Genomic DNA, 57,671 nt, shown 5'->3' on the forward strand with positions numbered 1-57,671 from the left:
CGAAAGCCAGACAATATTACTCTTAATTTTTCTATCAATCGGATTGATCCCGGTTCTATTTGGCAACTATGTTATTCAAACTAGAGTATTGTATGACATACCTTTCCAAATTCCTGCAGCAATAGCATTGTCTAACATCAATAAGAAAGTGAATGTCATAAGCACATTGCTTTTTGTAATAATACTATTTAACATCAGTATTATTGCTGTTTCTAATTTTTATCTAGTTCTTCCGCATTAACGGCTTTGTGTAATAAGTCGCTCTTGTTAAAAAAGTCCATAATCTGTTTAAAAAGTCATTTTGAGAACAGTGCGACTAAATATATAGAAATCTTCTATTCTTAAATAACTGGTAGCATTTTACTTTGCTGTTTGCCCGAGTACTACTTCGACATCGAGACTGTTCCCTTAGAGTCATTCCGTGGCGAGGAAAAGGCGGGCACTGTCCCTTCTAAGGCCAAGATAGTAACAATCCAGTATCAGCAACTTCACAGCGTCACGGGCAAGCCGGTCGGCGACCTGCAGATACTGAAGGAGTGGGAAATTGGAGAACAAGAGATGGTGGAGCAGTTCAAGAAAATCTATCTTGACAAGGGTGTTTGGAACTTCATTCCAGTAGGCAACAATCTGGCTTTCGAGTCTCAGTTTATGAAGAGCAAGCTAAAGCAATATTGCAATTTAGAGGGTCTTAGGCTCGGCCACAGACCAATGATCGACCTCAAGCATGTCTTGGTTATAGCGAATGGCGGCAGGTTCGACGGCTACTCGCGCTTCCTGGGAAAATCAGGGCTGGCAAAGAATATGGAATCGTGGTACTTTGATGGCAATTATGACAACATACTAAATTATGTGAAGAAGGAAGCAGAGGATTTTGTGAAGGGTTATTGCATATTGAAGAAGGAACTACCGAGGGTAATAACCGTCCAATCCTAGATGTGTTACAGTGTAACTGAGTAAAGCAGAAAAATCATAGTAATCATTTTGCAAGAAGGTTTTCAAATGATCGTTAGTCCGAGGCACATTCATGAATCGACCATCGTCGGATTTCGTCTTTTTTCAGCGATTTTTCGCGAAAACCATTTATTCAAAACCAAAAAGTCGAAATACTGGCGGCACATAGGGATAGGGGTGGGGCGCAAGACATGGACAGATTTGTAGACGGCAATTCAGTGAGTTACGTCCCTCCTGGGAAACTACAATCATATCTTACTCAAGAGTTGATAAAGGAGACTCCTGAAGAGCATGTCAGGCAAAGAGTCATACGAAGCTTGGTCGAGGAGTATGGCTACGACCTGTCGCAGATAAGGGTTAACTTTAAACTGGCGGTAGGTGGAAAGCGCCTTCCCGTCGATATAGCAGTTTTTCACGACGGAAAACCACCACTACAAGAAAACATCTACATCATAGTTGAAACAAAACGGCCAGAGATCAAGAGTACTGATAAAGAGAGTGGCATAGACCAACTGGGAAGTTATGTTTCCAGTGCAATGAATTGCGAATTTGCCCTGTGGACAAACGGTCTTGAAAAGCTATGCTTTCAGAAGATAGAATCAAAGACAAAGGGACAGAAGTATGAGCCCAAGCCTGTCATTGACATACCCATTCATGGGAAGACAATCGAAGAGTATGAAAAACCTGATTTTACCCAGCTTCGTCCAGCTACAGAGCTAAAGTCTGTTTTCAAACGTATTAATGATTACATATATGGCCGACAAGGAATGAGAGAAGACCAAGCATTTCACGAACTGCTCAAGCTAATATTCTGCAAAGTCTATGATGAGAGGTCGGACGAAATCCACTTCTATGTAACGAACAAAGAAATTGGCTCAGACATGGGGGCGATGAGTGTAAAAAAACGCATAGACGAATTATTCGACTCGGTTAGAAAACAGTATCAATACATATTCAAAAATGACCCAAAGATTCTACTAAATCCGAGAGTCCTTGCTTATGTTGTAGGTCAATTACAGAATTATTATCTGCTCCGAACCGACGCTGATGTAAAAGGCGATGCATACGAAGAACTTGTCGGTAAGAATTTGCGCGGCAGTCTTGGAGAATATTTCACTCCAAGGAACATTTGCCGATTGGCAGTAAGAATACTCCTTGCGATGCATACGAAGCAACAGATTCAAGATGCAAAGATAATAGACCCTGCCTGCGGGACAGGTGGATTCCTGATATCTGTCATAGACACAATGAGGCAGTATTATTATGATAGAGAGATTGCCAAGGACCCTTCGCATGAGAGGGCAATGCAAATCGTAGATGATGAAATTAGAATGTATTGTGCTAGGTGTCTATATGGAATTGACTTTAATGAAGTTCTGGTTCAAGCAGCGCAGATGAATGAGGTCATCCATGGTAATGGCTCTAGCAATCTTTTCTCGGTGGACTCCCTGAAAGCTCCTGGTGAATGGCCAATTGATGTTGCGGAAAAAGTCAAGCTTGGCTCCTTTGATATGTTAATGACAAATCCACCATTCGGAGAGAATATTATCATTGATGACCGACATCTCCTATCGCAGTATGATCTGGCACACGTCTGGAAAGAAAATGATGATGGAATACTCGAAAGGACTGATGACATTAAATCACGAATGCCTCCACAACTCTTGTTCATCGAAAGATCTGTTCAACTGTTAAAACCGAATGGCAAACTGGCAATCGTTCTGCCCGACTCTGTCCTCAGTAATCCAGGGCTAAAGTACGTTCGCCATTGGATTCTTACGCATACCAAAGTTATAGCCAGCATTGACCTGGCAAAAGAAGCGTTTGAACCTTCAACCGGGACGAAAACCAGCCTTCTGATACTTGAACGAAAGAACGAGACAGAGATGGCCCTAGAGAAGAAAGGTGGGAAGCTTCCTGACTATGACGTATTCATGGCCATAGCTGGCAAAGTGGGAAAAAACAGTAGAGGCGACAGCATCTTCAAGAGGACTCCCGAGGGCGAAATGATAGAAATTGAGAAGGAGACATACATAGTAAAAATTGTTGACAGGAGCAAAGTAAGAGAAAAGCTAGTCACGAAGGAACCCATCTTGGATGATGATTTACCACATATTGGCGATGAATTTGTGGAATGGTGGAATAGGAAAGGCAGGAAATAAGATGGCGCTAGTTTCAAGAGAAGAGCATCAAAATGCGGCGACACTTCGAAGTCTCTCCTTAAAGTCTAGCTGGATTTTCTCTGGCGATTTGAGGCTTGATGCTGATTACTACGCTAAAGAAAAAGATCTGGCATTGCGGATACTAAATGACAAACGCTTTTCAACACGTCCCCTCAAAACACTGGTTCAAAGAAAAATGTTTAGTGGTTACCGCTTCAAGAGAATTTATGCAGGTGACAAGGAAAAGGGGATCCCTTATCTCAGTGCAACTGAGACCTTGATGTTCAGGCCGAAAAGTGAAAGGTATCTTTCAAAATCAAAGACGGAGAATTTGGACGATCTCCTCGTAAAAGAAGGTTGGATTCTGATGACATGCTCTGGAGTTATCGGACGGCTTACCATCGTTGACAAAAATCTTTCCCAGTTTGTACTCACGCACGATCTTATTCGAATTATACCCAACGAAGAAGAAATTCCTTCAGGTTATCTCTATGCATTTCTCTCAACATGGATTGCACAGTCTGTTGTAACCCGGGATCAGTATGGCCTGGCAATAAATCATGTTGAGCCTCACCAGATTGAGGATTTGGCAGTTCCCATCTTGGATAAGAAAATAATGGGATTATTCGATCATCAAATAAAATATGCTTATTCGTTACGCCAGCAAGCAAATAAGAAGCTAGACGAGGCTGAAGCACTCTTTTACGATTCTGCAGGTCTCACCCGGGAAATTGATAACCCACTAAAGAACAGAAAATCGTTTTCACTCAAATCATCCTCGCTGGACACGAGATTAGATGCCTCATTTCACAACCCTGTGCTAATAGAGACTTTGCGGATGCTGAGAAAATCCTCGACAAAACTTGTAAAGACAAAAGACTTGGGTAAAGTTATCGTCGCTCCACGTTTCAAGCGAATCTACGTTGAAAAGGAATACGGCATCCCATTCTTACAGGGAAGCGACTTGCCCATGAACAGGCCATTCAATCTCAAGTACCTATCAAGAAAAATGACTGCCAGTCTTAATAATTGGATAATTAAGCCGGGTTGGACACTGGTGACATGTTCGGGAACAATCGGAAGAATTGGGCTGACGACCCCGATTACGGATGGGTGGGCTGCTTCACAGCATATTCTCAGAATTATTCCGCATAAGGACAAGCCCTCCGAATTAGAGTATCCTGTAGATGCAGCCTACATCGCTACATTCCTATCAACACCATATGGATACAATCAGGTTGTTGCAAAGACCTATGGGGGTGTAGTAGATGAAATTGGCGAGAAAGACATTGGCCAGGTTCTGATAGCAGTAATCCATGACCAGTCAGTACATAATGCGATTTCTCAGCTTACGAGGGAGGCATATGCATTCAAAGATTTGGCTGCTCTAGTGGAACACGAAACGGTAAGCCTGCTGGAAAACTTACTCGAAGGATCCATCAAGTTTAGTAGCGTTGACAACTTGAGAAAAGCACTCGAAGAGACCATAGAACTAAAAGCAAAAGTGGATTCGGTAAACAAAATCTATGAAGGAATCAACGAGGTGGATGAAGGATATGTGGTATCATTTGATGATATCAAGTCAAAATATGGGTTATGATACTGGATGCGCGAAGTCTTCTTTGGGCGTCGAAAGGTCGAAAAAGAATTTTCTAAACTTGATTCTTATACACAAAAGAGGGTAGCAAAGGCAATAGAAGAAATCAGGGAAAACCCCCAGGTTGGAATTCTTTTAACTGGAGATCTCGCGGGATATTTCAAATATAAATTCGGAAAATTTAGAGCCGTCTATTCTTATGATGAAGAGAAAATTATGATCGTTGCATTGGATACGCGTGATGACGTATATGATGAGATAAAGCGATACATTAGGGAAGTAGGAAAAATACAAGTGAGTGCGAAAAAAGCCGTAGACGATTAGTTTATCTTACTGGACGATCATTTCTGTTGATATATTTCTCATATAGTAATCCATAATGAATCAGTCGTCATTTCTTGCTTACTTTAGCTTTGATCTTTCCATCTTCAGAGAATATTTCCCATTCGAGCTCATCCTCATGTTTTACCTTGAGAGCATCCGCGACTCCTTCTGGTATTACAGTTTTGACGCTAGGCGAACCCTTGCGAACGTAATGTACCTTGCTTTTCAATGCTCAAACTACAATACCTACCAGGTCTATTTATCTTATTGGTATATACATAGCCCAACAATTATATATAATAGACCAATGTATATACCAATATGCAGCCAAGAGGAGTGCTTTATCATGGCCTAAATGACCAAGCGGAGCAAGCACAAGCGGCGAAAGGTCACAACCTACTTGGAAGACCGGAGACAGCTTAGGATGACGCAATTTCCTTCTGACAAGCGCCAAACGTATGCTCAAAACTGGAAGGCTTATGATGATGCACAATGTGGTGAGCAAGATACCTTCTTGAAGCTACTGTCAGATTTGTGTAGAAATGTTGATCAACCTGCCTATGACTTCGGAAGGCCCAGGCTGCCTCTTTCGGATATGGTTTTTGCTTCTGCGCTGAAAGTGTATTCAACTTTCTCCTTGCGTCGCTTCATGAGCCAGATGCAAAAAGCAGTCGCAGAGGGTCATGTTGACACTTTCTGTTCTTATTCTTCTGTTTCAAACTATATGCGTAAGAAAGAGCTAACACCGATACTTTACGAACTTATCAAGCTATCAAGCCTTCCACTGGCTTCCGTAGAAACTACCTTTGGAGTGGATAGTTCTGGCTTTGGTACTTCCTCTCGTTTTGCTAGATATTTCGACTTCAAGCATGGGAAAGACAAGAAGTACAAAAAGTGGGTGAAGGCACACATTTGTTGTGGCCTAAAGACAAACGTAATAACTGCAGTCCAGCTTACGGATGGTGACCGTCCTGACCACCCGTACTTTCAACCATTGTTGGAAAAGACAGCGCAGTCATTTAACCTGAAGGAAGCTGTTGCAGACAAAGCATATCTCAGCAGAACGAATCTCCAGTTTGTAGAAGACCTCGGTGGAAAACCATTCATTCCCTTCAAGGTGAATAGCCGAGGCTTGGCTATAGGAGCACCTGCCTGGAATAGGATGTACCACTATTTCAACCTCCATAGAGATGATTTTATGAAGCATTATCACAAGCGGTCGAATGTCGAAACAGCATTTCATATGATAAAGACAAAGTTCAGAGAATATGTAAGAAGTAAGGATGAAACGGCGCAATTCAATGAAGTTTTGTTAAAGATTCTATGTCATAATATTTGCGTGGTGATTCAGGAAATACACGAGTTGGGAATACGGGCAGATTTTTCAGTCTGAAACCTGGAGAATAATCAAAACTTTTAGAATTAGTATGTATGCGGAATCGTTCCGCCGTTGATTATGTCTAATCCAAATGTCTTCCTGATCTCCTGTTCAAAGGCAATAAAATCGTGATCAAAAGTCAATAACTCCGTCTTGATATATGTGGCAAATTTGGCGGAAGTAGAAAGAATCCGTAAATCATTTCCGCGCGGCGGGCCATCTGCAGGACTATTTTTTTTCTTTATTGATACCCACACCTGAATTTGGAGGGTATTTCCTCCCGACCAAATGTTTGCGTACATGTTTTCGACGTTTGGCATCAAGGAAACATCATCAGGAAGTATGCCATAGTTTTTGTGAAGTCTACTAAAATTCTCAAGGGATTTATGGACTAGCAGTCTGATTTGAAGTGGAGTTAATTTTAAATCTCCTCCCTTCTCGGCAAGAATATCCCAAATTTTCTTATGTGTTTCGGATTCGACTGTCTTAATTATCGCAACTTTACTTATCTCTGAGTCGAGATAATACTTCATTGATTTGTAATTCTGCAATTGAATAGGTATGCCGTGGATTTTATGGTTTATTGAATAGCTGAGGCAGGCATTAGTGTCTGGAACTACTATGCTGTCAGATTTAAATTGGAAAGGGACTGCGCTAGCCGTTTCGCTTCTTCCTCCGTGAACGCCTCGTCAAGAGTACGTTCGAAAGGATTATTATAGATTTTTCTTTTATCACAATATCCTAGAAGATAAGACTCTAACTCTGCAATCTCCAAGAATCTTGGACGTAGCAATTCCGAATTTGCAGGCGGCCTTACATCCTTTGATGTATCGGCAATCTTGTGAATGAGTTCTCTGGAAAGGTAGAGTGCCACTCCTCTCTTGGCTGTATCTGATACGCTTTCGAGTGCCTTCAAGATATTGCCGATTATTTCTAACGTAGAGAGAACAAACGCGGATTGCCGATTATTATACGTCCTACTGCATTCAATTAAGGGAGGTAAGATGTTCTCCAGTTCTTTTTTTACCTCGGCGGCCAACTTTAGTGAATCCTTAGGGTCAATGCCAAACTTGGAGTAGACTTCATCGAGAAGTTCGCATCTGGTTCTTGCCAATCGTGATTCAATAATATTTTCTACTTTCTCTAATGTACGGGGCAGAAGTTCTTTTTTCATTTTTTCGATCTCCTTCTTACCATTGCTGGTCAAATAGAAAGAAAAGTAATGTTGACCATAATTCATCATTGATTCATTTTCGACTATAGTTACTAAGCCTGAGTAGGCAGATAAATCAAGCTCCAATAGGTCTGAGAATGGCCCATAATGATATTTTCTGAAGTCATATTCGTCTATGTGTGCCAAGACTTGAGTAAGAAATGTTAGCTTTTGGAATTTGGTTTTGCCGTGGATTACACCATCAGATTTATCGAGTATGAGCAAAGGAAGCCAGAGTCTTTCAGGGATTTCAGTATTCACAGGCAAAACCTCCTATTACAGGATACGTACTACTGTTAAGTATATCTACACATGAGCTAGTTATCTGACTCTTATTGCATTGACAAACCATTTGCGACGCCCTTTGAACAGAAATTGGTGCCGTCCTTTCGTCGCAGTTTGAACCAAAACAGCATAGTCATACGGTAGTTGTTATTCTATAGACTATAAAACTTTTCTATATAAGGGTGCTCAAAATCCGCCATTGTTTGAAAAGTCCCACTAGAATCTCGGATAGCAAGAGACGAAGCAATCTCGCTGCGGGTTAAGACATCAATATTTAAGCGCTGCGGGTCTCGAACTCATTTTGCTTTAGTTTGCACTGTTGTAGATTGATGCCAAACTTCATCGAAGTACTTCAGCAGCTTTCTCATAACATTTGCATCTGAAATTATTGCGCCGGTATTGTACTGCTTCATGAGACCATCTTGGGTTAGGTCGGCTGACGAAATAAGAGCCTCTTCATTATCCCTTATTATTATTCTAGAATGAACGAAGTTGTTGATTCTATGGTTATCCTTTAGATTATCCTTGATGAAGCCAAAAGCCTGCCTTTTATCACTTGTAAATTCATCTCTGGCTCTTGTAATGATTTGAATGTTGGCGCTCTTGCTTTTTTCAAGGATATCCTTAACGAATGACATGTCCGCGTATGGCGAGATAATCTTCAATGTATGATTGCAATTACAAATCATCCGTTTTGCCTCATCCTCCAGCGACCTGTCATGCGGCGGAATTGTTGTCACGAGGTCTAGTTGTCCTGTTTGTTCTTCCCACTCTTCGTCTATGCGAATCGCAACTCTCTTTGAGCTGAAAGTGGAATATCGGTTATCCAATAGGAAATGAAGTGATCCGCCTGAATGCACTTGCAAAGTAACCTGTCCTGAAGGTACCTGTCCTGAATAATGGGAATATTGTACAGGGCAGAGATAAGCGTTGTTATTTCTTAGACAGTTTAGAGCCCAGGTGACAAACTGATCTCTACTTAGCACATACAACCGTATATCGTCAACAGTGTTGCTCTGATTAATGTGCAGGACGGTGAAAGATACAGAGATTTTATGATTAGTCTTGCCCAAGTGATCCAAATCATATGAAAGGACAGATATTCCATTTAGGCTAGTAGGAATATCTAACATTCCATCATAAAGGATTCTGAACTGTTTTCTTGAACCCATGTTCCGTCAGGCAATTTCATTCTGGAGAATATCTGTTTAAAAAGTAAGCTGGCTGTTTAAAAAGTATCGACAGTTACCGACTTTTTACACAAAGCCTCTCCATACTGGAGCTAGGGCTTTTGCTATGGCATCCATGAGCCGTGATAGAATAATCTTTTCTCCATTGTTCAGAGTGGAACAGTTCGAGTCGAAGATAAAGCGTGGTGATTGGTATCTTACAAGAGAAGGCAAATGGTGGGTAAAATACCCCACAGAAGAGTGCAGAGCCATCATTGAAACTGCCTACGACAGACTACCAAAACAAAGGAAATTCCTGTTCTTTGAAGATGCCAAGAGCGACAAAGCGAAATACTTACAAGCTAGTTATTTTATGCACAAGATGGCTGTTCGATTCAAAAGGATATTTTCAGACCTTGATAAAAGCAGCTGGCTCAACGAAAAGACTAGAATCTATGCACTTGGCGATGGTTTGTACTTTGGCGGACACTCCTTACATCTGTTCAGGCATACAATGGCTCAATATTATCTCGCAGCGACAAATTGGTCGCTTGCTTATGTGGCTAGCCTAGATGGGTGGGAAAATACCGAGATATTGAACAAGTGCTATGGCGGCATTCCAGAATATATCAAGGCACAGATAGCAAATTCAATCCATGTTAGGTTTGATACATTAAATCTTAACAGTACTTCAATGACTACAACAGGCTATTCGATGTTTTGTCCTAGCATTCGATAGAACTTTCCATATGTGAATACTATCAGCTCAACAAGTCTTTCAATGAGATTTTTAGCTCTGCCAGAATTGTCTCCAGCTCAGGCAGCGGCTCCGGGCTCAGTCTGGTAAGCCATGTGTCAAGGTAAGGTTCCAGTTTCTTTGCAATGTCAGCCGGAAACATCTGCTCTACGCCTGTAAAGGTAACTCCTTTTGACTTGCATTTCTGAAGGAAAAGCTCTTTCAACTCTTGCTTGTCGAACTTGCGAATCTTTAGCAGCCTCCATACATCATAGTAATCTCTGATCTTTCCCCGTTCGATGATTGCCCTCATCTTTTCTGCAAGTAGATTATCAAGCGCATAGACTTTGACTGCAAATTTTGGATAATCGTACGTGTGTGGAACTGATTTTCTTACGACCTTGCCAATAAACGGTTCTCTGGAGATTTCTATTTTGATGTTGTTCTTGCTCAGCGGTCCTGTGTACTTGATTTTGCCCCGGAAAAATTCTGGATTAGCAAGAGGGTCTCCCTTCATCTCGATGTTTATGCCACTTGCCTTCTGCACGATTCCGGGTACCTCGTACATTACGCCTGTGCCCAGAACCAGCATCTCACTCTCATCGACAGCAGTAAAGTCCAAGTCTTCTGAAAGACGCCATCTGCCGGGAAAGTATATCTTGGACAGTGCAGTGCCGCCCTTGAACGCCAGAGAGCCTGAAGCAGCACTTGATGCTATTCCAAAGAGTATCCATCCAAGAACATAATCTTTTTCCACCACATCGACAGGCAGATTTCTTTCTCTGGCCACGGCTCTGAGTTCGCGATCTGTTATCATTCTTCTAGTGCTCCATCCATTCTTTTAGCTCTTTATCGGATCTGTTTATTATCAATCCGTATTTCTTGGAGTACCCGAGGACTTTCTTTGGACCCAGAGGGTCAAGCCACATGAACCCCTTGAATCTGTTAGAGGCTATCCTGTCAGCTATTTCACTTTCGATGTTAAGCAATTCAAGCGCATAGCCAAGCCTTCTAGTCACTACACTAATTCCTAGCTTTTTACCATACTCTATAAGTCTATCAAAGTTCAGCTCATTCCTTGCTTCCCATATGCCTTTTACTGCTTCATCAAGCCCGCCGCAATACTTGGGATACATCAAGCAGTCCAGCACCGTCTTTTCCCTAGATGATATCTTGAACTTGGTACCGGCTATTTCGCCTTCTTCAAAGCCAAAGAACCTTTTTTTTGCAAGCTTGATGAATTTGAAGACATTCGGTCCATATTCCAAGTCTCTTCTCCTCTTGGTCGTGGCAACGAACACTACGCGCGGTACCTGTTCTGTCATTCCCCAGTAGTTGAGAGCAGAGTAAAAGCCAACATAGTATTCGTTCAAAATGTTAGGCAGTATCAAAAATGGTACCTCTGACCACAGTCCTTCGTATCCTGCCTTGGCAGGGATGAGAAGGTACTTGCCTCTCTCTATTTCCTCTATCCTCTTCTTTTTCTTGAGTCGGTAGATGACGTTCCATACCGAGGCGTCAGAGGTTCGAAGTATTTCTTTGGCATCCTTCATTGAGAAGATGCTCTTGTTTTCCTTCTCGAGAGTAAAGAGCAGCCTGAGCTCATTTGCCCCCAAGTTTAAGTTCTGTGTGCTCATACTCTTGTATAACAAGAGTCTAGTTACACAAGTATTAATAGATGACGTTGATATATGAAAAATTAGGATTTCCTAAACTCCCTTTCCTAGGTTAGATTGTTGTGTGAATAATTGTCTGAAACAAGCTTGACTTCTAATAGACAACACTAACTCGTAATCTGTCTCCTTGCAATGCCTAGCGAATCAAATGACGTAGTGATGCTTCGAATGACTTCCGGATGTCACCTTTAGTGAATTTGCTTTGATATCACTAACTATCTGGAAAATGTTCTGTTCGGTGTCTGAGGCCTGATCGCTCTCTGTAGTAGTTATTAGGTTGTCTCCGATTCCTACTTTCTCGTATATGCCCAGTTTTTGAATCCACCTATTTCTATAACTTCTGTTATCCATGTGACCGAGATGCTCTAGATAGTATGCTATTCCGTCAATTTCGAATTTGAAGTCCGGTAGAACTCGATATTCCTGTAAGAAGTCTCTCGGTTCATATTCTAGCCTTTCACAAAAGTTATCCAAAGTCCTTCCGATAATCTGCTCTATCTTATTCCTGACCTCGATCGTCATACCATTCTTAAGAGTCAGCAAATAAGGTCTGTAAGGTGATGACTTGTGACCAAATAGCAGTGTCCTTCTCTGTTCGACAGATGAATTTTCGTAAGCCTTAGCAAATATTAGCGCAAGTTCATCTTTTAGACTGTTATGGATCATTAAATGGAGTTTTGTCCTGATTCGAGTAAATGCTGTGTAGAGCAGCTCGCGCATGATAAAAGGGCTCATCTCAGGGATTACCAAGATGACGTGCTCATAGTCACTCCCTTGTGCCTTATGCACAGTTATGGCATATCCGAAGTTTATTGTTCTTTCTATTCCAATGTAATCGTCGCGCACTTCCCGTTTTATGTTCTCAATGTCATAGCTCCATTCAAAGTCGCGCTGGAAATCATCTAGGTCTTCAAAGCTAACAGAGCCATCAGGCATTATGTAGCCCACCGAACCATTCGCCAAGGCTAATACACGTTTGTATCTGCCATCCTTCTTTACGTAAACATATTTGTTCTCTTCGCAGATAAGCTTCGTTCTTGGTGAAAATTCTTGTGCCCCTTCCTTTACCACATTGGTATTGATGAACATCGAACCGAAGCTGCCGACTCGTCTCGGAGTAATTATCTGTATCCTATCGAGTACAGGCTTAGATGAATCTTCATAAATGTCTCCAAACATATCTGACAACGCTCCTGCTTTTGGTTTGCCTATTGAGTTGAGTACCTTCCTTACAGACTCTTTCAATTCATGATCACTACTGAAATAATGTATCTCTAAGGTCGAGTCGTTCTTTGCTAAGGCATCCGCTATCTCGTGGGGATGCGGTGACTTGTTTCCGCCGAAGATCTCCGCTAGAAAACCGATGCGGGCGGTAGTGTCAAATCTCAGATTAGATTCAAGACGAATGTAGTTGCTCTCCATTCCGGTCCTTTTCAATTGGAATATCGTGTCTACAAATGGTCTGCCTGCACCAATAGGAGGAAGCTGCTTTTCATCTCCTACCACAATGAGATGCTTAAGATTATCAGCATTGATCATTGCAAACAGTGCCGAGAGTAGAACTTCGTCTATCATTGAAGCTTCATCAATGATAACAACTTGCGGCGAGAATCTGAATCCTTTTGACATCTCCATAAAATCGTCTAGCACTTCAAGCTTGCCGGAAAGTATTTTCGAGATCAGATCAACCATCATGGATGCCTGTTGACCGATATTCGAATTCGGTCGATATTCATTATATCTATTGTAAGAGCTGTATTTGTTCTGAGTTTGATAGTTTCTTATTGCGTCAAAAATGGCGGAGTAAAGAAACCTGTGAATGGTTAATATCTTTATTCGATTGTCATCGGTAAGGCCGTGAGGCTTAAGGCGATCCCTTATCACGATGTTCGCCTTTCCAGTTGGCGTAAAGACGAATATCGGTGTATTACCTAATTCCCTGAACCTTTGTATGAGATTAACAACAGCCGTTGTTTTGCCACTCCCTGCCTTACCAGAGAGAATGAATAAGCCGTTTTCGAGCGCATTACGGTAGAGCACTTGTCGTTCATTAGAATTTAACTTGTCACCAGCTCCTTGTTTTTCGAGCCTGACGATGTTATCTATCCAAGATTGGTCCGAACTACTCAGCGTATGTTTCTTGGTCATCATTTTTTTGAAGAATTGTTCTAGGGCATCTTCGACTGTCCTTAACTGTTTTAGCTGATATAGAACAGGACCTCCCTGAAAACTTTCATCCTTTATTACGAACTTTTCTTTAAAAATTGGTTGCTTTTCATATTCTATTAGCTTATCTACGTCGATATTAAGCTCATCAGCGATGTAGAACAACGGATAGTTCTTTATCGACCCTATGATCTCTTCCCTTGTCAGACATGAGCTGCCTTCTCTTGCTACATCATAAAGTATCTTGGTGATCACTGCTCTGATTCTTTCTGGGGATTGTGCAGAATATGGTGTTTCCCAGTCAGCATAATCTAGGTCGGGAATTAAAGCCATGTCAATCTGGTAGAGGTTTATGCCGTAGTCGGCCTCATCTATGTTCCAGCTATCTTCTCCATCGAAATGATACTTCTCCAACAGAAGATAAGGATTCTTCTTAATGGTCTGGAAGCCGATCTTGTTTATTATTTCCTTGACATTGCTGAACTGAATTGTAGAGAAGTCGAAGATGGATAAGAATCTTAATAATTCTTTGTTTACCTCTATCTCCCGTAGTGCTTTTGCTATAGCCGGCTCTTCAGCTGTAAGGCGTGTCGTTGAGCTAAAGAATTTATCAAGACTCCCAGTTTTCTTTAGAATAAACGATCTGACTGCCGAAATTGTATCCTTGAGCTTCTCGGGCGCGAAGTCGGTCTTCAATATGGAATGCAGAGAATTCTCAAATCCGGGGTACTTACTCCTCTCTTTCCATGCAATATTCAATAGTCTGTCTACAACGAATTCTATCTTTTCCATCTCTGAATAAGGCACTATCTCACCATGTTCCTTCATCTTTCTCAGAGACCTCTTGAAGAGGTAAAGAAGGAATATGGCTTTGTCATGATTGACGTGCATCGACACATACTTGAAGTGAGGAATGACATTGCCCTCGTTGATGGGGATTACTATCTCTTCAAGTTTCTTCCATCTTTCACTCCTTTGCGTGCCTTGGGCATCTTCAGTCCATCGAAGATATTCGTGATAGGGCATGATAAAGGTCGTTTCAGGTTTTAGGTTTATTTGGAATTGCCAAGAGGATGTTGGAAAATTCTGCATCCTGTCGCCACTCCTCAGTTCTTGAAGCAGTGATTGTGGAATGCTGTATTCTATCGGCTTCTCTAAACCTTCTACAAGACCGGCTCCGAGCAAGACATATCTGTAATCATCGCCTGTCAGTGGATTGCTATAATTGGCATAAAAGAACGCTATCGACTTTTCTTTAGATATCTCTCCTGTGTAGACATCAACTCTTTTCTTAAGCTCTGATGTGGGAACATACAGTTGTTCGCTACGGTCTTCGCCAAAGCCAAGTTTAAAGCACCAAGTGAAGACTGAATTATGGCGAAGTGTGCTCTTTAATGGAGGGGCTTGCTTGCTGAACTTTTCGCTCATACGTTTCAGATCTTGGAACGGATGTGGATCAGTTATCGGGTAGTCTTTTTCTCCAAGGGCATTTATGGACCAGTAACATGGAGGAATGTAATTTGCAGATTTCAGAGCATCTGAGACCGGGCGCTCCTTTAGCCTGCCCTCGAGGTCCAAGTTAATCCTCTTCTGAATCCTAGGAGAGATCAGGGAATAGTTGTCTCTACAGTAGAAGTTGCCGGTCGGGTCTACGCATATTCTGCCATTCCACTTGTTATCATGCCAAGCGAACCTTACTGTAACGTGTTTCATATCCGAAAACGAGAAACTAACTTTATGCTTCCTAATTAACCTCTTGTTAGGCTAAACATTTCTTCAACTCCACTGTCTTTTAATACTTAAACGAAATTTCATTGAATGGTCGTCTGAGTGAGATACAAACCTAGTGAGTCTGACGCAAAATCACTTGCATTAGTTGGTGCGGGTATTCTCGCCAGTTTTACTCTAGCGGTATTCGACATACACACTTCCCTCAAGAGTATAGGAGCTACAGTCGAAATTGCTCTTGCGATATCAATTGCTTATGTAGTTATCATGGTTGCGGTAATGATAGCTGCCATTCTTTACGGACCGGGCATCCTTACCGACTGGAAACAAAAAAGGGTTCGAAGAAAGCGATTGCAGGGAACTCTAATGATAGGCATTCTATCAGACATTCCATGGAACGATTACACTCGCCCATATTTTGCATCTGGTTTCAGACCTGAGGATTGGGAAAAAATAATCTACAGCGTTGCCAATGATATTCATCTAAAATTTGAAATCCAACAGATTTCAGTTGATAAGGATTTTGAGCCGTTTATTGCTATTCTGAATCCTTATGGTGGAGCATATCCGGAGGCGGATCTAGGAGAAAGCGCAACTTTGAAGAAGATAAAAAACTATGTTGCAAATGGCGGCTTATTCGTTAATATTTCAGATGTACCAACGTATTATGTATACGGGCTGACGCTCAAAAAGATTACAGATAATACCCCAGCTCTTTACGATACGATTTCTAGCGGCAAAAAAGTTAACATTGTTGAGTATAGACCTTTTAGTAATACACCCTTGATAAAGGGACTAGCCCTTAGAATTGTTACATTTGATAGTGGAACACAATGCAATGTAGAACTAGCTTCCGATAATGGTTTCTCACAATTTACAAAGTGTTCGATGACGTACAGAAGGGCACTGGTAATTGATTCGAACGTTGAAAGCTGTATTGAACCACTATCAGTTGTTGTTTATGATAATTCATTACGAATACAGCATGGTAGCCAAAATTACGATATCTCCCCTATCTTCTATGTCAATTTTGAAGAAGGGCACTTTCTTGTCTCACTTGCATATCTAGATGATGGGTTTCACACTAGTGACGACAGTATCGCTCTTGCAGACACACTTGCTAAATCTATGTTAGATACAGTAGTTGCAACCGCAAAAGGACTTCCATAATTAGTTGCATATAGAATTACTCCCGGTCTTACTTCCTCTTGTTATGCAACAAAATCGAAAAGTAATTAATTATGTGAGAAAATCGCTCCCTTTGAGCATCCAATGCAACAAGAGCGTTGCATAAATCGTTGCACAGACAAGAAGATCCGACCCAAATTTATTCGAAAAAAAATTTCTTCACCTGATCGTTCTATCACTGAAAGAGTGCCGCCCAGATCTACAAATTCTTGAGGCGGCGAAGTCTTTGATGATTCCTTATATATGTAGTGTGCAAGAGTGCAGTCATACCTGTATCTGAGACAGCTCTGCGTTAATTGGCCTTTCAACATCTTTTATCCAAAGCAAAGTACGACAACCTTCAAAGGCTTTGTATCATTCATTCTTTAGCTTCGATTCACCAATCTCAACAGCCACTATGCTCTTGCCCATCTTGTATTCAATGAACCTCAAACAAGTGTTAGTCCAGCCACCGAAACGATTCTTGATGGCACACTGTAACTTATGTTAGGATTTGTCGCTTCCCATTCTATTCTTGAAGGTCTGTGACCTAGTGTTTGTTTTCCATATCCATTCCATCTCTTCATAGAGTCGCTTGTCAGTGTATATATCCTGTTAGGCGGTTCAGTTCTAGGTGAAGGGTTAAAGTTCTTTTCTTGCAGCCGTTTTCAAAGTGTGTCAAGACATTTTTGCTCCAACTGCCGAATTCCTTTATTACGGTTGTAGAATGTATTGCAGAATATCTTGCGAAATCACGTTTGCCAAACTCGATGTAGTTAAACTGCCTTGCAACCTTTTCTAGTTCATCTAGCATTCGTTGCCTTGGTATCTTGTCAATCCTGTTCCTATGGAACGTAAATTCCACAGGTGAACGCGGTCACTTTTCTGAATAAAGTTTTATAGAAAAATATCTGAGCCTATGTTCCCTGGCAAACATATTGCATACTTTTAGTCTGAATGCCTGTCATTGTACCTCAACTCGAAAGAATGGTTTTCATGGATAAAGACGAAAGCTTGAGCCTAGTTCATTGAGTGAGTATTGTTTCGTGTGACTTTTAAAGCTCATATCAACCCGAACCTTGATACTTTAGTTGATCAACCTGTATTAGTTGATAAACTTCATTAAGTTTATAAACTAAAAACATAAGATCATGGTTGAAATAACAATGGGAAATGTGTGGGAAGACCTTGGATTTACAGGCAATCCCTATGATCCCCGAGCACTATCAATAAGCGACGAAGACAGAAAACTACTAATCGACAGAACTAACGAGCTACAGATGTTAACGACTCTAGTCAATTCCGGGAAGGGCATCACAATAGTAGAAGGAGGCATTGGAGTTGGAAAAACTAGCTTGGTTAATGCCATGCAATACGACTTGTTGCATCAGAAAAAGAACACAATTCTACCAGCATTCCAAAAGATTGAACTCACAGATGGCAACATGGAACCGAAGAATTTCATCCTCTCCACCTTTTCCAACATGATATTCAGCCTTGAGAAATTAACGAATACAGACTTGGCAAAACAAACAGGGATATTGAAGGAAGGAAAGCTGCTCGTTGCCCAGACAATCCAGTCTGGCTTTGCAGGAAATCTCCAAGCCTTTGGTTTTGGTGGTGGAATGTCACGTAGCCCATCTACCACTCATCCAGCAGCCGTAACATTGCCTGCCATATTGAATACGATGGACAAATGGGTAGAATACGTATCAAAGAATACCGAATATGATGGGCCAGTAGTTATCCCTGTAAATAATATGGATATCTTGGATGACAAGGAAATCGTATCATTTCTTAACTCAATGCGAGACACTCTGATTGATAGACCACATATCGTGTGGATATTGATAGGCAGAAAAGGTCTGTTCTCCTTGCTTGAAAGTGAAGCTAGAAGGGTTAGCGAGATAATAACAGGTCAACCCGTAGTACTCCAGCCGCTAACATTGCAAGATGTATACAACGCGATAAAGATACGCGTCAAACTGCTAAGCCTAAACAAGAAAAGTAGAGATGGCGGCATAGTTTCTGATGAGATAGTAAAGATTCTCTATGATGCCTCACAAGGAGAGATACGATATGTTTTCAAAAGAATAACGGATATCATACTCAAGTTCAGAGGGCAGTTCCCTTCAGTCTCTCAAATCCCATTAGATGTGGCAAAATCAATGATCATTGATTTTGCCAAGTCCAGGATAGATGCACTGAATCTATCTTCAAAGGAATTGGCTGTGCTCAAAAGCATTGTCAAAAAGGGATCAATGCGAACAAAGGAATACCAGAGTGTAGGATTGCAAACTCCTCAAGCTTTGAATAAATATCTTGCAAGCTTTTACAAACAGAATCTGGTTGTAAAGGAGTATGGAGAGGGCAGAGCTGTCTACTATAGGCCCACAGCAGATACAATTTTTGCACTCCAAGATGCCGCTAAATAGATGCAATGTTTGTTGCCTGCTTCTGTTGGAATCATTGCTCTTACTATGAATCTCATTGCGCTTCAATAATTTTCCGGATGTACTTAAAAGCCTGCTCTTTCATTCTGCTCCGTGTCTTTTCGTTTTTCTTTAGCTTTTACCATTATTGGCGTATGACGCGCACTATGCTATTGGCATCACTGTTGCTTGTATGCCGCCGCGTGTCCTGCTGACCGAAACTCTCTAAAATCCTAACTTCCTCTGTACCGGTGCTTTCCGAACATCTGGAAAGCAAAAAACGCATTTCCCACGTTCGTACAAGATAGGCATGACTGAAAGGAAGTCGGGTTTGCTTGGTTGGGACTACCAATACTCGGACCTGACTTTGCAGATAGTTGATTGCAGACAAAGGTCTGCACATAATCTGCGTCAGTCCAATCACCTCCCGGCTCCCTTTTTCTGTTACAAAATCTCCCTCTCCTCTACAAAGACTTTAACAAGTAGACGATAAACCCGCGCCCCATCCTCTCACTCACAGGATAAAAAAGCGCAACAGATTCGTACGTTCATTTGGCATGGGGCGCGGGGTTGTGGTATGTCAAATGAGTCCAGCATTCATTACGGGTCAATGGTAAATGATGTCTGAGTAGGCAAACCGTAGAGCCTCGCCCTGTTTGATTGGGCTTGAAGATCTCTTTCCATAAATGTCGCCTTTGGGAGAGGCGTTTAGGGTCGGTCAGATTGTTGTACTAGCTCTTGGTTTCTGACAAAGTTGAAAAATGTGCAAGATGAAGCAGAGACTATAGTGCCTTTCCGGATCTAAAACGTACATTTATCTTCCTCGTAGTTTTTACATCTCCAAATGGCAAAATCAAAAGCATCCAAAACAAAAGCCAAGAAAGGCGCAAAGAAGTCCAAGAAGTAAATGGACCGTTAAAGCAGACCTTATTTTTTCTTCCTAGAAGGCGCAAGGGTTTTGCTACATGTGGAAGAACATATATATCCTTTTTAGCTCCGGTGCAAAGTCGGCTGTGGCTGATTTTGATAATCCGCGTCTTGCCAAGCTAGGCAATCCGTCGTATCACTACCAGCACTGTACATATCCATATCTATGTTTATTACAAAGATGCAAACTACCCGTTTAGGACTTTGCCGTCCTCATCTATACACAGGAATAATAATAAAATTCCTTTTCACCTAGTCCGCTAGAAACCAAAGAAGTTAGGAACACGAATAAAAATCCCGCATGAAGGATCGCTTGGTACTACTAGTACTGGCCATGGAATCTGCAAGAGCGTGGGCCAGATCTGTTCACCTTATCTTGCCGCTTTCTTGAACTGTGTTTATTATCACCGTCGTGATACGGGGAAGGTCTCTATAAAAAAGAAAGAGGCCCCTATCTTATGCATACTTCCATGCAAGCCCTACTTCACTTCCAATTATCGCTATTCCAAATCCTTGACTACCTAGCTTGTTTCCTGCACTTTGGTCGAAAAATATTCCAAGGCATAGCAACTGGGTCCCTTTGAATGTGGGATCTATGGTTGACAGCTTTTGCAAGTCTGAAAGCACGCCGGCTACAAATGTCGTTGCATTTTCCTTCGACTGGCATTTCAGCTCTACAATTATTTTGCCTGAAGTAGCGGGGACAGTTGAATTGTTGATTAGGAAATCAGCGGCCTGACCCTTGTTCACGTACACCGGCTGCTCGCGCAGTATATCGAACAGGGGGTTTTTGCTTATGAAATATGCCGCAATCTCTGCCTGGGTCCACAACTCCCAGCCGCCCTTCAACGGCCACATGAGCTTTATCCTGCCGATGTTGGTATTAATCCAATCCTGGACGCCTGAAAGAAATCCACTGTCTGTCAACACATTGGTTGCTGGTGCTGGTGCTGCCACGTGTCGTCCTTCTTGCTGAATTATTAATGCATATTCGTTAGTCTCCCTTTACTGTCGCTTTTTTCGATGTCGAAATATTTTCTCTAACATTCTTATCATCTGTTTTGAAGGTCCTGTGAAACAGGCACGTTTGGAAATTTGCCGCCGTACGAGCGCATCATAGCGTGGTGTGTGCGTGTGTATGTGTATGTGCATGTACCATACCGTCAGTATTATGTACGACCGCCATAAGTTGCCTTTTATGGCGACAACTTCAACGCTAAAGAATCCGTCTGGTAATCTGGCACCAATAAAGGCAGTATTTTACAAGGAACTGCAAAAACAAGCGCAATCGACCGTGCAAGGTCTGTTAAAGACTGGCACGTGGTATCCTATTGACGCAAGCGGCCTTGGCAATTTCCCATGGTACTGGAACAACACGGGCATCTTTAACACGAACACTTGGAACTGGTTCAACAACATATTCTCGTACAACAAGGACACCGGATACTTGGAGACTCACGACTCTTCTCTGTTGGGAGGCCTTTTCAACACCTACCTTCAAATAAGCTACGCTCTCTCTTCAAAGGACAATGCTGCGTACAACGATGCTGCCAACAAAGCGGCGGCAATCATCAACACCGTCGTGGGAGACTATACCACGATGTTTGGTGCCATCCCGCCAGAAAAGTCTGGCACCGCGGCGGCCAAAATGGACTATGTGACCCAGCAAATCCTCTCGTGGGCTCCAACTCCGATAACTCTGGCCCAGCTTCGCACATCACTCAACCCGCTGTCTCTTCTGGGCAACGCGCCGTTTGGCTCGTCCAAGATAATCACCGACTTTATGAGCTACCTGAACCAGACTGCGCCAGTCCAGAGCATCCAGAATGCAATAGCCACTCAGAACGCCGAGATCCAGAGGTGCGCGGCAAACCTCCAGCCTGCGCCTTCCACAGCGCAGCCGGGGTGGATGAACACACAGGACTCTAACGGCAACGCGTCAATCCAGCCATACCTGAACATCGCCCAGTCGACTGCAAACATCCAGAACGCGCTGTGCCCGACGTCCGGCGGCGCCTCATTCTCAGTAGGCATGACTGTCAACAAGATCGACCAGAACACGGTCAAGGTCTCTGCGTCCGGCGGGGCGGCAGGAGAAGGCTGGATAGACCTGTTCACGTTTGGCGGCGGGGCAAGTGCAAGCTATGACATGTTCTCCTTTGACCAGACCCTGAAAACCTGCAACATCAACCTCACCTTCAAGGGCGTAACTACTGTCACGCCGATGCTCTCCGGAAGCGCCTATCAGGCTTCTAGCGGGACCGGCTGGTGGAACCCTGACGTCATCAAGCAGGCGGTGCAGAACCAGTCAAAGGGCGATGTCAGCGGCCTAAAGTTCACCACTCCGCCTGTCTATGACTACAAGACCAACGGCACCTTTGGAGTCTTGGGCAACATAATCATCAGCCAGCTGCCAACCTTCTCCCTGACGTACACCACGAGCAACACAAAGATATTCCAGCAGACATTCCAAGAGCAGTCTTCGTGGAATATCGGCTTCCTTGGAATCCCAATAGCCGGCGGCAAGCAGTCGTACTACTCATCACAGTACAGTGCAGATACGACCAAGGGTACAGTCACCGTGACTATGAGTCCTCCAGCCAATGATACGCCTGTCAGCCTGCTTGACCAGCTGGCATATGTGATTGGCGCAGAAGTCATCTGGCCCGGAAACTAGGTAGCTTCAAGTACATACGTCAGGGCACCTCCAGTCGTCGTCCATCCGTCTCTCTTTCTTCCTCTCCCCCCCCACTGCCTTGCGCATATACACGTGTCTCTTGGCACCTGGTAATAGGAGGAGGATGAGGATGATGATGACGACTAGGAGGAGCCCCTCTTCCCCCCACCTCTCTGTCTCCCCACCTTTTTCTTGACTTCATCCTAACACAATAATTGCGACGAGAAAGAAAAGAATAATCTCACACACGTGAGGCATGTTGGACAACAATAACAACAACAATAACAATAATCATAAAGCGCAGAAACATTCGCCGGATCTAGAAATACTAAAGCAGCAGTATCTTTTGGCCTTGCAACCACCTTCCATGTCTAAGATCCAAAAGGATCTACAGGCTAGCGCTGTTGAAATTGATGGTAGCCGCCGATACCTGGCCGCGACAGGAGGTGGTGCCATGGCTTCGCAAATTCTACCCGAGCCTGCCCACTATATCCCAATTGACTCGACCGGAGTGGGCTGCTTTCCCTGGTACTGGCAGCTTCCAGACGGATTCAACAAACTGACATATGATTATCTTGATAATGTAGTGCGCACGACAGAGCAGGGACTTTTGGCCCTGAGCCCCTCATTTTCGACAAGATATCTTGACCTTCTCAATACTATCGACTATGTGTGGTCCACGAAAGAAGTAAAAGAGCTTGAAGGTCTGATAGGAGAAATCCATTCTCTTGAACAAGAAATCGTTTCCAAGTACGAAGATGACGGTGACAATAATAGTAATAATAGCGGCGGCGGATTTGGAGAAATAATCTACGAGGCTGAACTTGAAGAGGCCGCCAAGGAAATGCGCTTGCCCGTCATGACCAAAATCGCTTATGTTTTGAACTATAAACTGGGCTATGTCTGGAGTGGAAGAAGGTCTCAAAAGTTGGCGCCAATGAACTCAAAGGATCTCTACGAAACGACCGATCTATCGCCTCTGTTCCTGCAGGCGCCTCCAAGGGCCTTGGACATTTTTTCTAAACCTCTTGCAAACCTCTTTCAATTGTACAGAAAATGGGCTTCTACCTTAGGTTGCCTGTGCGAGAAATCCTCTCTTGTTCAGCTTGCCCTGCAAAATAACTGCAGACCAAAGCTGGGGAATGGGGGCATCGTGATAGTTCATCCTGATGGAAACAAATCCATCTCGGTTGGATACAGGGTACTCCAGCCTGTGAACCAGGTCGCCAAATCTCTAAATGATCCGGCCAACACCTTGGAAATGCAGATTTCAGTCGAAGAGCTGAACGCGGAAGGAGGGGAAGTAAAGGTGAGCGTGAACAAAAAGCCGCCGCTAATAGTCCCTGGGCCTATAATGCAGCTGGAATTCCGTGAACACAATCGCATATATCACACGTTTTCATTTGACGGCACCTGCTCTCAGGCCATCATAAAAAAGACATTCTTTGGCCCGACTGTCATAGACGTTCAACCCTTCGTTTTCAAGCCAGAATCACAAAGCGGCTGGCTCTATCTTGAGCCTATTAGAAAGGCTGTGGAAAATCTGAAAGCCGGTGACGATGACGATAATGATAATGATAATGACAAAGAAGGATATAGGTTTGTTCTTCCACCCGCTTGCGATTTTAACCCGGGCGGTGATTTTGGACTCATTGGTTCGCTGTTCGTCTGTCGGGAAATCACAATCGAAATCATGTACCCCCAGGGAGATCTCAAATCACTTAGTTCCAGTTTCCCAACCGACGCCGCAGCTGCCCTAAACGTCAACCTGTTTGGGGATATCCGCATCGGATCAAGGGGAAGACGTCCTCTTGTCGCTAGGCTGTCAAAGGACGAACAGACAGGCGCGCCAACCATAATCCTCGCCTTGGCGCCTGAAACCGTCCCTGTGCCTCTAGCCGAGCAGCTGGCCTACGTGATCGGTGGGCGGGTCTTTTATCCCGGGGCTTTTTCTGCAGCACGCTGCCGGAAAAGCATGCAGGATCAGATGTCACCATCGTCGTCATCACAATAGAAAATAGAATCTCGTGTCTGCTATGTGTTACTGCAAAAGGAATGCTGGTGGCAGTACAGCATCACAATTCTTTTTTTGAGACTCTATCTCTGGTTGGAAAAATACTGTTATAAAAATGCCCAAGAAAAATGGAAAAATAGGGTTTTGCGGATAGCCGTGCAAGAGCGCCGCCTGCTATGCTACAGTATAGCTAAGGTACTTTTTTCCTGCCCCGACTTGATCGTTGTAGGCATCAAGCGTGGACTCAACTGCATCCTGTACCTGTGTGGCAGTAAGACCCGTCACTGTGATCCTGTATGGGTTTGCACTCCAGTTTGGTTCGTTCCAGGTTCCGCCGGCGCTTTCTTCCCAATCTTCAAGCCAAGTCTTTACTTGAATCGGAGACGGCAGGTCGACGGCCGCAATGGTTAGGGTTGGCACGATACATTTGTCACCTGCGAGCAAGTTTTTTCTGAACTATTTATCGCTATTCGAGCCTTTTTTGTGCGCATGTATATATATTATAAAACGCATAGTGAGGTTTCTGTAAAGACGACACGCCTGTCCATGTACATTGGAATAGTCGATGAGGTGAACAGAGGTGTACGCGAATAGTGCATTAGCGGATTATGGAAGTGAATCTCGCAAACAACACATCACAGTCCGTTTCGCCAATTGACTATTGTTTTTGTCAAAATATTTTCGATGTCGAAATATTATATTGATGCTATAGCTCTTGAACAACCCTGCGGACGTGAATTTTTTTCTATTTTCATATATACCTGAAGAGTCTCGCCCTGCGCAAATTCCTTTTTTCTTTTTGCAGGAGGTCTATGATCGAGTGTATGGTTGTTCTTTGTTGGAGCAGGAGTTCATAGACGAGCCAGTTTTCTTCCACGTCTTTTAGCACGTCGTCCATGTTGTTCATGCAGATCTTGGAAGCTACTATTGCCCTATCAAAGGCCTTGTGATACTTGATTGTGAGATGGTCGTATCCCTTTGTAGTAATCTGGTTTAACTGTTGACTAATGTCGTCATATTCGCATTCTTGCTGCTGTGGAGAATAGGTGTTGCTGCCTGCCATGATCATGTCATTTACCAGAATGGTATCTACAATGCTACTACTGTTATTGCCTACAAGCGATTCCTTCTTTTTTAGCTGATCTACAAGCAACCGCGCCTTTTTGATAGTCAGCCGTCGTGCAGCTATCATGTTTGCAAGCTCGGATTGTTTTTCTTTATCCTTTATAGTCAGAATTTCTTCTGCTGCTGAAGGGAAAATTTCGTTATTTGCTATTCTGTCCCTGACATCTGTTGGGAGATCAAGAAGGGCTATGCGTTTGGATATGTACGCGCTACTTTTTCCTATCCTTGAAGCAAGCTCTGCCACACTTCCCCATCCCTTTTCTTCGACGTATCTTCTGAAACTCTCTGCTTCTTCCAGAGGAGTCATGGTCTTTCGCTGGACGTTTTCTATGAGAGCCATCTCGAACATTGCCTTGTCGTCGAGATCCAGCACATAGCAGGGAATCTTTCTCCATCCTAGAGCCTTGCATGCCGTGAATCTGCGGTTCCCTGCGACTATCTCGTAAAAGCCGTCCTTTAGCCTGACTATGATGGGCTGAAGTAATCCTACCTCTTTGATAGATTTAGAGAGTTGCATGATTTCTTTGTCGTCATGGGGCCGCAGCAAGAGCGCGGAGAACTTGATGCTTGAAGCCTTGATGTATTGGATTAAGCCTCTCTGTTCTTCCGTATCGCCAGTGGAAGCGACGCCTGCTCCAAGATCTGTTGCATTTCTCTCATTCAACTATATCCCAACATGGTGAAATTAATTGGTTGTTGCACAAGCACGAGATATGATATTTAAGAATGCTCGTAAGCGATAATCCAGGATTTTTCAACTTTAATCTAGCAAATACATCAAGTGAGTGCCGAGAAAGGCTGAATATTCAGAATATCGCCGAATACAGGGACGATCATAAAGGAATATTCTTAGAGAAGAGTAATATCTAATACAATTATATTTTTGACAGTCTAATTTTAAAAATTTTTGTGGAAAAGTACTAGCCTGTAGCCTCTAGTTTCGCACGTCGTTCTCGTAATCTTCTCTCTCTCACATTCTCTGCCTTGCTTTGCAAATACAATGTATGACTCTATGCCGACCTGCACATGCGAGCCGACACTGATGACTCCCACATCTCTTCAGCTTGTGCAATGGGTAACTCGTGACTATGAATCATGTGCCCTACAAACTGCTCGCGGCCTTCAAGCAGTATATCGCAATAGCTGCATTTTGTCGGGAGCAGGACCTGCTGCATTGCGTCAGCGCGTCCCCCACTTGTTCACCTTGAAGCGCAAGAGCGCCGGAAACAGCACCCATGACAACACAAAGTTGGTCATCACGATGGTGAGCGGGTAGTACTTCCAGTTCTTGCTCGACGCGTCACGGTACTTGTAGTCAAGGCCGATGGCGATGCCCTTGAGGAACAGGCTTGAAAGGAATGAAAGCGAGTAGTAATATTGTCCGTGCACTATGGGCGCGTAAACGAACACGGCTATCATTATGAGTGGGGAGGAGAACGTCGCCATAAAGTCTGTGTAAAAGGAAAACGTCATGAGTGGGTTGCGTTGGTGCCAGAAGAATGAGCTTACAAAAAAGTTTGTCCGGATGTAGCCTTTCTTCCACCTTTCCTGCTGCTTCAAAAACCCTCTGAATTTCTCAGGCACGTCGGTATAGACAATGGCTGAAGCCACGTAGACCGTCTTCCACTTTTCAAGCGCGGAAGCCGTCAGCACGCGGTCTTCTGCGTCGTCGTAGCTTGCCGCCGACTCGAACAGCTGCCTTGAGATCGGCTTGCCCATTATCTCTATTATCTTTTCCTTGCCCCACTTTGAGCCTAACACGTACGAGGTCAATTCCCTGTCGTCGCTGGAATGCATCTTTGCGCCCGCCCAATAAGCGACAAAGTCCTTGATGACATCGCGTCTGTATCCTGCAAGGCATCCTGAGCAACAAGTGACGCTGCCAAAGACGCTTTCGCTTGACTTGCCCACGTTAAATGCAAAGTCGTACCAGGCGTCCTGCACGCGGGTCAGGAGGTTCTTGTTGGCGTTCCACACCTTGACGTGGCCCACAGCGCCGCCTATCTTTGAGTCAGATTTGAAGGCACGTACCATCTCTGCTACAGCGTTTGGATCCAGCACGCTGTCAGAATCCAGAAGCAGTACGTATTCGCCCTTTGAGGCAAATATGCCACTTGCTACTGCCTTTCTCTTGCCCTCATTCTTTTTGTGTATGACCTTTAGGTTACTGTACTTGCCGGCAAGCCTGTCAAGGATTTCCTTCGAGCCGTCCCTGCTTCCGTCGTTTACAGCCACCACCTCTATGCTTCGGTAGGTGGACTGGAAGATGGCGTCGATGACTGTCTCTATCATTTCCTTCTGGTTGTATACGGGTATGATGACAGAGACAACGTCTTGATCCTCCAACTTGCCTGTTATCGGGCTCTTGTAATGGAACCAGGCAATGTACATGCTCAGTATGGAGTTAAGCGGCAAAATATTGGAGAACACTAGCAACGCGTCGCCTGACATTATTCCAGTATAGAGCGTGAACGCCATGATGATGGACATGCCGGATAACGTAGCTACGCGCAAAGCCCACCCCTTTCTTGTGGTTCTTATCCTGCCATCCTGGGAAACCTGCTGGAGGCAGCCTGTCTGGAACCGGGACTTGTTTGGTGTTGTCGTCGTCGACGTTGTAATAATCTTTTTATCTTCTTCTCCTTCTTCTTTTTCTTCAGACAGCGTCAAGGTTCTCTACCCTCCCCCTCCTCTGCTTTCTCTCTCAATGTGAGCTGCATCTGCGCTAGATCCGATGCGTTGACAAACTTGGGGTCGTACTGCGCGTGATGGCCGGTCATCACCCTGTCTATGAATTTGTCAACCTCGCTGATGGGAACCGAGTTATTGTCAAAGATGACCATGACCGGCTGCCGTGAATCCAGATTCAGGAGAGGCTCTGGACCTGCCTTTGCGCCTTCAAAGCTTGTCACATTAAAGCGCACAAAGTTGCCATCACGGTACGTATTGTAGTGGTCGCTGTAGGAAAAGTCGGCGACTATGCCGGAGCGCGACAGCATCGAGTAGATGTTCTGGTCAGTCGAGCCGTACGGCGCCCTGAAAAGCCGCGAGTCGATGTCGCCTCCGGCGCGGTCCACTGCGTCTTTGCCCTTCCTTACTTCTTCAAGCGCCTGCGTGTAATCCTGCATCAATATCAGGTTCGCATAGCTGTAGGTTTTACTGCCAACATCTATCATCATCGTCTCCTTATCGGCAGAAGAAGACGAAGAAAAAATCGCGACACACTGTGGATACTGTTCGGCGAGCTTGCCTGAGATAAAGACAGTGGCCCGCACATTGTGGCCTTCTAGGGACGCGGACAGATCGGTACACCATGCCGGAAGGTTCTGCGCGTTATCGTCGTTTATATCAAAAACGAGCATGACTGGCACTTCAGGCTTGGCGTTTTGCTGGGTAAACGCCGGGATTATAGTCACCACACTCAGCACCACCACAATGGCGGTGGTTATCATGCCCACATGTGCGGCTTTCATCTTTCCTACCGTCACAGTTCCACTAGGCGCTCTGAGGAGACTTGACCTTGGCTGAGACAGCGTACACGCTATGATGCCGCCTGTACTCCTCGTCCACCTTCTTTGCCGCGTCTATGATGCTCGTATCAAGCACGTTCTTTAGCAGCCCAAGGAACATCTGGCTGTCCTTTGGAAGGCAGTGGCCGCCGATGCCTTCACGGGGCTCCAGTACTTTGATGTTCCACTTTGTATTGATGGCTTCTCTCAGCTCTTGAAAATCTATTGCTGACCTATCGCAGAACATTTTCAGCTCTTCTGCAAAGGCTATCTCCATGAACCTGTACGAGTTTTCAACGATCTTGCACAGCTCGGCTACTTCTACTGACTCTACAGTATGAAGAGGGATGTCCAGCAGGTTTCCGTAAAAGTGCTTTGCAGCTTCTATGCAGCATTCCCCGCATCCGCCAATTACGCGCGTCTGGTTCACGCCATGGTCGTGCTTTTCAGGGCCAAAGTACCTGTGGGGAACGTGCACCACGTGCATCTTGTGGCGCAGCATTTCCAGAACCTTCTCAGAGGTTCCCCTGGTTATGGTGCTATCAATGCCTACCAGCGCGCCCTGCTTGCCTTCGTACAAAAGCTGCCTTGCAATGTCAAACAATCCGTCAAGGTAAGGCTGGAACATGTCTTCCGGCCTGTGGGTGGATATGCAGATAATGTAATAGTCATAGCCGGCAAAGCTTTGCGCTCTTTTCCTTATCACTTGATCATCAACAGCACGTTGAATTGCTTTTTCGCTGATGTCGTATCCATCGACAGTCAGCCCCTTCATTGTCATGTACTCTGCGTTGCTGTAGCCTATCTGGCCAAGGCCTATGACCAAAACTTGCTTTTTGCTTGTCGAATAGTGGGCGGAGGTAGTACGGGTGGTTTTACCGTTGTTGCTCATATGTAGATGCGAGCTGGAGTAGGTATGAATATTAGTAAAAACACTTATGCAAGACCATTATGCAGAAATTATATGGAATCGAGCTCCTGATCAGGATACAAATTTTTTTCAATTATGATCCACCTCTCCCATATGGCAAACTTTCTGCCTGAATCCATGCTATTTGAGAGGCATTAGATCTGAGATTGGATGGCAGGCCAAAGTCATAGAAAGAGCTCTTGCAGCTACCAAGATGTCATAGGAGAACTATACGATCCTAGTCCTTATGGTGGGGTGGTAGATGACAATGATGCGCATATCTATTGCCGATTCTGATGCGAACCGTTGATGCAGGTAAGGACGTGGATGGTTCAAGATCCTAAACCATAGCCGCGGCAGGCGCGATTACACCGTCAAGATTTATGTCTGGAACAGTGTCAGCGGCTCTCCAACATCTCTGTCCGAAGTTACGGCCAAGTCGTTCAGCGCTACGGCATAGGGAGCACAAAAAGGAAGAACTCGAAAGAAGAAGTGGAGAGAGAGAAAAGTCTGTCGAGTATGAAATAAGAGGCTAGCTTGCGCTACTTATTTCCCCTCTTTCTCTCTTTCTTTATCTCTCTCTCTCTCTCTCTCATCTTTTTTTTGCAAAGAATCCAAAGATTGACCATTGCAAGGAGTATTTCATTAACGAATTTTTGTGAGATATGTAGAGACCCTCCTGAACGATCCCTTTGTATCCAAGAGTCAGCAGCTTCTCTTTTCACTTCTTGCTACTACTGTCTGGCTTCTTTCCCTTTCTATCTTTGCCTAGAGAATTTTCAGAGAGATTCCACCTTGTGCGCGGCTATCTCGGTATGACGACTTGTTTACTTGGCTGCCTGCCTGCTTGCTTCTATTCTACAGGGTTCTGGTCCGGCAATCGAAACCTTTAAAGCAACAATGACCGTTGCAATCCCTGACGGACGTCTCTATTCTTCACTAACGAAAAAAGACTTGTGACGATTTAGGCGAACGGAGTGAAAAATCAAAATGAAAACGGAAACAAAAACAATTACAACTATTGTAAGAGATGAGGAAAAAAATGCAGGAACAAGGATATCGAGGCACGTGCAGTTTACGCTTTGCGGCTCTTGCTTTTGGTGCGCATCCTATCTGGACGGAAGAGGGGTGGAAAAATGCCCCTCCTGCGAAAGCGGCAAGGTTGAATCATTGCCGGTCGCAGGCAATGAAATGTACACGTTTGACTATGGCACCCTCCGTGGCGTGACTGTGCGTTTTGTTCCCTCAAAACCACTCGCCTAGGCGTAGCATCTTATTATCTATATCATCTAGAAGAGTCCTCTTGGCTGATTCTCGACTGCTCTTTTCATTAGCCAATCAGTCAACAGTCGCAACATCTCTGCTATTTCTATGACAATCTCCTATCTCTAGGTAGAGACGGATTATACTGAAATTCGCCTTGTTCATTCTGGCCTGAAAGCCCGCAGAGAGGCGAGCAAGTAAGGCTGGTTTTACTTCTTTATCTACCTATCTGTCTCTGTCTATCTGTCTATCTGTCTCTCTGTCTCTCTCTCTCAACAGTGCGATAAAGTAGCATCAACGTTTTTACTACTACTATTGACAGGAGCAAGCTCTCTTTTGCTCCTCACTCTCTCGCTCTATGAATATATACACACACGCGCATGCACATACAAAGGAGTGAGATATTTTCCTCATCAAATGCAGGGTGTTAGAAGAAGACGACGCGGCTACGCGCACCCTTTGTGCATAGCTGCCCATCATATCATTACGACCAGCATCATCATCACCGCCACCGCCATTAAATCTTCATCCATGCGTCTGCACTAGTATCATGTACATATCATCTGGCGTAAGGCTGGTCCACGAGTTAGTACTGGTGCTGAACTGCTGCCTGTACGTGTTTGCGCCGTCAAATGGATCCGCCGCGTCCTTGTCAAGCATCACCGCTACAAAGTTGCTTGCATCTCCTCCCGCATACTTGATTCCAATTCTGTCTCCGGGTTGTATTGTGTACAGCTCGTTGTTTGTCAGCGAAAAGACATAGTCCGTGTATGTCGACGTAATTCCAGTGGCGGCGTCTCTGGTACCGAACAGCTTCTTGACAGAAAGGTCGGAATTAAAGACTCCCACCTGTACTGTTCCTGTTGGGCTGCCCGTCTTTCTCATCTTGAGTGTTATCTGGTCAATGCTCTTGCCTACTAGTTGCGAAGTTGAAGATGCAAATTCAACGTGCGACGGCATGGCGGCAGCGTTCGTTGCAAGGCCAAAGGTCTGTGTAGTGTCAGACATGTGGGTTACCGGGAAGGATGGTGAGCTATTGATAGTATAGGTTTCACTCTTTACAGGGCTTGCATTGCCGGCAGTGTCTCTTGCAAAGAATTTGAGAGTTGTGGTCGTTGAAATTTGAATCGATGTAGTATAGACGTTACTTGAAGTGGTTGGGGTAGAGCCGTCAAGTGTGTAGTATGTTGTTGCAGGCTCGTTGGCGGCAAGTGTGACTGATACAGTTGTTAGATACGTTCCACCTGCGGGCATGGCAGTTACTGTGGGAGGAGTGGTATCTGTTGCACCATGCGTCTGCTTTAGTATCATGTACAGGTCATCTGCTGTAAAGTCAAGCCATGAGGTGCCATCATATTGTTGAAGATGTGAATTTGCGCCGTCAAATGGATCCGCCGCGTCCTTGTCAAGCATCACCGCTACAAAGTTGGCAGAATTTCCGCCTGAATATTTGACGCCAATCCTGTCGCCTGACTGGATTGTATAGAGGTCATTACTGGCCAGCGAGAAGGTATAGTCCATGTATGTCGAAGTCAGAGTTGATGCGTCCTTTGTACCAAACAGCTTTTTCACAGTTGAGTCGCTGTTAAAGACACCGACCTGAACTGTACCCGTAGGCGAGCCGGTCTTTCGCAGCTCTATTGTCATCTGGTCGATGCTCTTTCCTGCAAGCTGCGAACCGGGCGTTACAAACTCGGCGTACGCCTGCTGTGTACCAGCATACATGGCAAGGCCAAAAGTCTTGGTTGTATCTGACATGTGAGTTATTGGAAATGACGAGCCCGAGATCGTGTAGGTTTCACTCTTTATAGGGCTTGCATTGCCGGCAGTGTCAACGGCAAAGAACTTCAAAGTAGTTGTAGAGGTGATGGATATCGGTGAAGAGTAGACGGGGCTTGACGTTGTAGGCGTACTGTCATTTGTGGTGTAGTATATCGTTACAGGCTCATTTGCAGACAGCGTTACAGACTGTGCTGATGAGTAAGAGCCACCTGGAGGCGTAGCTGTCACTACGGGCGGAGTGGTATCACCACCGCCACCCTGAGCAAGCCCTACAAGCTCGTTGAAGGATTTTATTGAATAACCCCGCGAGTTGATGCCGTTGAGCACTGTGTCAATGCGCGCTATGGAATTCTGGTTCACGGAATTCAACGCTTCCCCACTAGATGAAAAATTGGCAAAATCCTGGGGGTGCATGGTTACTACTACCCAGCCCCTTTGAGATATGCTTGAGTCAATGTCTGAGAGGATTTTAGAAGCTGATTGCTGGATGTTCTGGTCGTTGGTCCACACGCTAAAGGCGGTTATCTCGGGCGCATGGTAAATCCCATTGCTGTCCGGGCTTGTAACAAATGGAGTTGAGGGGTGACTGTCGTAATAACTTGCAAATGTGTCTGCGCTGATAATCTTCAAGTTTAGATTTTTCATAGCTGTCAATGTATTGGCGTTAAAGACATTGTAGGGAGTGATGAAGATGTTTGTCTTTTTGCCATACAAGGACTGCATCTTGTCATTTGCCTTTTGGAGATCGGACTGCTGCTGGCTCTGCGATAAAGTAGTGTAGTCGTCGTGGTTCCAGCCGTGCAGGGCATACTCAAAGAGGCCCGCGTTTCCTCCCTGCTTTGTCTTGTCAAGGACTAGAGAATCGCTTCCAAAAAAGTTCATTATTTCTGCCAGGGTGGCTTTTTGGCTGTGAGCGATGAATTTGTCCATAACAGCCACCTGGACGTTGTTTATCCAAGAGTCTTGGATGTCGTCTATTCTAAAGATGACGCAGTTGCAGGGCGCGGCATAAGCCTGTTTTGGATGATAATAATAATCACTACTGCCAAGAAATAGAGTTGTCGATGAAGCCAAGAGCATAACTGCAAGTACAAATGCAGGGGCGCCGTGTCGGCTAGGCTTTGAACTCAATCTCATCATATTACCGTCACAAGACGATCCTCATTGTTAGACAGGCAGCTGAAAAATTGACGTCTTTTGCGGCAGTAGTTTTCATCGTTAGTGGGGGAGGCGAAGGAAGAAGAGGGGAAGGCGCTTTGGCATGCATCAGCAAGAAGGACGAGAAGGAAGAGAAAGTTGGTCTGACCAAGGGTTTGATAGCGACGACGACTACCGCAGGAAGCATATCACTGGATTTGCATGAAGGTTGCGTCAACTCAAAGGACAACTATTACAATTCCATGTTAAACTTGTATATACAAAAATATGCTAAACATAGTAAGGCCCCTATCAAAAACACTGCGAAAAAGTGTTGAATCTAATTGTGATCACCATATCTTTAATGCAGACTGAATCTCAGTTTATTATCGGTTTTTGTACTATAATGTGAACTAGGAAGGTTCTTACAATAAATACTACACAAATGAATTTAACTATACATCTGCAAGAAACTAAACTTTTTGGCAAGCAGAGCTAGATATATCGATGGCCATAGTCAGTGAACCAGTTAGGCCCCTAATTGGGAATATACTCAGATATATACAGAGGGAAAGAAAGACCCGCGCCTTGTTTTCGTTCTCTCTCTTCCACCTTCTCTCATTGTGTCAAGAGTTTGTTGGTGAGTCAGTCGTGGGTTTTCCATAGGAAATCGATCTGTTGAGATTAATAACATTGAGCCAGATTCTGCTGCCAGTGCGAGAATAGCAGAACTAGAATGTGCTCGAAAAAAGAGGAGGGAGAGAAAGAAGAAGAGGGTGTTGTCTACTGCTACTACTTCTGCTACTTGACAACCACATCTCCCGCCATCCACGGATGCACCTGGCAGTAGTAGCTGTATGTGCCCGCTTTGCTAAAGGTGACTTGGAATGAATCTATTGGCGGCAGTCCAGGAGGCGACATTCCCTTTGGCCAGATCCAGCCAGAGTTGACATACTTTTCTGTGCCAGTAATGGTATAGTTGCCGTTAGGTGGAAGGTATGTTACCTTTCCTGATGAATCTATTACTGTCGGCATGAATGAGCGGTTGTTCAACGCGACAATCACTTTAGTGCCATTCTGTTGTCCGGGCATGACCACTGGCTCTGCATTTGCATTGGGAACAGCCGACCTGATAGATGTGCTGTTGTCGATGACAAATGGTGCTGCAAAGTCTGCAAAAGTACTGTTGTCAAACATGAACGTCACGGTGTGAGGCTCGCTCACTCTGGTCGGATTGATAAAGGCAACTTTCTCGCCTACCTTTACCTCGGCATGATTTGGAAAGAATATTGTCAGCGGTGCGACATGACCGCCTGCACCTGCCCGTACGGTGGACACGCCGTCTTTGTAGTCATGATACTTTTTGTTCAACTGATACTGAACTGATGGCCTCTCGTCATTTTGTTGATTTCCAGTGCCACTGCTGCCGCCTTGCATCATCGTCGTCTTTGTCATGTTACTACTACTATCGTTAGTACTGTTCCCTTGTCCTTGTCCTGTTCCTTGCCCTTTTTGCATCATGTTTCCTCCAGGCTGTGCTGCAATACTGGAAACAGCCAGACTCGCTGTTGCTACCAGGATGCCAACTGCGATTATGGCTCCCATCATAACATTTCGGTTTACCATGTTCTGCCGCAGAGTTGTCTAACTAATAAGTTAGCCGGTAAAAAGCTTCTTAGAACACACACAGTGGTATGTTTCGTATTAATAATATATTTTCAGCTCGAGAATAAGAAAATTACGATATTTATCGTCATGAACTATTTAGTAAGTAAGCAGCTCACGTCTAGCTCCGCCAGACCTAAATCTGACGAGAACTCCGCAGTTAACGTACTTGCGCACGACGACTGCGTTAAGACGTCTGCTGCAATAACTTATTTCCATCCTATGAATATACGCATACCGTTCAGTTGTGCACATTATCGTAGAACTATCTCAGAAGGATCACTCTGGTTATGACGAATAACACCATAACGACAACGAACGTTAACCAATTTCCCAGAATTATTTTTCCAAGAAGCCAAAACACTGATGGTCCCGCAGGACGACGAATGGTAAACCAGAGCTCACTAGAGAACGTCAGATGGGACCGGAACGTAACTTGATTGTAGGTAGACATTGCCGTATATCATAAAGCCACAATGTACACGCAGAAAAAACAGATGCAAAACTCATTAAGATAATGGCTTCGAAAGCTAGCCAGAAAACTTGGGCTGTCGTAATATATGCGAAAGACATCCCTACGCTATACATAAGCTTGCCAATTATTCCAAGGGCTAGTGGTGCAGGCTATGCGAGAGATCTTTTACCATAGGGCCGCGCTGTCCTTGCTGTGGAATGTTAATGAGAGCAGCTACTCGACGTGCCAAGATGAAAAGGTTGAAAGTCCTTCAATGCGATTCAGGTTCTGTTTCTTAAATACCGGACATTTACCACTTTGATGTGTTGCATTTATCGTGAAAATACAACCGCAGTCCCCACAAGCATAAATCTAGCTCTGGTAGGAATACGACTGATTGCCTAGCTTGGTTCATCATAGTCAGCTGACTTCCCACCAGAGCCTTTTTTCACATATACACACCCACCTACCGATGCTCGCAAAATGCTTTATAGATTAAAGTGTGTAAACTGCTTTGAGAATAGTATTGGTGGCCACTACCGTGATCAACAATTGTTTAGTCTGTGGATTAAAGATTGCAGAATCAAGCAGCGGTATAACGGTCGGAGGCGACAAATGGTATCACTTGAAATGTGTGACGGTAATAAAGTGCGATAACTGTGGCACCCTCATAGGATACTTGGCAAACGGCAAGACAGAGGGCAGATTTCGAAAAACATACTGCGCAAAATGCAGTAAGAAATTTGGAAACAAATAGGGAGAGGGGCCGGAGGAAGGAAAAAAGAGTTGCTTGTGGCGAGGCGGTAATGGAATGGGGGATCAGAAGAGGTCCTCTGTTCTCTCTCTCTCTCTGTCTGTCCTCCACGCTTCCCTTCCAACATCATAGTTCACGTCCTCTGCTCCGCCTTTATTCTGTCACTGTCAATCGTCCTTTCATGTGAGGATGTAGCGTGCAGTAGTAATCATAGATTCCCGGCTTTGCATTGATTGCTGTTTCTGAGACTTCTCCAGAACCACCAATTATTCCAGTATCAAATACCCCAGACGGTCCTGCTTCTGGACTTCCAGACGTGGCGGTGTGCATGATCGAATCCTTGTTGGCCCAGATTATAGTGCTACCCGACTTGACCGTCACTTCAAGGGGCTCGTATGATAGCCCGCTGTTCGGATTTGACGCGCCGCTCGCTATTGATACTGCTGTTGTCTGTTTGGCAGTGCTGTTATTAGTAGTAGCAGCAGTAGTACGAGTCTCCGTGGTGGCGACGGCGGTGCCTTCATCTGAATGTGTATTGTTGTGACTTGCTGCTCCTGCTGCTTCATCGTGAGTGACCGCGCCGTGGTTATTATTTTGCGCGACACTTTTTCCCATCAATTCGTCATCAGTATAATTGAATACTTTGGGCTTTTGCAGTTTGTTCTGAAGCTCGTACTGCCAATCAAACATTGAGACGCTCTTTCCGGCAGAGATCGTCGTTGTTGTCGCGTTAGTCAAGGCAGTGGAGGAGTTGTTGTTGGCTAGAGTCGAGCCATTATTACTATTATTAGCTTGGTTGCTATCGACTACATGGATTTGCCCCATATTTCCGCGCTCCTCCTGGATTCCGTGGCTATGAAACAAGTAATCTCCCGGATACTTCCATCTTGCCTCAACTATAGTCGCATCGCCCGGTCCCACGGCAATCGTCTGGGCATCTATGGGCTCATTTGACAGCAGACCCGATGGATATGCTTTGAATATTGTGCTGTGAAGGTGGAACTGATACGGTATTGTGGTTCCGATGTTTATGACGTACATCCTTACCAGCTCGCCATTCCTTGCTTCAAGTGGATATTTCATGTACTGGTCGGCATAGCCATTTATCGGATAGTATTCCGCTTCAAACTTCATTACGTCCTTGCTGTCATATTCTCCCATCACCATGACAAATTCTCTTGCAGGCTGCAGTGGCTTGTCCTTTGGATCAATTATCATGGCGCCGTACATCCCCATCCTTATGTGAAGTGACGTGGGATGTGCATGGCAGTGATACATGAGGGCTCCTGCTGGACCTGCAGTGATGTTGTAGATGTACGAATCGTTTGGCATTATCTGTGGAAGGACGCCGTCATTGGCATCGTCATGATTTCCGTGTAAATGAAGAGTATGAGGAATTGGAGTCTTGTTTATGAATTTGATTCTCACGTGGTCTCCTTCGGCAAACATGAGGGCTGGACCAGGTACCGTGCCATTGAATGTCCATGTCTTTACCACCTTGCCAGGCGCTATTTCCAGCTCAGCTTCCTGGGCAACCAGGGTTAACTCTTTAACAGCAGCTTCATCTGCTGCGGAAGATGTATGACCGTACAGTTCAAAATCATCATCATCAGCGCTCTTTTCAGCATCTCTCTCGGCATTGGCTGCCGCTGTTGCTGCTACTGACGATCTTTCTGCCGCCACCATCGTTTCTCTTTCCTCACTTGGTGAGGAGGAGGGCGATAATGATGACGAAAGTGGCAAAGTAATTCCGACAATTAATGTCGATACCAGCAGCATCCCAGCCAAGATTGCGACTGTGAGCTTGCCCCATCCTCCTTCCCCTCCGCCGGCGCTTCTGTTTTGGCTACTGCCGCTGTTGCTGCTGCTACTATGGTTGTAGCTATTGTTGTTGTCATTATTATCCACCGACACGGTTAAACTTGACAAAATAAGGATTAAGTAATTCCTTGTCACAAGTTGTGACCAATAGCATCGGCTTATGAGTGGACAAAACCCGTGATGAGGTGTGTTCAATGATTTTATGCAAAAGACAGAATCTTGCAAAATACGGCGATATCATCCATATTAGTCATTGGCCAAAAAGAGAATATCGATTATCATCATGGTTACTTATTATTTCAAAAAGAGAACTTTCACAGTGCAACTTTCGTTTCTGCATTCCCTGTGAAAATATATATTCTCGTTCCTCAACGCAACAGCATATCACCTTTCGTTGTCCTTTGGCCTGATCAAGCAGCCGCAACGTCTGAGCAGTTATATTTTTTCATGTCGTAGTGGTTTTTCTTTCCCTTGAGCCCCATATCGGAGCTAGCCTACAACAAGTTGCAGCTACAGAGCCATTCCCTTTACTACAGACCTGCAGTTTTTGAGCGGGGAGAAGGGAGGGTGAGACATGCTAATTTTTCTGCGGCTCTAAAAAAAGACTGTCCCCCTCTCCCCTTCCACGCACAAAAACACGCCAAAAGTATTGACCAGAATTGGGTCAACCTGAGGTGAAGCGGTATTAGAATTAACAACGACTGGCCGGAAATCTGATATCTCCCTCTCTATATCCTAGCATACATCGAATTCTAACTCGTCTTCCATGTCTCTCGGCAAGGTCATGCGGCTGAATTATAAGCAGGTCCATTCTACCTTGATGTGAGTAATTTTTTATGCAAAATAGTTTTCCAATGAAAGAATGGCATGTTGAACACATGCAAAAGACCGTTGTAAAGTACGTAAAGGGCCTATCTGAAACTGCTTCTGCTTTTGAGAAAAGGAATCACAAGAAATACGGCGGACTGAACCACATCTGCAGACAAATAGAATACGATGTCAAGCACGGGGTGACAGAAAAAGAGGTCATTAGCATGTTACAGAAGGTCCGCAATCATCCATCCTATTCTGAATTAAGAAAAGGAAACGGTTCGATGGAGAGGTTGAAAGAGGTAGAGGTTCATTTCACTAGACCTAGAATTGAATTTCAACAAAAGCCTTGGTAATGTAATGTTACAGAGGCTTTAGCCTCGGCGATGAAAAAAATCTGAGGATGTGGATTATATATATCTCGATCCACAGTTCGATTCATTGACATCTCTCTTTCTTCACTTTTCTAAAACACTTCTTCGAGCATTTCAAAAGTTACCGCGGCCAAGAGAATAAAGAACAGCCTCTTCCCAGAATAGAAGAGTCTATTTTTATCCAATATGTGCGATAGGAAGGTCTGCAGCGCAGGGTAGCCAGATGCTCCTAGTGAGTTTACTATTGGCATGGCCAATGCCGAAAAAGAAGACTGCATAGTCCATATTCACAATGTAATAAATGTCGCACGCACATATAACTCACCGTAAAAATCAAGCTTCGTTTCGGTCGTGAGGATTATAGTCCTCTACTGCTCACTGTAAAACGACAGCCCGGATTCTTTGGCATCCATTCTACCATCCGGATGGATACAACAAGAAGCTGTCATGAAAAAAAGGGCATGAAACTGTCTAGAGGTGCTCGCCACATGAGTAGCAGAATCTTGCGTTTTGTATGTTGAGGACGTTACACTTTGAGCATTTCTTCATGCCGGCATTTGGTAAAAAGGAAAAGAAATCTATCCTTTGGGATTGTTGTGCTTTCTCCATCTTCACGAGGTTTATGGCCACGCCCAAGAGAAGGATCTGAGAAGAGGGGATCATTTCCTCCTCAGACATGAAAGACCTGTCGACGCTATTCATCACTTGTTTTAGGGCCTCCCCGTAAGGGTTTTTGTCAAAACTTGCTTTTAGTTCGGAGTACCTAGAGATTATATCAGGCAGCAGGTCTGAAGAAACAACGTTCTTTTTCAAGAGATCATTTAACACCAACAGGACATCTTTGGACATGAGTTAAGTTGAGCATGGATGATGTTGCTTATCGTTTTTTCTATCCGTAAAGGTCGTGCATTACACGCATCAGCTTCTTCATACACACAGGGAGGAGACCCATTATCGTTCATTTTATGGCCTTTTGACAGGTCACAACTCGTCTGATTTTCGTGCTCATTCCTTACCTCTCGACTAGAACATTACGTGTCATGTTGTACTCTTGCTCTCCGAGCAACTCTGCATGCGAATGCGAAGTCCTTCCAAGGCTCTGAAAGTATTTCTCAGATTCCACGCTGCTAACCGCAACCAAACCGTCATCCGGACCGGGAATCAACGGGCTTCCTCCAAAGTCGTGTAACCAATCGCCAGCTATTATGTAGTACTTTACATTTGGATTCATTTGTGCTTTGGTTGCGTTTGCTCCTGACCGGATGTCCAGCGTAGCAGGCATACATATGTTTGCAGAGTCAGCAAGTGGGCTGCCTGCATTTGGCGTTCCAAGCATAACAAGATTTGATACATCTTTGGTTCCATCGGCAAGATATACTCGTGCGTCAATTCCTCCTTTGCTGTGTGCTACGATATTTACTCTGTCTGAGCCAGTCTGCTTTTTGACTGTTTGAATTTGTTCAGCTAGTTCCGTAGCATGTCCAACTGCGGCTCCGCACTTGTCATCGAATTTTTGAAAAGTAACGGGATAAAAGGAGATGCCATCTTTTTTGAGCAGTTCCTCCCATTTACCCCATATTGATGCATCTTCATTCCATCCGTGAACCAGCAGGACTGGAAGAAGGTGTGTGCTATTAGTAGAGGTAGTGGATGAGGAGTCATCAGATGCAATTGCAGATATCTCGAAAATAATCGAATGAACAGCCACATGAAAAGAAGTATTATAAACAGCACTAATACTGAAAGCAAGTGCCAGCACAACCACTACTGCTACTGCTGTAGTAATAATAACATTATTTTTCTTAATGCTCACACCATATTAGGTTGCAAGCAATTAATGTCGCTTTCGCCACGTAATTATGTTATTTTGATCGGTTGAAAATTGTATGTAATCGATCACTCTTGCATCCCTTCGCTCAGCTTCAGAAAATAACTGACGATTAGTCTCTCTCTCTCTCTCTCTCTGAAAGAACATAAGGACCAATGATCCCATCCCCGGAATGATGCCGACGATTAAGGAGACAGGACCGCATGTGGAAGTCGCTTTTTTGTGTATGTGTGTACATATGTTCTTTTGAATCCGCGATATAAAAGACTCGATTGACCTAGTTCTGCCGAACACTGTATATCACGAGACTGGAGGGGTCGACGTCGGCTTTTGCATCAGCAAATGTTTTGGCTTGCAAGGATGGAACAAGACGAGCCAACCGCCAAGTGTCCGACATCCACCCCTTGACTATAGTAATTCTATTCAACTCTTAAATGATTTTCTATCGGTATTATCTTATGTAGGATGAAACTCTTTTAATCTTATACGTTCAACAATTAGCGAGACCAGTCTAATAGATTCGCCTCTAAAGAGACCGGTCGGTAGAGACGGACAAGGGCCTGAAAGCTTGGAATTAGAAGGAAAGCCATGGTGAGTAAGACCCTGCTTCTTCTTCATTTGATTGAAAAGCCACCCGCGCCCCCTCGAGGATTGAACGGGACTCTGTAAGTAGCGCCCAGGTGCACGTGGCAGGGACGCGGGGTGCCATGTCGAATGAGTGCACTGTTCAATACCTTTCAATGGTAAATAACGTCTGAGTAGGCAAACCTTAGAAGCTCTTCCTAGTAATGACAATGCGCTGCTTGTGTGAGCGGAGACCCAAGAACCGAGACAGGGTCGGTATGAACACGATAAACCTGCCTTTCGCAGCTTTTTTTAGAGCCTACAGACTTTTACAACATTTTAGTTTAAACGAGTATCGAATGTTCTGTCCCGACCTAGAAGTCGGGAGCAGAGACATGCTAGCCATTCTGAAGGTACAGGTTGCAGTGACAGTGTACCTCCAGCAGTAATTCTTTAGATTTTGAAATAAAAAGACTTTGGTGATGAGTTGCAAAAAGCTGTAAAACCACTTGCAACAAGATTTGTTCTACGCATCCTTAACCTTTTATTTTATAATTTCGAGAATTATTATGCTGTAACGCGAGAAATCCATGTGGCGCCAGAAAACAAAAACATGGTTGTCGAGATCAGGCTTGGGCTGGCTCGCAGCAGGTAAAGGCTTACAGTTTGCGCCAGCCACCCCTGGCCTCTAATTGGCATCCTTCAGCTTGTAAATGCTGTATTGTACTGAAGTCCTTGCTATTTGCTGCTGTTGCCACCTGCCGCTATTCTGTTGATGACAGTTGAAAATTCATTAAGTGGGACAATTTTCACCATGCTTGTGGCAGATATTCCAACATCAATGCACATGGCTTCAACGTCGTGTGCATTTTCTGCATCGAGAATTATTATCCATTGATGCTCCAGGACGGACATGTAGAAAGCGACGAGCCTTTCTACATTATACTTCTTCAAGCCGCCCTTTATCTTCTCGTCAATCCCTAGAAAGATCCTTTTACTTTGTTCATTATTTAACGGGCATGACTCTGGACTATGGCTTGCAAATACTCCAAATAACATAAATTAACTCTCTAAGCGCATCTCTATTAAACTTTCTTTCAACAATTTAGCTAGACAGACCATGCGCTTTTGGCTCTTTCTTTTGCGCACGCGCGAGATTCGGTCAGCGAAGAAAGTACAAACCACCGAGCAGTCAAACTTTAGAAAGGGTCTCCCTAGTGGTGAAACCGTCCTGCCGCAAAGCTGGGCTATCAGGGAACTTGAAGGATCTTATGAACACACGCTTGCCGTGGCGCTAATAATAATAACTTGGGTGATCAGGGGAGCAGAGATTGAGCTTGACGAGGGATATTCGATTATGACATGTCACACACAGGGGACTCTGCTCAGCCTGTCACCGTTGTTACCGATACTCATTAGAACTTGCTATATCTGAAGATAGAACAAAATTTCACAATTAAACGAGCCATCGCCTCATTAAACCCTTCAGCTGCCTCGCCTACCTCTGCCTTTCCTGAAAGCGCTAGCTTGCTTATCTTGAGCTGCTTCAAACTGCATTTTATCGTCGAGACAGTGGAGAAGCAAGAATATGGCACGCGGACATCTACGGATGGTGAATATGAGCGCTGCATTTCTGACAAGTGTATCTTCTCGGCATATCTGAGGTTTGCAGCGGAGGCAACAGAAAGGGCGTCAAGACTGCACCCTATGACGTCAACAAAAGCTGCTCATTGAAATTGATGCATTGAAACAAAAAAGAGTTTGATAGGTATATGAGGAAATTCGATTCTTAGGGCGCGTACAATCCATCGGGCAGAGCTATACGCACGCTACAATGGAAGGTATATAGTAGATGTGATATGGAGTCCGATCTTTGTTTTAGTGAAGACAACCCCGTCGCGGCGCAAGTACGCGACGGGGCGATGTCAAGTACAGGAAACCACACGCATGAAGAATTGCAAGTGGTCCTGCACGGTTTTATACACTGGTCAGAGCGATAACAGGAGAGCTATCATTTTCTGCAAATTTGGAGTGAACTAGCTGTCACGTCCCAGAATGGATCCATAGTTATTTGTCAGAATATCATATTATATTGATATAGAAGAATATTTGGATGTACTTAATAGAATCTCATATCTGGTGTTTTTCTGCTGTGATACTTCACGGCGGTGAGAGGCTCAGACATGGTGCTGCCCGAAAGCCAATCGAAAGTGGGACATCTTGGCAAGTAAGGCATAGCACCAACAGCCTCCCTCCCCCCCCCGCCACAAGGAAAGATGCGAAACAAATGGGCAAAAATGAGGAGACGACAACATCAGAATGCTACTGTGGCGTTTGCAATAGGCCATCAGATGAGAGAGCATCGGCTTGCTAGGTGTCGTGTCTGTGGCAGACCTGCGACAGAGAGAAATGTGTAGTCGCTGTATTCGCTAGTTAAAGTGCTTGCTTGGACTTTGTATGGGCAGACCCTATAACCCAGTTTTCATTTTGTATTGCCACCTTGGAACAAAAAAGCAAACAGCCAACTGTTCGACGGCCTTTGAAAATACGCACCGCGACAATGGAAGTATGTGTGTAGATTATCCTTCATAGGTTTCGCTCTAGTGACGAAATAGACCAGTCTTAAATGAAATACCCGTTCTAGATTAATATGATGATGATGCAAATGCCGATAGAGATTAGAAGATTTGAGAGAAAACCTAGCAGAGGCTTGGCCTACTGCCGTACTTGTGGAGATTACGCAGCCTATCAAGCACTATTCGAAGCGGGGAGTCATATTGTGTCCCAGAGGTACTGTGAAAAGTGTCTGCTAGCTGGAGAATTTGACATCTAGCGCAATAGTCACCTATCGCGCGTATCTGAAAGAGGTACAGAGCCATGCTCCGTGATGGTTATTATCAGTAACTCAGAGAGAATTGCTACAGATGAAAGGAGTCTGCGCAGGATTAGATGAGCATCTTCTGGATGCTACCAAAATCATATGCGAGGAGGAAGGCATTGATTTTCATGCTTTGAGTGATAGTCAGCTAAGGGGATTGGTTTGCTATCGTTGCATATCCTGCAGGCAATTCCATCCGCTCACGCAACTTGGTATATCCAAACGAAAGCTGGTCTGCGGTCATTGCAAGGAAAAAGTGACTCTGTATGCAAACAACAAATACGGCAGGTTGCGACGCGGCATCTTTTACAGGCTTTTGAAAATGAGGGTTATCTCTACTGCGAAAAGAAATGCCTAACTTAATTTAGCCTGGCGGGATAAAACATGCTTTGCATCTTTTGCTTGCCGTCCCGACGTGAGGGGGGAGGGAGGCCGTACTGAAATACTTGGCAGTCGCGGCGGCCACAGCCTGTATCCTTGTCATCTTCTTTGGACTAGACAACCGCGCTCCTTTCACTGGCATATACACAAAATCTGATTGTGTAGTACTTTTAAGAGATCGGATGTACTGATCCAATGCGGTTTACCAACACATGCCAGATGATGAAAATAGGAGGCGGCCTATCGACCTAGCGCAGCAATATTTGGCAAACGAGAGAACTTTTCTGTCTTGGCTAAGGACGTCTATTGCTCTTATTGGACTTGGTTTTGTTGTAGCAAGGTTTGGACTTTTCTTGCGCGAGTTTCAGTTGGTGGTCATTCAGCGAGAGGTAGAAGCAGCGGCGTCTTCTTCAAACAACGTCATCCAACAGCTGCCAGAACATTCCTTCTCTTCCATCCTCGGAGTCCTGATGATTGCCCTTGGAGTGGCCTTGATATTTTACTCGCTCAAAAGCTATAGGGATGGCAACAAAGAGATCGAAAGCGGAGTGTATGTTCCAAAGAAGAGCGTTGTATACACTGGCGCAATACTGCTAGCCATCTTTGGCGGCGCCACAATACTTTACCTATTGACGGTTTCACTGATGATGTAGGGTCTTGTCTTTTCTTCTTCTTCTTCCCACCGATGCTAGTGGTGTACTTACCTTTTTCTTGTTACTCTTCGATCTCCAATAAGTTGCCAGCCCATGTAGCCAGTAATATTTTGGCTCTCAGGACTAACTAGCCTCTTGTTGCTGTTTTTTCATACTTGATGATTTTACAGCAGCATGATGTAGCTTGTATCCTGCTACTCCTGCTTTTCCATCAGGTTCCCCGATCTCTATAGTTAAGGATTTGTCTGTCGATTCTATCTTTACGGGATAGCCTACATTATTTATCAATCTCTCGATGTAGGTTTTTGAGAAGACACCCCAATGATGTCCCACATCATGCTGCAAGACCAGTTTTATTCCAGCACCGCCGTTCTCAGTATTCTTGCTAAATTCTCTTAATGTAAAGCCAGATCTCTTTACTCTATTCTTTGTGATGGCAAGTACTGCATCCAAGTCTACTTTTCCACGCATCATAAGAAGCTCGTCTTCAAAGCTATCTGCTGCCCTTGTTGCAATTTCCTTTAACTTTTCTTCAGGCACATAGTCAAAAAGATCCTTCAGGACTGATTTCTGCATTGGAGCAAATCCTACTTTTGGCGCGATAAACTCCCATTCGAGATAAGATTCCAGAATCCTATTTATCAATGTGTTCAACGACATGCCTTCTTCGTCCGCGAGTTTTCTTAATTTGTCAATATTATTGTCATCAACGCGAAATGTGATGCTGGAATTATTTGCCATGGTCTAAAAGCCTAGAATTACCTACCCGCATCGAACTTAAAGGGCTATGGTATGAAAAGTACAGAATATTCTTTTAAAGTGGTTTTTGTGGCTTGTAAAAACCTAAAAAAATGCAGTAAAGCACAAAATCCATTTCTTCTTCTGTATGGGTGTTCAGCGACGCATGATATGGTGTTCTAAATAAAAACATGCACTCAAGTTGTCACATCACTTTGTAAACCATGTTGATAAGCCTTCACCCTTCATGCCCTACTGGAAAGCACAAGTATGCCGGCGAATTGTCATGTGCAATAAAAGCGAATCGAGCCGTGGATGGAAACAGCTGTGATAGTTTACAATACCACCACTTAAGGGGAAGACCTTCTATTTGCCCTTGCACGTATAGTCTGGATGCACTTGACAAGGTCTCCCGCCTTGTGATATGTCACGCTTGAATCGAGTTCAAACTGCTCCCGAAGCTTTGAACACCAAATGTTTGCAAGGATTCTTTCACCTATATCTCCAAGCATCCCAATGAAAGCACGTTCAAAGAGGTCTGGCCTGTATATTATGGCGGCTCGAATGTCCATTTCACCGCCCAGGTACTCCTCGGAGATCTTTGCTGAAATGGATTCAAAAACTCGAGTGCCAAACGTAGCCTCCAAATTGATCAGTAGTGCGTCCGCAATATTCTCCGTATCTGCAATTAGTTTGTGGATCATAGGTCCTCCCTCCATTGATGCAGAGCACTTGATAGGTCAAGTGTAGGTGTGTGAAGTTCATTTCCGGGACGGACGCCAGTCAATGGTTATAGATACCATGATCTCTATTTAAGCCATTTGACCAATGATGTCATGCTTTGTAAATTATCTAGCACAAATATCCGCAATCCATTAATAATCTGGTGTGGTTCGTCACATGATGAAAAGACGAAAAGCCAGATTATACGACGATCAACGAGAAGCAACAATGACAGCTGACAAGATCTATGAAAACCTCAAAGCTTTAGGTGTCAACATCGATGCGGTGAAGAATTGTTCACCAACCATTGACGAACTGAAGCAATTTCATAACGGCATACTGTCAATATTAGAAAGGCATCAAGGTAATGCCCAAGCTTATGCTTCATGATGAATTCGAGATCTGGCTCAACCTTCCAAATGTTGTTTGAAGAAGTATATATCTAAACAATCCTTGTGTTGACTGTATATCACTCCGGTCGCAGTTTCAAGATTTCCCTGTATGATGACGCTTGAAGCAACACTACAAAAAGTCGTTCACAGCATCGTCGTTTGAAAAACGCATTTGCATGCATATACGCTCTTGACATGTTATAGCATTACAACAACAACGTCTTACTTATTCTTCTATTATTAGACATCGTAAGGTAGCGAAAGATGCTTTTTCGCCGCGATAATTGTTATTGAGCGTAAAAGTAGTGCCGGAAAGGGAATCGGGTCCAATCGAGAAGGTCGAGGGCTCTAAAAACTCCTTAAGATTACATTTACGTAATCTTGGTTGCATATGACAGATCCTGTCAAAGATGCGAAAAAAGCAGTACAAGACGCTGAAGCCAAGATAAAGACTGACGTAGACCATGCAAAGGGCAAGCCAAGTTCGGAGACTCTGAATAAGGCAAAAGTGAAGGTAAAGGACGCACTAAAGTAGTAGTGACATGCGTGTGTGTCTCCTTCCTCACCTCTTTTTAATTAGCTTTCATCGTCTCAAAGTCTATCTTTATTCTAATTGTATATTACTTTACAGAAGCACGTTACAAGACTCATTATATTTAGAATTGTACAAGTAACCTGTATGCTAGACATTCTAAAAAAGAGCAAGCGAGGCTACATATGGATTACCCTTGGCTTTTTTGTTGTCAGCCTGACAGTTCATTGGACGTTTGCATGGTTTGCATACGTCCAAGAGCAGCAAGAACACAACCAGCCCATAGAGGCTACAGGCTACTTCAATCAAACTATGCGCGATACCATGGAAAACTGGCAGTCTGAATTTCTACAGCTGATGTGGCAAGTTGGAGGCCTCTCCTTTCTGTTGTACGTTGGCTCTCCTCAGTCAAAAGAGTCAAGCGAAAGGATGGAAGCAAAGATTGACTTGCTGATAAATAATCTAAAGGTGCTTGCAGAGAATCCTGAGAGGGTAAAGGCGTCACTTGATGAGATAGACAAAAAGTATTACAAAAGCGGCTGAGTCACGCGCACATACGCGTGTGTCTACATGCGTCCATCCTATTACCTACCGGTCCCTCTCTCTCCCTCCCCCTCCTCTATCTTTATCTACCTTGTAACTGTCTTTGAGTATTCCTGCCTTTCACTTACTACATTAAGCAGGTCTGTCTTGGTAACCATACCAAGAAGCCTGCCCTCCAAGTCACATACAAAGATCTTGCCAATGCCGCTGCTGGTCATCTTTTTGACCGCTTCGTCACCTCTAGTATCCGGACTGACGACATTGAGCTCTTCAAGAGGCATCATGACCTCTCTGACAGTGAGCACTTGTCTTTTGGACTCATCATCACCGCTAGAATCCATCACTCTCTTCAGAGTTACCATACCAAGAAGCCTACCTGCTGCATCAGTCACTGGAAACGCGCTTTTCATATACACTGAAAAGTAGCGCTGCAGAGATTCTTGTAGGCTTGTCTCTGGCGGTATGGCGATAAACGAGATGTTCATGATGTCTCTCATCCTTACTTTTGACAGAATCGCGGTCAGCTCGTGCTGGTACCTGTAGGATTGTGCTCCGCTCTGCAAGAACCATCCTATGAGAATAAGCCAAATGCCGCTGACAAAACCGTTGCCAGTCAGAATCGTGACAAATCCAAGACCCATCATGACATAGGATATTGCTATTCCCACCTTGACCGAAGTATCGGTAGCCTGATCAAAGTCTCTCTTTGTCCTCTTTACAAGAACGGCGCGTAAAACTCTCCCTCCATCCAGAGGAAAAGCCGGAAGCAAGTTAAATGCTCCCAAAAGCGCATTTATGATTGCGCCGTACAGCATTATTCCTTCAAAAACCGGCACATCATTTATAGCAGCAGATATCGCCCACAGCCCTGCAAAGATTGCAGATAGCACAAAACTCGTGGCAGGTCCGGCAATGGCTATTTGGAACTCTTTTTGAGGGTTCTTAGGCTCCTCTTCGATGTCAGAAACGCCTCCAAAGATAAAGAGCATTATCTGCCTGACCTTTATGCCAAATCTCATTGCCAGTACAGAATGCGATAACTCGTGCAAAAGGACGGAGATAAACAGCAATATTGCACCTGCTACTCCCATGATCCAGTATTCAGCCGAACTAAGGCCCGGAAAGAATTGTGGCATAAAGTTGGCCGCAAGCGACCATGTAACGAGGGAAAACACGATAAGCAGCGTAAAGTGCAGACGTATTGGAACGCCTTTGACCCTGCCGATCTGAACTGACATGATTCTCTATCTCTCTCTCTTAATCCACTGTACTAGATATTGGCAGAAATGACTTAAATTGGTTAGTTAGTTAGTTATGTCTGGGTTCGCCCTGCTTCTTTTGCTTGGAACGTTACCTGTTCTCTATCTATCTCCCTCTACATTTCTCTATTCATCCCTTTAGCGTGCGCTTTTTAGAGAGAGAGCACAAGTTAGAGAGCAAGGCGGAAGATAGTAAATGCAAATGAGTAAAAACTAATCCAAGAAGAGCGCCTCTCTGCTCTTACGCTTTGCTTACCGTCTGATCAGCATGAAAACTTGAGAGCCTACCCGGTAAATAGTAAAGTAGCAGTAGCACATTTTGTTGGCTTGTCGGCCTCGTAAGGGCATCATTGTGAATTTTATTATCCCATTGTGAACAGCTGACGATAAAAAGAGTACACATTGCAGACGTAAGATAGTATCGCGTGAAAATACCATGTTGAACCATAGTGCCAAGACGCTGCTTGATGCTATCAGAGTATGAGATTATGCATTAGTTTTGATGATTCTTTTATACTAAGGCGTAGCCATGACAAAATCATGTGATGTAATTGCTTGGGTGTATAATAATTGGGAAAACGGTATGATGTCTCGATGTCAAGCCTGGCACACAAAAGAGCAGCGATGCTCTTTCTAACCGTTCTCGGTGCAGCAGCCATAGCCTCCGTGGCAGTGGCACCAACAGCAGCGCATGCCTCCAAAGGTGACGAGTACTCTTACAAGAATTGCGGATACTGGAAAGAGACCGAAAAGAACTACGACTATGAATACAAGTTCAAGAAGTCGCAGGATTATAAAGAACACGAAAAGGAGAGTGGCGAGGGCAAGTCGTACGAGTATGACTATGGCAATGATGACAAGAACAATGGCAAGAATGGTGACGACAATGACGACAACCACAATGGCAGTTATGACAATCACAACGGAGACGATAACGGCAAGGACCACGACAAAGACAAGTCATCGTACGACTATGGAAGCGGCAGCGGCTCAAAGGACTCTAGTGACTATGACAAGTACAAGCGCGAGCACAAAGACTCGTACGAATTCGAAAAGAAGAATACTGAGGAAAGACACGATGGCGACAGCTGGTGTGACACTGACGAAGATAACGACGACGACCACGACAACTATAGCAAAGACGACCACCATGATGATGATGACGACAACGGCGACGATGAAGAAGACGACTACTGATAATTTTACAGTAGTTTCTCTTCTTCTCCCCTTTCTTTTTTTGCAAAGTAAAAGCTGATGTAGGCAGATGCAAGCATACATGCGGATGCGGTCAAGCTAACACTAGTAGCTGCATGTACAGATCTGAATTACTAGGTTTACACAAGATCTCTTCTACTTTCTGCACCTTTAGGTGGCTGTGGCACGTACCCTTCCACTTTTACTGTTGTTTATTTCATCGCTCTGCATCTTATCTTCAAGCTGTTTTAGCGAGGCAGACGTTGTGTTCATTTCTCCCCTGTGATAGTCGCAGAGAGACACAAAGAATGCGTTGCAGCGGTCACTTGACTGTATAAAACAGCCGCATGCGTATTTTCTTACGCTTTTTTGTTTCGAAGAAGAGGATCGGCGTCTGCGCACCGTCCGCCCTTTTCTCGACGATGCCATTAGTTATCATCATCACCCCCTATATCATGGCCATCAACCTCTACATCTCGACCTTTCATTTTGTGCGGGCAATGTCACCTCTATTACTACCGCCCTCACGATCAAGCCTCCTTTTGCCAAACCTTCTCTGTACAAACACTACTACTCCAATTGCAGTTCCTACAGCGAGAAATGCACTTGCAGAAGCAGGAAACTCTGGGACGACGACCGCGCCCCTAGCTATCCCGTTTCTTGTAAGGTCAGGAGACTGCCCCTGCTTGACAAGGCCCTTGACCGTGATCTCGACGCGGTATGTATCGTCGGCGGGGAAGTTCAATCCGGCCTGCTCACCCTTGCCGCCCTGGGCTGTCTGGTCCGTCTTTGTAACCACTGCTTTTCCATTCTTGTCAAAGATCTTTAGGTCGTACTTGACGTCTTGGTCGGAGATGTTGGTGCCAGCAAACGCGTCTACAAACTGGATGTCGAGCTTTGTCTCTGCGCCGGCCTTGAGCTGGCCGGGAGTCCAGTTCAGGAGCGCGTGTATGCCTCCCGTGTCGGTGGATATCTCGCCGGATGTCTGCTGCCCTTCAGAGGCGCCGGCTGGAGAGAATGCAAATGTCATCTTTCCATCGGCAGGTGGGTCATTTCTTGCCATGTCCAGTATGTCGTTCTTGTTTATCAGAAAGTGCAGTATCAGATTATTTTCATCAGAGAACGGGTCGACTGCCAGCATGCGGCCCGCTATTGGCTTGCCGTTGACCTTGGCGTCAAATGCCGACGCATCGCCCACGCCCGTAAACGACTTGGGCACCCTTACCTCTTCATGCACAAAGACGTTTGGCGCATTCTGTATCCTTGATGTGTTCCAGTTAAACGGCATTGCCCAGGAGTACTGTTTAGCATTGGCGTCAAACTTGAAGTCCTCCACCTTGTCGTAGTACGAGATTATCGACATTGGGTATGTCTTGCCTTCCGACTGGACATTTTGGTTGAACACGTCACCTACAGAGAGGGCAGTTTCAAACGACTTGACATCCTTGTCTGCAAATAGGTTCTGAGGATAGTCGATGCCAAGGACGCTGACATCTATGCGATAGAGGCCACCGTCCAATAGCACAGGCCCACTAATGTTAACTGTTCCTCCATAGTCTGCCTGCCAAGCGTTGGTGAATGCATCTTTGTTTCCCTGAATCTGGATGTCGCCTGGCTGCGGCTTTACTTTTAGCGTCAGCAATCCGTTTTGGCTCACGAAAGCGTCCTGCAGCAGTGGTTTGGCTTTCGGGTCAAGGCCCTTGTATATAGCTATCAAAAGATTCGGGTACTTTATGGTCTCGTTGGTCTTGGCGTCAAACAACCTGAACTGCAAATAGGCGTCCTGCTTGGATTCTGTTGTCAAAATGGGCGGGTTGATCTTGACAAAAAGCGCGGCTTGCTTGTTTCCAAATGTTGCAGGCGGGAGATTTTCCTGCGTAAGGCCGTCTGCAAAGGCTTTCTGACTTAGAAATACTGTTTGCCCGAGGTTCCCTGCTGCAGCAAAAAGGAGAGTTGCAATAACCAAAAATATTACTGCATTGGCATTTTTTTCAAACCAAAGACAATGGGAGTAAAGCGTCAGGCCGCGCAAGGTCATGATATTCTTTGTAAATCAACATTAGATAAATCTAACGGTTAGACATATCTTATATAATAAAGGCTTGCAAATGTTCCAAAATCCCTTTTAACCGGTCGATATTAACGAATCAGCGTATACAAGCAGATGAGAGTTGTATATGTGGTTGATAACCTAGCTGTTGCCAAGATACTCGTAGACCCGATGAGGCGGGCTATACTTGAATTGTTGCGAACGAAACCAATGACCCAGGCAAAGCTGGCAAGCGAGCTTGGATTGGCCACTCCGTCGCTTAACCACCACATGAAGGTCCTTAGATCAAAGAAATTGGTTATCATGGTAAAAAGGGAAACAGAAAAACACGGAGCAATACAAAAATTCTTTGCTCCGGCGGCTTACCTCTTTGTCTATGATCTAGACGCCCTTCCCAAGAATATTGCACGCTACTTTTATCCCGTCAGTCTTGAACGAACTCGTGGAATAGTTTCCACTATTCTCTTTAAAGATTCACACGCGCCAGTACCTTCAACACAAGAGGCAATGAATGCCCTTTCAGAAAAGATCTCTCAGGCCCTTGTCCTTGCAGCAAAAGAGTATCCTAAGCAAGATCTCAACTCGGGACTTGAAGAAGCAGTGTACAAGATATACGCTGATGCGATAAAAAGGGCGATGACCTGACACTGCCGTTCTTTTACCTAATTGCGGCCATATTTCCATCGAGATTTTGTTAAATGAGAGTGTAAAATCACGGGTTCTTGAAGTATTTTTTGCGGCAGACGTCAAGGAGACATTGAAAAAGGAGTTGAGCAATCCGGGATTGAAGTTATCCGCAATCCGAGAGAAGGGCTAAACAGGGCATGGGAGATGATCCGCTCTGCCAAAGCCGAAGTGTCCTTGCTATTTTCCACGGCCAGCGCATTTCGCCGGCAGGCGCAGTCAGGCGGGGCCGATGTAATTCGGGCGGCTCTCCGAAACAATGTCAGGGTTCGGATTCTGATTCCTGTTGACGAGAGCATTGAACAGATGCAAACTCAAACCAAAACATCGTCGAGGCTCACGGGGGGAAGAATATGGGCGGAGAACAACAAGGATAATAAAGATAGCGAAAGAGGTGCGACTTTTTCTTTTACTCTGCCCCTAGCGGGACAATAACTGACATGACTATACGCGTAAGAAAAAAAGCAACCGGGCAAAACAATGATGCTTGTCGGTCGCTCCCACAGTTCTAAAACAAACAGTACCTGATGATTTATAGCATATCCTTTGTGGGTCGAAAGGTTGTGAAATTGCATCCTGTATGTCCTTTTATTATTGTGCTAGATGAATGAAACAGAAGTGATGCAAGATTGCATCTCAGAGAGAATCACTAGTCTCTAAAGCTCATGAAGTATCTTATTTATCATCAAATTCGAAACTGGGCCAAAGAGGTTCTCGAAAATGACGTTTATTTCGTCCAATTGATATTGCTTGTCAGAATTAAGGGCGATTCCGTGACCTTCTAGATCAGAAAGAAGTGCATCTACTCCAGAGTAACCCAAGATAGCAAAAGCCTTTTCGATCGCTCTTTTTAGTTCTCTACCAGTGATGGACTGTTTGAGGTCGATATCACCCATCTGAAACTCACCATGAAGGTTGTTGTTGTTTTTCTACTTGAGAGTCTTTGCTCTTTCAAGAATTAGTCTAACGAGGCTTTCTATGCCCTTAAACTGAGTAAATGTAACGACTAGAGTTTTTCCAGTATTATTGTTATTGTTTGCTACTAGCGGCACTATTAACACTTTAACGTTAGAGTGAGAAATCAGTATGAACTGGGTCTCTCCAGCTACCTTCTCATTTGTCGAAATCATACTTGAAAACATCTCTACTTGAAGAAGCATTCTCTGCATATCATTTTCTGAGGGCATTGGCACGCCAGGCCTCAACTGCATTTGAAGTGGCTTTCCTTTGAGGACTAACCCGGCGAAGGTTACGTCAGCCCTCATTTCAAGAATGGAATTTAAATCTGAATTGCTGGCGCCAGTCATATTTTCTACTACTATTAGTTTCTTCACTAATAAAGTCTCTTTTATTGGATAATCAAGATTGAAAAACTATTGCGTTATTATTTTCTGCCGACTCGCTCATCTCGTTTATGGAGTCTTGAATCTGGAAGAAGGGCTTTAACGCCCATTGTCAAAGCAATTCATCAATTCTAAGACGCCTCGTAAGGAAGAGTAAACGCAAAAGTCGCTCCCTTGACATCGATGTTATTCTTACCCCATATCTTGCCTGCGTGCTGCTCGACTATGGCCTTGCATAGAAACAGGCCAAGGCCTGTTCCTTTTGCCTTTTGTGAAGACGATACAAACTTGCCGAATAGCTTATCCACTATTAATGGATCTATTCCTTTACCACTATCGGTTACGCTTGTGCGTATAAAACCTTGGTTCTCCGCATCCTTTTCTACCGATACTCGTATGCTGCCGTTGTCTGTAAAGTTGATAGCATTCGCAAGAAGATTTTCTAGCACCTGTCTAATCCTATTTTTATCTATGACCATTTCTTCCAAAGCGGGCGGCAGTAGGGATTCAAAAATAATGTCAACCTGCTGTCCTTCAGGTATCTTCAGTCGCGCATCTTGAATTGCCTCTTCGATGAGTTGGACTATGTTGCTCTTTTGCTTTTGTAGCCTAAACGTCTTGCTTTCAATTTTGCTAACATCTAGGATGTCGCCGGCTAGTTTAGTCATGCGTTTTGCATTACGCAATATGACCTTGACGTTTTCATTTTCTGGCAAGCTGTCTTCAAGATTTTCTGCACATAAAACTATTGGAAGCACGGGCGTTCGCAGCTCATGGGCTGCTATATTGATAAATTCGTCTTTCATTGACTCCATCTCCTTGAGTTTTTCATAAAGCCCTGCTTGCCTCCAAAGGCTATCGAATATGGATGCAAAAGATAGACTGGTCGCTCCACTGTTATAGTGCGTTGACTCCCCTAACGCATCATCTAAAGTGACTGCATTATCGTCCTTTGTTTCGAAAATGAAAGACTCGGTTCTATCTATCACGATAATGGTAATTCTTGTTTTCAAACTTTCGTCAATACTTCTAATCTCGATCTGCGGGATGGCCAATCTTAATTGTTTTATCTCATTTTCTAGCTGAACATCATTGGGAATAAGCAGCATGACTTTCACGTTGTGACTCACGGCAGTCTTTAGAAGTTCCAAGCCCTTTCCTGGAAGGTTCCGTCGAAGCGCATTGGGTGTAGAGAAAACAATGAGTACCTCACTCTTGGCTGACATTATTTTTGAATACGCAAGGTCAAGCGACTCTCTGGTATTTTCTATGACCTCCAGCAAGGGAATGCTTATGCCCTCTTGCAATTCTCGAATTCTCAGGCGACCGGGTATGGCCGTCTTCCACATAGTATCAAAAATCGACCTATGGTGTTCTACAATCGGTTTAAGAGTGCTCTGTATTCCATAAACGTGGTGGCCGTTAGATTCGATCGGACGAATGGAGGAGATATACACATCATCACTTACACCAAAGCTTCCTTGAATGCCCGGCGAGTGACGAATCTCCGCGCCGCTGTTGGCCATTATTTGCTTACAGTATTCGACATTATCTTTTGTGATATCAATTATGTACCTTATGGCAACTTTTCTTTTCCTTGCTTCTTGATGGGCTTTGCCTATCATTTTGGCAGATATGCGAGGAGTTGCAGCGTCCAAGCAGGCATCCCATCTTTGTTCAGTTCTATTTAGAGCGTCCTCTAC

At 44.4% G+C, this 57,671-nt stretch carries 47 protein-coding genes (2 of these 47 cut by a window edge); 20 read left to right on the top strand and 27 right to left on the bottom strand.

The window, feature by feature from the left end; all coding sequences use genetic code 11:
* The 5 genes from NTE_RS01180 to NTE_RS01200 all read left to right on the top strand — a co-directional run.
* Window positions 1-241: the end of a hypothetical protein gene (locus tag NTE_RS01180; RefSeq protein ID WP_148699363.1), read on the top strand. It extends 1,616 nt beyond the left edge of the window; only the last 241 of its 1,857 coding nucleotides appear in the window; its start codon lies off the left edge, out of view; its stop codon occupies window positions 239-241.
* A 131-nt stretch (window positions 242-372) separates the two neighbouring features.
* Complete coding sequence (locus NTE_RS01185) at window positions 373-933, top strand: hypothetical protein (protein WP_148699364.1); 561 nt, start codon at window positions 373-375, stop codon at window positions 931-933.
* A gap of 209 nt (window positions 934-1,142) precedes the next feature.
* Window positions 1,143-3,113, top strand: a complete 1,971-nt coding sequence (locus NTE_RS01190) for a type I restriction-modification system subunit M (protein ID WP_148699365.1) — start codon at window positions 1,143-1,145, stop codon at window positions 3,111-3,113.
* A complete protein-coding gene (locus NTE_RS01195; protein WP_148699366.1) occupies window positions 3,049-4,713 on the top strand; it encodes a restriction endonuclease subunit S domain-containing protein in 1,665 nt (554 codons plus the stop codon). The genes NTE_RS01190 and NTE_RS01195 overlap by 65 nt, the downstream gene beginning before the upstream one ends.
* A gap of 6 nt (window positions 4,714-4,719) precedes the next feature.
* On the top strand, window positions 4,720-5,034 hold the full coding sequence (locus NTE_RS01200; protein ID WP_148699367.1) for a type II toxin-antitoxin system RelE family toxin: 315 nt from the start codon (window positions 4,720-4,722) through the stop codon (window positions 5,032-5,034).
* A 67-nt stretch (window positions 5,035-5,101) separates the two neighbouring features.
* On the opposite strand, the gene NTE_RS16180 is transcribed toward NTE_RS01200, so the two are convergent.
* Window positions 5,102-5,263, bottom strand: coding sequence for a hypothetical protein (locus NTE_RS16180; protein ID WP_158384940.1), 162 nt, complete (start codon window positions 5,261-5,263; stop codon window positions 5,102-5,104).
* Window positions 5,264-5,458: 195 nt separating this feature from the next.
* Between NTE_RS16180 and NTE_RS01205 the strand changes: the two genes are divergently transcribed.
* Window positions 5,459-6,427 (top strand): transposase, encoded by a 969-nt coding sequence (locus tag NTE_RS01205; protein ID WP_158384944.1) that lies wholly within the window; start codon window positions 5,459-5,461, stop codon window positions 6,425-6,427.
* Window positions 6,428-6,456: 29 nt separating this feature from the next.
* Here the strand turns inward: NTE_RS01205 and NTE_RS01210 are convergent, their stop codons facing one another.
* From NTE_RS01210 to NTE_RS01220, 3 genes are all read right to left on the bottom strand, one after another.
* Window positions 6,457-6,945: a hypothetical protein gene (locus NTE_RS01210; protein ID WP_148699369.1), complete on the bottom strand. Its 489-nt coding sequence runs from the start codon at window positions 6,943-6,945 to the stop codon at window positions 6,457-6,459.
* Window positions 6,946-7,031: 86 nt separating this feature from the next.
* Window positions 7,032-7,886 carry a hypothetical protein gene (locus NTE_RS01215; protein WP_148699370.1) on the bottom strand — a complete coding sequence of 285 codons (855 nt, stop codon included), beginning with the start codon at window positions 7,884-7,886 and terminating at the stop codon, window positions 7,032-7,034.
* A 320-nt stretch (window positions 7,887-8,206) separates the two neighbouring features.
* Window positions 8,207-9,082 carry a phospholipase D-like domain-containing protein gene (locus tag NTE_RS01220; RefSeq protein ID WP_148699371.1) on the bottom strand — a complete coding sequence of 292 codons (876 nt, stop codon included), beginning with the start codon at window positions 9,080-9,082 and terminating at the stop codon, window positions 8,207-8,209.
* A gap of 124 nt (window positions 9,083-9,206) precedes the next feature.
* Here NTE_RS01220 and NTE_RS17025 point away from each other — a divergent pair, with 124 nt between their 5' ends.
* Entirely contained in the window at window positions 9,207-9,818 is a 612-nt protein-coding gene (locus tag NTE_RS17025) for a hypothetical protein (protein ID WP_226987103.1), read from the top strand.
* Between the two features lie 22 nt (window positions 9,819-9,840).
* Here NTE_RS17025 and NTE_RS01230 read toward each other — a convergent pair whose 3' ends face one another.
* From NTE_RS01230 to NTE_RS01240, 3 genes are all read right to left on the bottom strand, one after another.
* The gene (locus tag NTE_RS01230; RefSeq protein WP_148699372.1) at window positions 9,841-10,632 is read right to left on the bottom strand and encodes a nucleotidyl transferase AbiEii/AbiGii toxin family protein; all 792 of its coding nucleotides are present in this window, start codon (window positions 10,630-10,632) and stop codon (window positions 9,841-9,843) included.
* A gap of 4 nt (window positions 10,633-10,636) precedes the next feature.
* Window positions 10,637-11,452, bottom strand: a complete 816-nt coding sequence (locus NTE_RS01235; RefSeq protein WP_148699373.1) for a type IV toxin-antitoxin system AbiEi family antitoxin domain-containing protein — start codon at window positions 11,450-11,452, stop codon at window positions 10,637-10,639.
* Window positions 11,453-11,635: 183 nt separating this feature from the next.
* Window positions 11,636-15,370 (bottom strand): ATP-dependent DNA helicase, encoded by a 3,735-nt coding sequence (locus NTE_RS01240; RefSeq protein WP_148699374.1) that lies wholly within the window; start codon window positions 15,368-15,370, stop codon window positions 11,636-11,638.
* Window positions 15,371-15,487: 117 nt separating this feature from the next.
* On the opposite strand from NTE_RS01240, the gene NTE_RS01245 reads away from it, so the two are divergent.
* Together NTE_RS01245 and NTE_RS01250 are read left to right on the top strand one after the other, a co-directional pair.
* On the top strand, window positions 15,488-16,555 hold the full coding sequence (locus tag NTE_RS01245; protein WP_148699375.1) for a hypothetical protein: 1,068 nt from the start codon (window positions 15,488-15,490) through the stop codon (window positions 16,553-16,555).
* 1,148 nt (window positions 16,556-17,703) lie between these two features.
* Entirely contained in the window at window positions 17,704-18,987 is a 1,284-nt protein-coding gene (locus tag NTE_RS01250; protein ID WP_148699376.1) for a hypothetical protein, read from the top strand.
* Between the two features lie 1,380 nt (window positions 18,988-20,367).
* Here NTE_RS01250 and NTE_RS01255 read toward each other — a convergent pair.
* Window positions 20,368-20,868 carry a hypothetical protein gene (locus NTE_RS01255; protein WP_148699377.1) on the bottom strand — a complete coding sequence of 167 codons (501 nt, stop codon included), beginning with the start codon at window positions 20,866-20,868 and terminating at the stop codon, window positions 20,368-20,370.
* A gap of 241 nt (window positions 20,869-21,109) precedes the next feature.
* Here NTE_RS01255 and NTE_RS01260 point away from each other — a divergent pair, with 241 nt between their 5' ends.
* A complete protein-coding gene (locus tag NTE_RS01260) occupies window positions 21,110-22,588 on the top strand; it encodes a hypothetical protein (RefSeq protein WP_148699378.1) in 1,479 nt (492 codons plus the stop codon).
* A gap of 352 nt (window positions 22,589-22,940) precedes the next feature.
* Window positions 22,941-24,602 carry a hypothetical protein gene (locus tag NTE_RS01265; protein WP_148699379.1) on the top strand — a complete coding sequence of 554 codons (1,662 nt, stop codon included), beginning with the start codon at window positions 22,941-22,943 and terminating at the stop codon, window positions 24,600-24,602.
* A 174-nt stretch (window positions 24,603-24,776) separates the two neighbouring features.
* Here NTE_RS01265 and NTE_RS01270 read toward each other — a convergent pair whose 3' ends face one another.
* The 6 genes from NTE_RS01270 to NTE_RS01290 all read right to left on the bottom strand — a co-directional run bounded on the left by NTE_RS01270 (window position 24,777) and on the right by NTE_RS01290 (window position 30,128).
* Window positions 24,777-25,022, bottom strand: a complete 246-nt coding sequence (locus NTE_RS01270; protein WP_148699380.1) for a hypothetical protein — start codon at window positions 25,020-25,022, stop codon at window positions 24,777-24,779.
* A 331-nt stretch (window positions 25,023-25,353) separates the two neighbouring features.
* Entirely contained in the window at window positions 25,354-26,391 is a 1,038-nt protein-coding gene (locus NTE_RS01275; RefSeq protein WP_148699381.1) for a ParB/RepB/Spo0J family partition protein, read from the bottom strand.
* A 346-nt stretch (window positions 26,392-26,737) separates the two neighbouring features.
* The gene (locus tag NTE_RS16185; RefSeq protein WP_158384946.1) at window positions 26,738-26,902 is read right to left on the bottom strand and encodes a hypothetical protein; all 165 of its coding nucleotides are present in this window, start codon (window positions 26,900-26,902) and stop codon (window positions 26,738-26,740) included.
* A 4-nt stretch (window positions 26,903-26,906) separates the two neighbouring features.
* On the bottom strand, window positions 26,907-28,397 hold the full coding sequence (locus NTE_RS01280) for a glycosyltransferase family 2 protein (RefSeq protein WP_226987104.1): 1,491 nt from the start codon (window positions 28,395-28,397) through the stop codon (window positions 26,907-26,909).
* On the bottom strand, window positions 28,394-29,200 hold the full coding sequence (locus NTE_RS01285; RefSeq protein WP_148699382.1) for a polysaccharide deacetylase family protein: 807 nt from the start codon (window positions 29,198-29,200) through the stop codon (window positions 28,394-28,396). Before NTE_RS01285 ends, NTE_RS01280 begins: the two co-directional genes overlap by 4 nt.
* 22 nt (window positions 29,201-29,222) lie before the next feature.
* On the bottom strand, window positions 29,223-30,128 hold the full coding sequence (locus NTE_RS01290) for a nucleotide sugar dehydrogenase (protein ID WP_226987105.1): 906 nt from the start codon (window positions 30,126-30,128) through the stop codon (window positions 29,223-29,225).
* A gap of 1,008 nt (window positions 30,129-31,136) precedes the next feature.
* On the opposite strand from NTE_RS01290, the gene NTE_RS01300 reads away from it, so the two are divergent.
* On the top strand, window positions 31,137-31,409 hold the full coding sequence (locus tag NTE_RS01300; protein WP_148699384.1) for a hypothetical protein: 273 nt from the start codon (window positions 31,137-31,139) through the stop codon (window positions 31,407-31,409).
* Between the two features lie 525 nt (window positions 31,410-31,934).
* Here the strand turns inward: NTE_RS01300 and NTE_RS17030 are convergent.
* Window positions 31,935-34,322 (bottom strand): chitobiase/beta-hexosaminidase C-terminal domain-containing protein, encoded by a 2,388-nt coding sequence (locus NTE_RS17030; protein WP_226987106.1) that lies wholly within the window; start codon window positions 34,320-34,322, stop codon window positions 31,935-31,937.
* On the opposite strand from NTE_RS17030, the gene NTE_RS01315 reads away from it, so the two are divergent.
* Complete coding sequence (locus NTE_RS01315; RefSeq protein WP_148699385.1) at window positions 34,313-34,666, top strand: hypothetical protein; 354 nt, start codon at window positions 34,313-34,315, stop codon at window positions 34,664-34,666. The two genes, NTE_RS17030 and NTE_RS01315, sit on opposite strands and share 10 nt — an antisense overlap.
* A 463-nt stretch (window positions 34,667-35,129) precedes the next feature.
* Here NTE_RS01315 and NTE_RS01320 read toward each other — a convergent pair whose 3' ends face one another.
* Both NTE_RS01320 and NTE_RS01325 read right to left on the bottom strand, forming a co-directional pair.
* The gene (locus NTE_RS01320; protein ID WP_148699386.1) at window positions 35,130-35,954 is read right to left on the bottom strand and encodes a cupredoxin domain-containing protein; all 825 of its coding nucleotides are present in this window, start codon (window positions 35,952-35,954) and stop codon (window positions 35,130-35,132) included.
* Between the two features lie 1,400 nt (window positions 35,955-37,354).
* Window positions 37,355-39,130: a multicopper oxidase domain-containing protein gene (locus tag NTE_RS01325; protein ID WP_148699387.1), complete on the bottom strand. Its 1,776-nt coding sequence runs from the start codon at window positions 39,128-39,130 to the stop codon at window positions 37,355-37,357.
* Between the two features lie 746 nt (window positions 39,131-39,876).
* Between NTE_RS01325 and NTE_RS01330 the strand changes: the two genes are divergently transcribed.
* Window positions 39,877-40,188 carry a hypothetical protein gene (locus NTE_RS01330; RefSeq protein ID WP_148699388.1) on the top strand — a complete coding sequence of 104 codons (312 nt, stop codon included), beginning with the start codon at window positions 39,877-39,879 and terminating at the stop codon, window positions 40,186-40,188.
* Window positions 40,189-40,677: 489 nt separating this feature from the next.
* Here NTE_RS01330 and NTE_RS01335 read toward each other — a convergent pair whose 3' ends face one another.
* The 3 genes from NTE_RS01335 to NTE_RS01345 all read right to left on the bottom strand — a co-directional run bounded on the left by NTE_RS01335 (window position 40,678) and on the right by NTE_RS01345 (window position 43,657).
* On the bottom strand, window positions 40,678-41,055 hold the full coding sequence (locus tag NTE_RS01335) for a zinc ribbon domain-containing protein (protein ID WP_148699389.1): 378 nt from the start codon (window positions 41,053-41,055) through the stop codon (window positions 40,678-40,680).
* Window positions 41,056-41,218: 163 nt separating this feature from the next.
* Window positions 41,219-42,019, bottom strand: a complete 801-nt coding sequence (locus tag NTE_RS01340; protein ID WP_148699390.1) for a lipase family alpha/beta hydrolase — start codon at window positions 42,017-42,019, stop codon at window positions 41,219-41,221.
* Between the two features lie 1,317 nt (window positions 42,020-43,336).
* Window positions 43,337-43,657, bottom strand: a complete 321-nt coding sequence (locus NTE_RS01345; RefSeq protein WP_148699391.1) for a hypothetical protein — start codon at window positions 43,655-43,657, stop codon at window positions 43,337-43,339.
* Between the two features lie 2,412 nt (window positions 43,658-46,069).
* Between NTE_RS01345 and NTE_RS01350 the strand changes: the two genes are divergently transcribed.
* A complete protein-coding gene (locus tag NTE_RS01350; protein WP_148699392.1) occupies window positions 46,070-46,510 on the top strand; it encodes a YidH family protein in 441 nt (146 codons plus the stop codon).
* Between the two features lie 123 nt (window positions 46,511-46,633).
* Here NTE_RS01350 and NTE_RS01355 read toward each other — a convergent pair whose 3' ends face one another.
* Both NTE_RS01355 and NTE_RS01360 read right to left on the bottom strand, forming a co-directional pair.
* Window positions 46,634-47,251, bottom strand: coding sequence for a ribbon-helix-helix domain-containing protein (locus NTE_RS01355; RefSeq protein WP_148699393.1), 618 nt, complete (start codon window positions 47,249-47,251; stop codon window positions 46,634-46,636).
* Window positions 47,252-47,598: 347 nt separating this feature from the next.
* Window positions 47,599-47,952: a hypothetical protein gene (locus NTE_RS01360; RefSeq protein WP_148699394.1), complete on the bottom strand. Its 354-nt coding sequence runs from the start codon at window positions 47,950-47,952 to the stop codon at window positions 47,599-47,601.
* Between the two features lie 247 nt (window positions 47,953-48,199).
* Between NTE_RS01360 and NTE_RS16190 the strand changes: the two genes are divergently transcribed.
* The 3 genes from NTE_RS16190 (at window position 48,200) to NTE_RS01365 (ending at window position 49,438) form a co-directional block, all read left to right on the top strand.
* Window positions 48,200-48,361 carry a hypothetical protein gene (locus NTE_RS16190; protein ID WP_158384948.1) on the top strand — a complete coding sequence of 54 codons (162 nt, stop codon included), beginning with the start codon at window positions 48,200-48,202 and terminating at the stop codon, window positions 48,359-48,361.
* Window positions 48,362-48,754: 393 nt separating this feature from the next.
* A complete protein-coding gene (locus NTE_RS16195) occupies window positions 48,755-48,898 on the top strand; it encodes a hypothetical protein (protein ID WP_158384950.1) in 144 nt (47 codons plus the stop codon).
* A gap of 144 nt (window positions 48,899-49,042) precedes the next feature.
* Window positions 49,043-49,438, top strand: a complete 396-nt coding sequence (locus NTE_RS01365) for a DUF6766 family protein (RefSeq protein WP_148699395.1) — start codon at window positions 49,043-49,045, stop codon at window positions 49,436-49,438.
* 86 nt (window positions 49,439-49,524) lie between these two features.
* Here NTE_RS01365 and NTE_RS01370 read toward each other — a convergent pair whose 3' ends face one another.
* Window positions 49,525-50,676 (bottom strand): site-2 protease family protein, encoded by a 1,152-nt coding sequence (locus tag NTE_RS01370; protein ID WP_148699396.1) that lies wholly within the window; start codon window positions 50,674-50,676, stop codon window positions 49,525-49,527.
* 615 nt (window positions 50,677-51,291) lie between these two features.
* Between NTE_RS01370 and NTE_RS01375 the strand changes: the two genes are divergently transcribed.
* Window positions 51,292-51,894 carry a hypothetical protein gene (locus NTE_RS01375; RefSeq protein ID WP_148699397.1) on the top strand — a complete coding sequence of 201 codons (603 nt, stop codon included), beginning with the start codon at window positions 51,292-51,294 and terminating at the stop codon, window positions 51,892-51,894.
* Between the two features lie 481 nt (window positions 51,895-52,375).
* On the opposite strand, the gene NTE_RS01380 is transcribed toward NTE_RS01375, so the two are convergent.
* Entirely contained in the window at window positions 52,376-53,857 is a 1,482-nt protein-coding gene (locus NTE_RS01380) for a hypothetical protein (protein WP_148699398.1), read from the bottom strand.
* A 213-nt stretch (window positions 53,858-54,070) separates the two neighbouring features.
* Here NTE_RS01380 and NTE_RS01385 point away from each other — a divergent pair, with 213 nt between their 5' ends.
* Window positions 54,071-54,586 carry an ArsR/SmtB family transcription factor gene (locus tag NTE_RS01385; protein WP_158384952.1) on the top strand — a complete coding sequence of 172 codons (516 nt, stop codon included), beginning with the start codon at window positions 54,071-54,073 and terminating at the stop codon, window positions 54,584-54,586.
* Window positions 54,587-55,281: 695 nt separating this feature from the next.
* Here NTE_RS01385 and NTE_RS01390 read toward each other — a convergent pair.
* The 3 genes from NTE_RS01390 to NTE_RS01400 form a co-directional block, all read right to left on the bottom strand.
* A complete protein-coding gene (locus tag NTE_RS01390) occupies window positions 55,282-55,521 on the bottom strand; it encodes a hypothetical protein (protein WP_148699400.1) in 240 nt (79 codons plus the stop codon).
* Between the two features lie 33 nt (window positions 55,522-55,554).
* Entirely contained in the window at window positions 55,555-55,932 is a 378-nt protein-coding gene (locus NTE_RS01395) for a hypothetical protein (protein ID WP_148699401.1), read from the bottom strand.
* A 167-nt stretch (window positions 55,933-56,099) separates the two neighbouring features.
* On the bottom strand, window positions 56,100-57,671 hold the 3' portion of the coding sequence (locus NTE_RS01400) for a sensor histidine kinase (protein ID WP_148699402.1). The gene runs 63 nt beyond the window's last position; the window shows 1,572 of its 1,635 coding nt (coding positions 64-1,635); its start codon lies off the right edge, out of view; it ends in the stop codon at window positions 56,100-56,102.

Source organism: Candidatus Nitrososphaera evergladensis SR1 (assembly GCF_000730285.1).
GTDB lineage: Archaea > Thermoproteota > Nitrososphaeria > Nitrososphaerales > Nitrososphaeraceae > Nitrososphaera > Nitrososphaera evergladensis.

Excerpts from the sequence above, each read along its gene's own strand:
- NTE_RS01190 (WP_148699365.1), top strand. The coding sequence starts at position 1,143 with ATGGACAGATTTGTAGACGGCAATTCAGTGAGTTACGTCCCTCCTGGG.
- NTE_RS01195 (WP_148699366.1), top strand. The coding sequence starts at position 3,049 with ATGATGATTTACCACATATTGGCGATGAATTTGTGGAATGGTGGAATA.
- NTE_RS01200 (WP_148699367.1), top strand. The coding sequence starts at position 4,720 with ATGCGCGAAGTCTTCTTTGGGCGTCGAAAGGTCGAAAAAGAATTTTCT.
- NTE_RS01205 (WP_158384944.1), top strand. The coding sequence starts at position 5,459 with ATGACGCAATTTCCTTCTGACAAGCGCCAAACGTATGCTCAAAACTGG.
- NTE_RS01210 (WP_148699369.1), bottom strand. The coding sequence starts at position 6,945 with ATGAAGTATTATCTCGACTCAGAGATAAGTAAAGTTGCGATAATTAAG.
- NTE_RS01220 (WP_148699371.1), bottom strand. The coding sequence starts at position 9,082 with ATGGGTTCAAGAAAACAGTTCAGAATCCTTTATGATGGAATGTTAGAT.
- NTE_RS17025 (WP_226987103.1), top strand. The coding sequence starts at position 9,207 with ATGGCATCCATGAGCCGTGATAGAATAATCTTTTCTCCATTGTTCAGA.
- NTE_RS01230 (WP_148699372.1), bottom strand. The coding sequence starts at position 10,632 with ATGATAACAGATCGCGAACTCAGAGCCGTGGCCAGAGAAAGAAATCTG.
- NTE_RS01235 (WP_148699373.1), bottom strand. The coding sequence starts at position 11,452 with ATGAGCACACAGAACTTAAACTTGGGGGCAAATGAGCTCAGGCTGCTC.
- NTE_RS01240 (WP_148699374.1), bottom strand. The coding sequence starts at position 15,370 with ATGAAACACGTTACAGTAAGGTTCGCTTGGCATGATAACAAGTGGAAT.
- NTE_RS01250 (WP_148699376.1), top strand. The coding sequence starts at position 17,704 with ATGGTTGAAATAACAATGGGAAATGTGTGGGAAGACCTTGGATTTACA.
- NTE_RS01260 (WP_148699378.1), top strand. The coding sequence starts at position 21,110 with ATGGCGACAACTTCAACGCTAAAGAATCCGTCTGGTAATCTGGCACCA.
- NTE_RS16185 (WP_158384946.1), bottom strand. The coding sequence starts at position 26,902 with ATGCAGCAGGTCCTGCTCCCGACAAAATGCAGCTATTGCGATATACTG.
- NTE_RS01285 (WP_148699382.1), bottom strand. The coding sequence starts at position 29,200 with ATGAAAGCCGCACATGTGGGCATGATAACCACCGCCATTGTGGTGGTG.
- NTE_RS01290 (WP_226987105.1), bottom strand. The coding sequence starts at position 30,128 with ATGAGCAACAACGGTAAAACCACCCGTACTACCTCCGCCCACTATTCG.
- NTE_RS01300 (WP_148699384.1), top strand. The coding sequence starts at position 31,137 with ATGAAAACGGAAACAAAAACAATTACAACTATTGTAAGAGATGAGGAA.
- NTE_RS01320 (WP_148699386.1), bottom strand. The coding sequence starts at position 35,954 with ATGGTAAACCGAAATGTTATGATGGGAGCCATAATCGCAGTTGGCATC.
- NTE_RS01330 (WP_148699388.1), top strand. The coding sequence starts at position 39,877 with ATGAAAGAATGGCATGTTGAACACATGCAAAAGACCGTTGTAAAGTAC.
- NTE_RS01335 (WP_148699389.1), bottom strand. The coding sequence starts at position 41,055 with ATGTCCAAAGATGTCCTGTTGGTGTTAAATGATCTCTTGAAAAAGAAC.
- NTE_RS01345 (WP_148699391.1), bottom strand. The coding sequence starts at position 43,657 with ATGTTATTTGGAGTATTTGCAAGCCATAGTCCAGAGTCATGCCCGTTA.
- NTE_RS01350 (WP_148699392.1), top strand. The coding sequence starts at position 46,070 with ATGCCAGATGATGAAAATAGGAGGCGGCCTATCGACCTAGCGCAGCAA.
- NTE_RS01355 (WP_148699393.1), bottom strand. The coding sequence starts at position 47,251 with ATGGCAAATAATTCCAGCATCACATTTCGCGTTGATGACAATAATATT.
- NTE_RS01360 (WP_148699394.1), bottom strand. The coding sequence starts at position 47,952 with ATGATCCACAAACTAATTGCAGATACGGAGAATATTGCGGACGCACTA.
- NTE_RS16190 (WP_158384948.1), top strand. The coding sequence starts at position 48,200 with ATGACAGCTGACAAGATCTATGAAAACCTCAAAGCTTTAGGTGTCAAC.
- NTE_RS16195 (WP_158384950.1), top strand. The coding sequence starts at position 48,755 with ATGACAGATCCTGTCAAAGATGCGAAAAAAGCAGTACAAGACGCTGAA.
- NTE_RS01365 (WP_148699395.1), top strand. The coding sequence starts at position 49,043 with ATGCTAGACATTCTAAAAAAGAGCAAGCGAGGCTACATATGGATTACC.
- NTE_RS01370 (WP_148699396.1), bottom strand. The coding sequence starts at position 50,676 with ATGTCAGTTCAGATCGGCAGGGTCAAAGGCGTTCCAATACGTCTGCAC.
- NTE_RS01375 (WP_148699397.1), top strand. The coding sequence starts at position 51,292 with ATGTCAAGCCTGGCACACAAAAGAGCAGCGATGCTCTTTCTAACCGTT.
- NTE_RS01390 (WP_148699400.1), bottom strand. The coding sequence starts at position 55,521 with ATGGGTGATATCGACCTCAAACAGTCCATCACTGGTAGAGAACTAAAA.
- NTE_RS01395 (WP_148699401.1), bottom strand. The coding sequence starts at position 55,932 with ATGACTGGCGCCAGCAATTCAGATTTAAATTCCATTCTTGAAATGAGG.